Origin of the sequence: Lysobacter antibioticus HS124 (assembly GCF_000336385.2) — a bacterium.
Lineage (GTDB): Bacteria > Pseudomonadota > Gammaproteobacteria > Xanthomonadales > Xanthomonadaceae > Lysobacter > Lysobacter firmicutimachus.
Genome location: NZ_HG424448.1, coordinates 1 through 56368 on the forward strand (window position 1 = coordinate 1; position 56368 = coordinate 56368).

General features: G+C 70.5%; 51 protein-coding genes, 1 tRNA gene and 1 pseudogene (1 of these 53 cut by a window edge). 29 read left to right on the forward strand and 24 right to left on the reverse strand.

Annotated features, from left to right (window positions below; all coding sequences use genetic code 11):
• The 5 genes from moaC to TX83_RS01870 all read right to left on the reverse strand — a co-directional run.
• On the reverse strand, nt 1–528 hold a 528-nt coding region (moaC, locus tag TX83_RS23620; RefSeq protein WP_261369978.1), incomplete at its 3' end, for a cyclic pyranopterin monophosphate synthase MoaC.
• Complete coding sequence (locus TX83_RS23625) at nt 525–1280, reverse strand: phytanoyl-CoA dioxygenase family protein (protein ID WP_222423703.1); 756 nt, start codon at nt 1278–1280, stop codon at nt 525–527. The genes TX83_RS23625 and moaC, both read right to left, overlap by 4 nt.
• 19 nt (nt 1281–1299) lie before the next feature.
• On the reverse strand, nt 1300–2298 hold the full coding sequence (moaA, locus tag TX83_RS01860) for a GTP 3',8-cyclase MoaA (RefSeq protein ID WP_064746295.1): 999 nt from the start codon (nt 2296–2298) through the stop codon (nt 1300–1302).
• 60 nt (nt 2299–2358) lie between these two features.
• On the reverse strand, nt 2359–3114 hold the full coding sequence (locus TX83_RS01865) for an MBL fold metallo-hydrolase (RefSeq protein WP_064746222.1): 756 nt from the start codon (nt 3112–3114) through the stop codon (nt 2359–2361).
• A 30-nt stretch (nt 3115–3144) separates the two neighbouring features.
• Nucleotides 3145–3894 carry a 3-deoxy-D-manno-octulosonic acid kinase gene (locus tag TX83_RS01870; RefSeq protein ID WP_064746223.1) on the reverse strand — a complete coding sequence of 250 codons (750 nt, stop codon included), beginning with the start codon at nt 3892–3894 and terminating at the stop codon, nt 3145–3147.
• A gap of 21 nt (nt 3895–3915) precedes the next feature.
• Between TX83_RS01870 and TX83_RS01875 the strand changes: the two genes are divergently transcribed.
• Complete coding sequence (locus tag TX83_RS01875) at nt 3916–4998, forward strand: glycosyltransferase family 9 protein (RefSeq protein WP_186442492.1); 1083 nt, start codon at nt 3916–3918, stop codon at nt 4996–4998.
• Nucleotides 4999–5595: 597 nt separating this feature from the next.
• Nucleotides 5596–6183, forward strand: a complete 588-nt coding sequence (locus tag TX83_RS01880) for a hypothetical protein (RefSeq protein WP_064746224.1) — start codon at nt 5596–5598, stop codon at nt 6181–6183.
• Nucleotides 6184–6210: 27 nt separating this feature from the next.
• Here TX83_RS01880 and TX83_RS01885 read toward each other — a convergent pair whose 3' ends face one another.
• Entirely contained in the window at nt 6211–6618 is a 408-nt protein-coding gene (locus tag TX83_RS01885) for a DUF6165 family protein (protein ID WP_064746297.1), read from the reverse strand.
• Between the two features lie 130 nt (nt 6619–6748).
• On the opposite strand from TX83_RS01885, the gene TX83_RS01890 reads away from it, so the two are divergent.
• Nucleotides 6749–6839 (forward strand) — tRNA-Ser (locus TX83_RS01890).
• A 343-nt stretch (nt 6840–7182) separates the two neighbouring features.
• Complete coding sequence (locus TX83_RS01895; protein ID WP_064746225.1) at nt 7183–7887, forward strand: PP2C family protein-serine/threonine phosphatase; 705 nt, start codon at nt 7183–7185, stop codon at nt 7885–7887.
• Between the two features lie 115 nt (nt 7888–8002).
• On the opposite strand, the gene dnaQ is transcribed toward TX83_RS01895, so the two are convergent.
• The 3 genes from dnaQ to TX83_RS01910 form a co-directional block, all read right to left on the reverse strand.
• Complete coding sequence (gene dnaQ, locus TX83_RS01900) at nt 8003–8737, reverse strand: DNA polymerase III subunit epsilon (protein ID WP_064746226.1); 735 nt, start codon at nt 8735–8737, stop codon at nt 8003–8005.
• A 120-nt stretch (nt 8738–8857) separates the two neighbouring features.
• Nucleotides 8858–9328, reverse strand: a complete 471-nt coding sequence (gene rnhA, locus TX83_RS01905; RefSeq protein WP_064746227.1) for a ribonuclease HI — start codon at nt 9326–9328, stop codon at nt 8858–8860.
• A 31-nt stretch (nt 9329–9359) separates the two neighbouring features.
• A complete protein-coding gene (locus TX83_RS01910; protein WP_064746228.1) occupies nt 9360–10070 on the reverse strand; it encodes a methyltransferase domain-containing protein in 711 nt (236 codons plus the stop codon).
• 299 nt (nt 10071–10369) lie between these two features.
• Here TX83_RS01910 and gloB point away from each other — a divergent pair, with 299 nt between their 5' ends.
• The gene (gene gloB, locus TX83_RS01915; protein WP_064746229.1) at nt 10370–11158 is read left to right on the forward strand and encodes a hydroxyacylglutathione hydrolase; all 789 of its coding nucleotides are present in this window, start codon (nt 10370–10372) and stop codon (nt 11156–11158) included.
• Nucleotides 11155–12405, forward strand: a complete 1251-nt coding sequence (locus tag TX83_RS01920; RefSeq protein ID WP_064746230.1) for a lytic transglycosylase domain-containing protein — start codon at nt 11155–11157, stop codon at nt 12403–12405. The genes gloB and TX83_RS01920 overlap by 4 nt, the downstream gene beginning before the upstream one ends.
• Nucleotides 12406–12528: 123 nt before the next feature.
• Here the strand turns inward: TX83_RS01920 and TX83_RS01925 are convergent, their stop codons facing one another.
• The 6 genes from TX83_RS01925 to grxC form a co-directional block, all read right to left on the reverse strand.
• On the reverse strand, nt 12529–13872 hold the full coding sequence (locus tag TX83_RS01925) for a Na+/H+ antiporter NhaC family protein (protein WP_064746231.1): 1344 nt from the start codon (nt 13870–13872) through the stop codon (nt 12529–12531).
• A gap of 478 nt (nt 13873–14350) precedes the next feature.
• Nucleotides 14351–14587, reverse strand: coding sequence for a hypothetical protein (locus tag TX83_RS01930; protein WP_064746232.1), 237 nt, complete (start codon nt 14585–14587; stop codon nt 14351–14353).
• Between the two features lie 119 nt (nt 14588–14706).
• On the reverse strand, nt 14707–14940 hold the full coding sequence (locus TX83_RS01935; RefSeq protein ID WP_064746233.1) for a hypothetical protein: 234 nt from the start codon (nt 14938–14940) through the stop codon (nt 14707–14709).
• A gap of 228 nt (nt 14941–15168) precedes the next feature.
• On the reverse strand, nt 15169–16182 hold the full coding sequence (locus TX83_RS01940; protein WP_064746234.1) for an isocitrate dehydrogenase: 1014 nt from the start codon (nt 16180–16182) through the stop codon (nt 15169–15171).
• A gap of 411 nt (nt 16183–16593) precedes the next feature.
• Nucleotides 16594–16929: a carboxymuconolactone decarboxylase family protein gene (locus TX83_RS01945; RefSeq protein ID WP_261369980.1), complete on the reverse strand. Its 336-nt coding sequence runs from the start codon at nt 16927–16929 to the stop codon at nt 16594–16596.
• A gap of 243 nt (nt 16930–17172) precedes the next feature.
• On the reverse strand, nt 17173–17448 hold the full coding sequence (gene grxC / locus TX83_RS01950; protein WP_087960655.1) for a glutaredoxin 3: 276 nt from the start codon (nt 17446–17448) through the stop codon (nt 17173–17175).
• A gap of 333 nt (nt 17449–17781) precedes the next feature.
• On the opposite strand from grxC, the gene TX83_RS01955 reads away from it, so the two are divergent.
• The 5 genes from TX83_RS01955 (at nt 17782) to ppx (ending at nt 25428) form a co-directional block, all read left to right on the forward strand.
• A complete protein-coding gene (locus TX83_RS01955) occupies nt 17782–19410 on the forward strand; it encodes a M48 family metalloprotease (RefSeq protein ID WP_064746298.1) in 1629 nt (542 codons plus the stop codon).
• A 296-nt stretch (nt 19411–19706) separates the two neighbouring features.
• A complete protein-coding gene (gene phoB, locus TX83_RS01960; RefSeq protein ID WP_064746237.1) occupies nt 19707–20414 on the forward strand; it encodes a phosphate regulon transcriptional regulator PhoB in 708 nt (235 codons plus the stop codon).
• 9 nt (nt 20415–20423) lie between these two features.
• Nucleotides 20424–21779, forward strand: a complete 1356-nt coding sequence (gene phoR, locus TX83_RS01965; RefSeq protein WP_064746238.1) for a phosphate regulon sensor histidine kinase PhoR — start codon at nt 20424–20426, stop codon at nt 21777–21779.
• Between the two features lie 18 nt (nt 21780–21797).
• Nucleotides 21798–23882: a polyphosphate kinase 1 gene (ppk1, locus tag TX83_RS01970; protein ID WP_064746239.1), complete on the forward strand. Its 2085-nt coding sequence runs from the start codon at nt 21798–21800 to the stop codon at nt 23880–23882.
• Nucleotides 23883–23898: 16 nt separating this feature from the next.
• Nucleotides 23899–25428, forward strand: a complete 1530-nt coding sequence (ppx, locus tag TX83_RS01975; protein WP_064746240.1) for an exopolyphosphatase — start codon at nt 23899–23901, stop codon at nt 25426–25428.
• A gap of 590 nt (nt 25429–26018) precedes the next feature.
• Here the strand turns inward: ppx and mdoH are convergent.
• The gene (gene mdoH, locus TX83_RS01980; protein ID WP_064746241.1) at nt 26019–27965 is read right to left on the reverse strand and encodes a glucans biosynthesis glucosyltransferase MdoH; all 1947 of its coding nucleotides are present in this window, start codon (nt 27963–27965) and stop codon (nt 26019–26021) included.
• On the reverse strand, nt 27962–29401 hold the full coding sequence (locus TX83_RS01985) for a glucan biosynthesis protein (protein WP_222423704.1): 1440 nt from the start codon (nt 29399–29401) through the stop codon (nt 27962–27964). Before TX83_RS01985 ends, mdoH begins: the two co-directional genes overlap by 4 nt.
• 310 nt (nt 29402–29711) lie before the next feature.
• Between TX83_RS01985 and TX83_RS01990 the strand changes: the two are divergent.
• A pseudogene (locus tag TX83_RS01990) lies at nt 29712–30824 on the forward strand (glycosyltransferase family 4 protein); the annotation flags it as partial.
• Between the two features lie 137 nt (nt 30825–30961).
• Nucleotides 30962–31501 (forward strand): phosphatase PAP2 family protein, encoded by a 540-nt coding sequence (locus TX83_RS01995; RefSeq protein ID WP_087960656.1) that lies wholly within the window; start codon nt 30962–30964, stop codon nt 31499–31501.
• Between the two features lie 411 nt (nt 31502–31912).
• Here the strand turns inward: TX83_RS01995 and TX83_RS02000 are convergent, their stop codons facing one another.
• The 3 genes from TX83_RS02000 to creD form a co-directional block, all read right to left on the reverse strand.
• Nucleotides 31913–32806, reverse strand: coding sequence for a carbon-nitrogen hydrolase family protein (locus tag TX83_RS02000; protein ID WP_064746244.1), 894 nt, complete (start codon nt 32804–32806; stop codon nt 31913–31915).
• A 24-nt stretch (nt 32807–32830) separates the two neighbouring features.
• The gene (locus TX83_RS02005; protein WP_064746245.1) at nt 32831–33439 is read right to left on the reverse strand and encodes a GNAT family N-acetyltransferase; all 609 of its coding nucleotides are present in this window, start codon (nt 33437–33439) and stop codon (nt 32831–32833) included.
• A 120-nt stretch (nt 33440–33559) separates the two neighbouring features.
• Nucleotides 33560–34963, reverse strand: coding sequence for a cell envelope integrity protein CreD (gene creD, locus TX83_RS02010; protein WP_261369979.1), 1404 nt, complete (start codon nt 34961–34963; stop codon nt 33560–33562).
• A 708-nt stretch (nt 34964–35671) separates the two neighbouring features.
• Between creD and TX83_RS02015 the strand changes: the two genes are divergently transcribed.
• The 6 genes from TX83_RS02015 to TX83_RS02040 all read left to right on the forward strand — a co-directional run bounded on the left by TX83_RS02015 (nt 35672) and on the right by TX83_RS02040 (nt 41059).
• Nucleotides 35672–36286: a hypothetical protein gene (locus TX83_RS02015; protein ID WP_141233304.1), complete on the forward strand. Its 615-nt coding sequence runs from the start codon at nt 35672–35674 to the stop codon at nt 36284–36286.
• A gap of 97 nt (nt 36287–36383) precedes the next feature.
• A complete protein-coding gene (locus TX83_RS02020; protein WP_064746248.1) occupies nt 36384–37022 on the forward strand; it encodes a hypothetical protein in 639 nt (212 codons plus the stop codon).
• Nucleotides 37019–37477 carry a hypothetical protein gene (locus TX83_RS02025; RefSeq protein WP_064746249.1) on the forward strand — a complete coding sequence of 153 codons (459 nt, stop codon included), beginning with the start codon at nt 37019–37021 and terminating at the stop codon, nt 37475–37477. Before TX83_RS02020 ends, TX83_RS02025 begins: the two co-directional genes overlap by 4 nt.
• Nucleotides 37477–38271 carry a hypothetical protein gene (locus TX83_RS02030; RefSeq protein ID WP_064746250.1) on the forward strand — a complete coding sequence of 265 codons (795 nt, stop codon included), beginning with the start codon at nt 37477–37479 and terminating at the stop codon, nt 38269–38271. The genes TX83_RS02025 and TX83_RS02030 overlap by 1 nt, the downstream gene beginning before the upstream one ends.
• Nucleotides 38268–40256: a carboxypeptidase-like regulatory domain-containing protein gene (locus tag TX83_RS02035; RefSeq protein WP_141233305.1), complete on the forward strand. Its 1989-nt coding sequence runs from the start codon at nt 38268–38270 to the stop codon at nt 40254–40256. The genes TX83_RS02030 and TX83_RS02035 overlap by 4 nt, the downstream gene beginning before the upstream one ends.
• Nucleotides 40253–41059 carry an EAL domain-containing protein gene (locus tag TX83_RS02040; protein WP_064746252.1) on the forward strand — a complete coding sequence of 269 codons (807 nt, stop codon included), beginning with the start codon at nt 40253–40255 and terminating at the stop codon, nt 41057–41059. The genes TX83_RS02035 and TX83_RS02040 overlap by 4 nt, the downstream gene beginning before the upstream one ends.
• Nucleotides 41060–41174: 115 nt before the next feature.
• Here the strand turns inward: TX83_RS02040 and creC are convergent, their stop codons facing one another.
• Together creC and creB are read right to left on the reverse strand one after the other, a co-directional pair.
• Nucleotides 41175–42620, reverse strand: coding sequence for a two-component system sensor histidine kinase CreC (gene creC / locus TX83_RS02045; protein WP_064746253.1), 1446 nt, complete (start codon nt 42618–42620; stop codon nt 41175–41177).
• A 13-nt stretch (nt 42621–42633) separates the two neighbouring features.
• Nucleotides 42634–43311, reverse strand: coding sequence for a two-component system response regulator CreB (gene creB / locus TX83_RS02050; RefSeq protein ID WP_064746254.1), 678 nt, complete (start codon nt 43309–43311; stop codon nt 42634–42636).
• Between the two features lie 178 nt (nt 43312–43489).
• Here creB and TX83_RS02055 point away from each other — a divergent pair, with 178 nt between their 5' ends.
• Nucleotides 43490–44350, forward strand: coding sequence for a 23S rRNA (adenine(2030)-N(6))-methyltransferase RlmJ (locus TX83_RS02055; RefSeq protein WP_064746255.1), 861 nt, complete (start codon nt 43490–43492; stop codon nt 44348–44350).
• A gap of 258 nt (nt 44351–44608) precedes the next feature.
• Nucleotides 44609–44815 (forward strand): hypothetical protein, encoded by a 207-nt coding sequence (locus tag TX83_RS02060; protein WP_064746256.1) that lies wholly within the window; start codon nt 44609–44611, stop codon nt 44813–44815.
• 171 nt (nt 44816–44986) lie between these two features.
• Here TX83_RS02060 and TX83_RS02065 read toward each other — a convergent pair whose 3' ends face one another.
• Together TX83_RS02065 and TX83_RS02070 are read right to left on the reverse strand one after the other, a co-directional pair.
• A complete protein-coding gene (locus TX83_RS02065; protein WP_064746257.1) occupies nt 44987–46030 on the reverse strand; it encodes a YwqG family protein in 1044 nt (347 codons plus the stop codon).
• A 99-nt stretch (nt 46031–46129) separates the two neighbouring features.
• Nucleotides 46130–47044 carry a cation diffusion facilitator family transporter gene (locus TX83_RS02070; protein WP_064746258.1) on the reverse strand — a complete coding sequence of 305 codons (915 nt, stop codon included), beginning with the start codon at nt 47042–47044 and terminating at the stop codon, nt 46130–46132.
• A 582-nt stretch (nt 47045–47626) separates the two neighbouring features.
• Here TX83_RS02070 and TX83_RS02075 point away from each other — a divergent pair.
• From TX83_RS02075 to aqpZ, 8 genes are all read left to right on the forward strand, one after another.
• Nucleotides 47627–48253 (forward strand): GNAT family N-acetyltransferase, encoded by a 627-nt coding sequence (locus tag TX83_RS02075; protein ID WP_079247990.1) that lies wholly within the window; start codon nt 47627–47629, stop codon nt 48251–48253.
• A 184-nt stretch (nt 48254–48437) separates the two neighbouring features.
• Nucleotides 48438–51884 carry a transcription-repair coupling factor gene (gene mfd, locus TX83_RS02080; protein ID WP_064746259.1) on the forward strand — a complete coding sequence of 1149 codons (3447 nt, stop codon included), beginning with the start codon at nt 48438–48440 and terminating at the stop codon, nt 51882–51884.
• Nucleotides 51885–52247: 363 nt separating this feature from the next.
• Entirely contained in the window at nt 52248–52739 is a 492-nt protein-coding gene (locus TX83_RS02085; RefSeq protein ID WP_079247991.1) for a GlcG/HbpS family heme-binding protein, read from the forward strand.
• 26 nt (nt 52740–52765) lie between these two features.
• Complete coding sequence (locus tag TX83_RS02090; RefSeq protein ID WP_064746261.1) at nt 52766–53329, forward strand: histidine phosphatase family protein; 564 nt, start codon at nt 52766–52768, stop codon at nt 53327–53329.
• Nucleotides 53330–53445: 116 nt separating this feature from the next.
• Nucleotides 53446–53835, forward strand: coding sequence for a hypothetical protein (locus TX83_RS02095; RefSeq protein ID WP_064746262.1), 390 nt, complete (start codon nt 53446–53448; stop codon nt 53833–53835).
• Between the two features lie 181 nt (nt 53836–54016).
• On the forward strand, nt 54017–54874 hold the full coding sequence (locus tag TX83_RS02100) for a pirin family protein (protein ID WP_064746263.1): 858 nt from the start codon (nt 54017–54019) through the stop codon (nt 54872–54874).
• A gap of 138 nt (nt 54875–55012) precedes the next feature.
• The gene (locus tag TX83_RS02105; RefSeq protein ID WP_141233306.1) at nt 55013–55450 is read left to right on the forward strand and encodes a hypothetical protein; all 438 of its coding nucleotides are present in this window, start codon (nt 55013–55015) and stop codon (nt 55448–55450) included.
• 218 nt (nt 55451–55668) lie between these two features.
• Nucleotides 55669–56368, forward strand: partial view of an aquaporin Z gene (aqpZ, locus tag TX83_RS02110; protein ID WP_064746265.1) — the 5' portion only. It continues 11 nt past the right edge of the window; 700 of the gene's 711 nt are visible here — the first part of the coding sequence; it begins with the start codon at nt 55669–55671; its stop codon lies beyond the right edge, outside the window.

A 56368-nucleotide genomic window follows, 5' to 3' on the forward strand; every position in this document is an offset into this window, starting at 1 on the left:
CCGCCGCGATTGCGCGGCCGCCGCAGTCGCGTCGCCGTCGAATCCGCTGCGGCCGAAATCGCGCTTGCCGCCGCGCTTGCCGAGCAGGCGCGCCGGTCCGAGCACGATCGCGTGCGACAAGGCCTTGCACATGTCGTACACGGTCAGCGCCGCGACCGTGGCGCCGGTCAGCGCTTCCATCTCGACCCCGGTGCGATGCACGGTGCGCACCGCGCAGTCGATCGCCAGGCTGCGCTCGCCGTCCCAGTCGATGGCGATGCGGCAGCCATCGATCGGCAGCGGATGGCAGAACGGAATCAGTTCGTGGGTGCGCTTGACCGCGATCGTGCCGGCGACGATCGCGGTGTCGATCACCGCACCTTTCTTGCTGCGCAGGCCGCTGGCGCGCAATTGCGCCGCGACCGCGGCCGGAAACGTCACCCGGCAGCGCGCCGTCGCCTCGCGCGCGGTGGCCGCCTTGGCGGACACGTCGACCATCGCCGGGCGGCCGTCGCGGTCGATGTGGGTCAGGGTGGGCTCGGCGCTCAAATCGTCATACTCCAGCGAAGTCCGTACCCCGGCTCGCGCGGTCCGAACAGAAAATGCAGCACGCGCCGCCGCCCTTGCGGCCGGGCCGCCTTGGACGAGGCGTGCAGCAACAACGGACGCATGATAAGCAGATCGCCGGGCTGCGCGCTGCACTCGACCTCGCCGGAACGGGCGCGCAATGCCCGGGCCTGCGCCATGCCCAAGCGGCCGTGACGATGCGAGGCCGGCACCACGCGCAACGGGCCGTCGTCGCTTTCGCACGGGTCCAGATGCAGGCGCACGATCGTCAGGCGCTCCAGCAACTCCGCAGGAGGCTGGACGAAATCGACGCCCTGCTTGCGCGACCAGCCGCTCAACTGCGCGCACTCCACCCGGCCGGCGACCGGCACGCACAGATCCTGATGCCAGCCGACCTTCCAATTGCGCGCGCCGCTCTTGCGGAACAGAGTGCATTGCACCGCGACGGCATCGCGATCCAGCGCGCCGACCCCGGCCAGCCTCCGCCGCAGCGGCGCCACCAGCGCCGCGCACGCCGGATGGGCGAGCAGATCGCGCGTGCCGGCGTCGTCTTCGTCCATCGCCTGCGCAGCGGGATCGGCCTGCGCGCCCGCCTGCGCCACGCAGGCGGCCGACACCGCACCCGGCCAGTGCACGAATCCGAGCGCGCCCAAGCGCCCGGCGGGCGTGGCCGGGACCGCCGCGACGGCGGTCGCGGTCCCGTCGGGACGCTGTCGGGTGCGCGCTATGGACACGACAAGCCTCCGGCTGCGCTCAACCGCCGATCAGGAACATTTCCACGTGCCGGCGAGGGCGCGGCGCATCGGCGGCGCGCAATTCGCTATAGCGGTCGCCGCGTCGCGACCACAGCTCGGCCAGATGGGCGGCGAAGGCGTCCTCGCCCTGGGCCAGCGGCGGGCGCAGGTCGCTGCCCTCGGCAGCGAACAGGCAGGTGTACAGACGCCCGTCGGCGGACACCCGGGCGCGGTGGCAGTCGCCGCAGAACGGCGCGCTGATCGAAGACACGAAACCGATCTCGCCGGCGCCGTCGGCGAAGCCGTAGCGCGAGGCGACCTCGCCGCGATAGTTGGCGTCGAGCGCGCGCAGCGGCCAGCGCGCATGGATGCGGTCGCGCAACGCTTGCGACGGCACTACCCCGGCCTGGCTCCAGCCGTTGCAATTGCCGACGTCCATGTATTCGATGAAACGCAGCACGTCGCCGCCGGCGCGGAAGCGTTCCACCAGGGGCAGCACCTGGTCTTCGTTGACTCCGCGCTGGACCACGCAGTTGAGCTTGATCGCCCCGAACCCAGCGGCGTGCGCGGCGTCGAGGCCGGCGAGCACGTCGGCGACCTCGCCGCGGCCGCCGGACAGGCGCCGGAACAAATCCGGATCGAGCGCGTCCAGGCTGACGGTGAGACGGCGCAGGCCGGCTTCGCGCAACGCCCGCGCGTGCCGCGCCAGCAACGAGCCGTTGGTGGTCAGGGCCAGATCGTCCAGGCCGGGAATCGCCGCCAGGCGCGCGATCAGCTCGGGCAGGCGCTTGCGCAGCAAGGGCTCGCCGCCGGTCAGGCGCAGCTTGCGCACGCCGACGCGGACGAAGCCGCGCACCAGGGTTTCGATCTGGTCGAAACTCAGCCGCCCGGCCGCGTCCAGGCCGTAGTCGTCGCCGACCCGTTCGGCGGGCATGCAATACGGGCAGCGGAAATTGCAGGCGTCGATGACCGACAGGCGCAAGTCGCGCAGCGGCCGCCCGAGCCGGTCGAGCGGCAGCGCCGGCGCCGCTGCGCCAGCGGCCCGTGCGGCAAGTTCCTGCGCGGCAACGGCATTCACCTAGGACGGCACCTGGGTCTCGAGGGGCTCGGCCAGATCGATCACCTCGCCCGGCCTCCCCACACGATACCCCCGCGCGGCCAGCGCGTCGCCTTCTTCGCGGCTGCCGTAGTGGTACAGGACGCAGCGGTTCAGCAATTCGCGCGGGTACTCGCGCTCCAGGTCCTCGATGCCGCTGTGCGAGGGATTGCCGTGCAGGGCGCAGTCGTGGGCGATCAGCTCGCCGGCATCGGCGTACTTGGCCAGCACCTCGGGGATCGGCCGGGTATCGCCGGTCCAGATCGCACTGCCGCGCAGGCGCAGGCCGAAGGCGCTGTCGGGCCAGTGATGGCGGGTGGCGAACACTTCCAGGCGCTGGCCGTCGTGCCAGAAATGGCCGCTGACCGGGACCAGCTGGAACGCGTCCCAGAAGTTCACCCCGCCCTCGGCCAGCACGTTGGGATAGTCGGCCACACGCTGGTGCAGCAGCGGCACCACCGGCGCCGGCACGTACAGGCGCACCTTGCCGCGCCGCTGCGGGTCGAAGTAATGGGCGACGAACAGGCGCTCGAAGCCGGCGACGTGATCGAGGTGGGTGTGGGTGACGAACAGCGCCTCGGGCATCCGGCCGTAGTGGGCCAGATAGGCGGTCAGCCCCTCGCCGCCGCAGTCGACGGTCAGCCACGGCTCGCCGTCGCGCTCCAGCGTCGCCATCGCCGACCCCAATTCCACCGCCGACGCATTGCCGACGCCGTGCAGACGCAACCGCCAACTCATGCCCACCCTCGCCTTTGACCGATCACTCTTTCAGTAACCACGTTCCCAGGCGCGGTCATAGGCCGTGCGCAGTCGGGCGAAATCGCGTTCGACCTCGGCCGGCGTGCGCGCGCCGCGCAGCTTGAGCAGCGAGCGCAGCAGCCGGGCCAGATTGCGCTCGCGCCAGGCCGTGGCCGGGATGCGGATCGCGCCGCGGTCCAGATCGATGACCCAGCCGCGGCCGCCGCTGTCGAACAGCAAGTTGGTGGCGTTGAGGTCGGCGTGGTCGAGCCCGGCGCGATGGCAGCGCGCGATCAATCGGCCGGCCTCTTCCCAGGGCGCGCCGTCGCCGGCCACCGCGGCGCGGTCGGCCAGCGAACGCACGTCGCCCAGGCGCTCGATCAGGATCGCCGCGTAATAGTGCAGCCCGTCGCGCCGGTACCAGGCGGCGACCGGCATCGGCACCGGCAGACCCTTGCGCGCGACCTCGCGGGTCAGGCGGAACTCGGCGAAACTGCGGGTTCGGTGCGCACCGCGCCACCAATAGCGATCGCGGTTGAAACGCGCGACCAGGCCGCCGCGCAGGTAGCGCCGCAGCACCACCTGACCGAACGGCGCATCCACGAACCAGGCCCCGCCGCGGCCGCCGCTGTCGACCGGCTGCGCCTTGGCGCCCCAATGCGCGGGCGAGAACCACTCCGGCTGCGCTTGCTGCACCCGCTCGCGGTCGAACAGAATCGCACCGTAACCGCTGTCGTCGCGGTACGGCGTCAGTCCCTCGGCGGCGTCATAACCCGTCATCCGTCCGAGTCTAACAAGCACGTGACCCAATCGCCTCTCAGTTCTTCGCCTTCCCTGTGCCTGCTGCGCCTGTCGGCGCTGGGCGACGTGACCCATGTCGTGCCGCTGGTCCACACCCTGCGCGCGGCGCGGCCGCAGGCCTCGATCGTGTGGCTGATCGGCAAGGGCGAGCGACGCCTGCTCGACGGCCTGGAGGGGGTCGAGTTCGTCGAATACGACAAGAAGACCGGCTTGGCCGGGATGCGCGCGGTCCGCCGCGCGCTGCGCCAGCGCGAACTGCCCGGCGGGCGCTTCGAGGCGCTGCTGCAGATGCAGGTGGCCGCGCGCGCCAACCTGCTGTCGGCCTTCGTCCCGGCCCGGCGCAGGATCGGCTACGACCGCTCGCGCTCCAAGGACCTGCACGGCCTGTTCGTCAACGAACGCATCGCCGACCGGCCCGGCATCCACGTGCTCGACGCGATCGGCAGCTTCTGCGAGCCGCTCGGCCTGCGCCAGACCGAGGTGCGCTGGGACTTGCCGGTGCCCGACGAGGCGCGCGAATGGGCGCGCGCGCAATGGCCGCAGGACGGCGTGCCGACCTTGCTGATTTCGCCCTGCTCCAGCCATGTCCTGCGCAATTGGCGCAGCGAACGCTACGCCGCGGTCGCCGACCACGCCGCCGGCCAGGGCTGGCGGGTGGTGCTGTGCGGCGGCCGCAGCCAGCTCGAACGCGACACCGCCGACGCCATCCTCGCCGCCATGCGCCATCCGGCCTTGGATCTGGTCGGCAAGGACACGCTCAAGCAACTGCCGGCCCTGCTCGAACGCGGCCACCTGCTGATGACTCCCGACTCCGGACCGATGCACATCGCCAACGCGATGGGCACCAAGGTGTTGGGCCTGCACGCGGCCAGCAACCCGGCGCGCAGCGGGCCCTACAGCGACCGCCGCTACTGCGCCGACCGCTACGACGACGCCGCGCGCAAGTACCTCGGCAAGCCCGCGGCGGAGATCGGCTGGGGCCGCAAGATCGAGCACGCCGGGGTGATGGACCTGATCACGGTCGAGGACGGCATCGCCGCGTTCGAGCGCTATCGCGCCGACCACCCCGCCGCCGGCGCATGAGCCCGGCGACCGCGGCCGATACGCCGCCGGCGCCGCCGGAACGTTTGCCGGCCGCCGGCCGGCGCCACGACTACCGGTGCTTCTGGGACCACCGAGGCGCGACCGGCCGGGTCGACACGAGCTTGCTTGAGTCAGTGGCATCCGGCGCCGCTCGTGGTCGCGCGCGAGCGTTAAGCCACCGCCGGGCACTGGATGACGGGCAAGACCGGGCTGTTCGGCGCAGCGCAGGCCCGGCGCGGATACTTGACCAGGGACGCCCCCGGACGGGCCAAGGCCCTGGACCGGGAAATCGCCGAGCTCGATGAGACGACCTGGACCGGCGAGCGTTATCCCTCCCGGGCGGCCGGGAACCTGGCCGAGTTCGGCCCGGCTTCTGCTCGGCACCGGTGCGCCCCTCCACGTCGAGGCCAGCCCGCTCGCCCCGGTCTGGGGCGGTCTGGGGGGGGGCATCGGACGGGCCGCCGATCAGCCCGACACGCCCCACCCGGGCCGTGGGCGCGGCCTGAATCCGCTCGGTTTTGCGTTAATGGAAGTGCGGCGTCGCCTGGCCGACACGGTCCGATGCGACGTTGAACCGATCCCACCGAGATGCCCCCCATGGCTTCGGCCGCCTTCGCCGATTTCCACGCGCCGCCGCCCGGTTCCCTGCCCGCCGACCTGGAGGCGCTGCTGCGTCTGTGGCAGCGCCAGCATCCGCCCTTGCTGCATCTGCTCGCCGAACTGGGTTGCACGGTGATCGATCGCGACTACCAGCCGGCCCTGCTCGATCCGGAGGGGTATTTGAGCCGCAGCGACCTCGCCGACCCGGCGGTGCGCGCCCATCATGCCGCGATCGAAGGCGTCAGCGCCTACATCAGCTTCGTGATCGAGAACGACGAGGGCGAAGTGATCGGCTATTGGCACGGCCCGGAGCAGCGTTCGCTGCACGAAGCGCCGATCGTCAAGCTGGACGCCGAAGGACGCTTCGAACTGCTGCCGGGCCGGCACCTGATCGAGGCCCTGCTGGGCGATCTCGGCCGCGGCGATCCCGCGGCGCTGGGCGAGCTCGCCCGGCTGTTCGCCGGGCTGGGCATCGTCGCGCCGGCGCGCGGTCGCGGCGAGCCGGTCTGGCCGGACGCGGCCACCCACCCGGCCAGCCTGCAGCAACGCCTGTACGAGGCGGCGCTGGACCCGCGCCGCCACTAGCCTGCGGGTACGCCCGCGGCGCGGACTTCAGCCGATCGGGCCGGTGCCGTAGTCCTGGTAGGACTTCTCTTCGACGTAGGTCGAGCCCAGGGCCAGGTTGATCTGCTTCTTGACCCGCGCGCGCTCGTCGTTCTCGACGTAGACCGAACGCGCCAGGCGGATGAACTCGGCGTCGAATTCCTGGCGCTTTTCCTTGATCCGGATGTCGTCCTCGATTACCCACAGGCGCTCGTTGACCGCCTTGAGGTCGGCGCGCAGGCGGACGATGTCGTGGCCGGCGGCCGGGTGCGCCATCCAGGTCTTCTCCAGCGCGGTCAGCTCGTTGCGCACGTTGACCAGCTTGGCCTCGTCGGTCATGCGCTCGGACTTGATCTGCAGGATCGCGATCTTGTCGAGCAGTTCGCCAAAGGACACCGGGACCAGGATTTCGGACATGTCGCGCAGCCGTTCATTGCCGTAGGGGCGGCTAGTGTAGCCCGCGGCGCCAAGGGCCGCCGGAGGCTCCGGCACGAACCGCTTGTCGGCGGGCGCGGCAGCCCGTATCATTCTCGGCTCGCACGCACCCGGAGAGGTGGCAGAGCGGTTGATTGTACCTGACTCGAAATCAGGCGTACGTTTATAGCGTACCGGGGGTTCGAATCCCCCCCTCTCCGCCAGATACGCAACACGACGGGTCCTTCGGGGCCCGTTTTGTTTTTCCGGCGACGCGCCCGGCCACGGCGGCGACAGCGCGTCGCCGAGTCCGGCACGGCGGCGGCGCAGGCTTCATCCTCGGTTGGGCCGACGCAGGCCAGGCTGCGGACACGATCACGTCGCACGCAACGCCGGTTCACGCGCGCGAGCGGGCGACGTCGATCCTCAACGCATACACGGCCTTCATCCGCCCTCGTGCATGAAGCCGTGCAGGGATCACGCTTTCTTGCTACGCGGCCGCTGGACCGCGATGATTCCGTTCATTGCATTGGCGCACACGACGGACGCGAACGGCACGACCGGCAGATGATCGAATTCGGACACCTCACGCACGTCGGCCTGCGCCGCGAACTCAACGAAGACACCTACTACGGTGACAGCGAACTCGGGCTGTGGCTGGTCGCCGACGGCATGGGCGGCCACGAGTACGGCGAGGTCGCCAGCGCGCTCGCGCGCGAGGTGATCGTGCGCGAGGTGCGCAACGGCACCGCCCTGGCGCAGGCGATCCGGATCGCCGACGAAGAGATCATCCGCATGTCGCGGCGGCGCAACGAAGCCCTGCCGATGGGCACCACGGTGGTCGCCGCGCGCATCGCCGGCAACCGCTTCGAAGTGGCCTGGGTCGGCGACAGCCGGGTGTATCTGTGGCGCGACGGCCACCTGGCCCAGTTGTCGCAAGACCACAGCTATGTGCAGGAGCTGATCGCCAACGGCGCGATCACCCACGAACAGGCGCGCAGCCATCCGCACCGCAACGTGGTGACCCAGGCCCTGGGCGTGACCGACCCGCGCAATCTCAACGTCGAGACCATGACCGGCGAGCTGCGCTCGGGCATGCAGTTGCTGCTGTGCAGCGACGGCCTGACCGAGGAGGTCGACGACCGCAGCATCGCCCGGGTGCTGGCGCACAACGACTGCAGCGCGCAGGAGTGCGTCGACTCCCTGGTCGCCGCGGCGCTGGACGGCGGCGGCTCGGACAACGTCACCGTGGTGCTGGTGCGCAGCCACTGAAGCGGCGCCGCAGGCGATTGGACGTCTTTAGACGGGCCGCGAAAATCGAATGATTTTCAAAAAAATCCAAAACGCGCCGCCTGCCGGCGCGTTGCATCGTGGGCGCGGCCCGCGCTCAGGCCTCGGCCGCTTCCAGCGCCGGCTCCGGCAGGACCTGGTCCCACACGCACTTGCCGGCCTTCTTGCGCAGCTTCTCCAGCCGCACGCGATGCGCGGCCAGTTCGTCCGCATGCACCACCACCCGCGGCCGCGCCGCGCCGAGGTCGACCTGGAGGCTGACCTGGGCGTTCTGCGTCGCCACGGCGGTGTCGCCGAAGCCGATCTCTTCCTGCCCCGAGGTCAGGGCGATGTAGACCTCGCCCAGGATCTGGGCGTCGAGCAGCGCGCCATGCAGCTGACGGTGCGAGTTGTCCACGCCCAGGCGCTTGCACAGCGCGTCGAGCGAGTTGCGCTGGCCGGGGAAGCGCTGCCGCGCCAGCAGCAGCGAGTCTTCGATGTTGCTGACGTGGTCGGCGAGCTTGCCGTACTGAGCGCCGCAGATCGACAGCTCGTTGTTGAGGAAGCCGACGTCGAAGGCCGCGTTGTGGATGATCAGCTCGGCGCCCTGGATGAAGGCCAGGAATTCCTCGACCACCGCTTCCATCGGCGGCTCGTTGGCCAGCCGTTCCAGCGACAGGCCGGTCACTTCCTGCGCGCCGGCCTCGAACTCGCAATCGGGCTTGATGTACTGGTGATACGTGCGGCCGGTCGGGCGGCGCTCGATGAACTCGACGCAACCGATTTCGACCACGCGGTTGCCGCGTTCCCAGCTCAGGCCGGTGGTTTCGGTGTCCAGGATGATTTGGCGCATGGGGGGATTGTCTCAGATGCGTGGAAGGAGCGCGCGGCGGCCGACACGATGCCGGGCGGCCTGGTCGCGTGCCAGGCGCCTGTGCGCCGCTGCCGGTCTTCGCGGATTCTCGTCAGTGCATTACGGTCGGTAGGGCCGCAGCCGTTCCGCCTGCACGCGCGCCAGGGTGTCCACGCGCTCGTTGTCCGGGTCGCCGGAATGGCCCTTGACCCACTTCCACTCGATCGAATGGCGCAGGGTCGCCGCGTGCAGGCGCTCCCACAGGTCGCGGTTCTTGACCGGGTCGCCGCCGGCGGTCTTCCAGCCCTTGCGCACCCAGTTGTTGATCCACTGGGTGATGCCCTGGCGCACGTACTGCGAGTCGGTGGTCAGCACCACCCGGCACGGCTCGTTGAGCGCTTCCAGGGCCATGATCGCGCCCATCAGCTCCATGCGGTTGTTGGTGGTGTCCGGCTCGCCGCCGGACAGCTCGCGCTCGCGGCCCTTGTAACGCAGCAAGGCGGCCCAGCCGCCGGGCCCGGGGTTGCCGAGGCAGGCGCCATCGGTGTTGATCTCGACGGTCTTTTCGACGCCCGTACTGGTTTGGCTCACGCAACGGCTTCTCTTGAACGGCAGCCGGACATTATCGCCGTTGCGCGCCCCGGGTCGAGCCACGCTGCGCGCGCGGAATCAAACCGCCGCTGCCCTGCCAACGCAGCACTTGCAGCCGCGCCGGCGGAATCGCCGCGTGCACGCGCTTGGTCAGGCTCAGCGCGACCCCGGCGCGGAACACGTCGGCCGCGGCCACCCCGGCGTCGCCGTGCGCGACCCGCCAGCGCGGCCCCAGCCATTGCAGGCTGACCGAATCGGCGGCGAAGCCGGACACGCGCAGCATCGCCTGCCAGTGGCCGGCATCGCGCGCGGCCAGGCCGCTGCGCGCCCAGCGCAGACGGTACGGGCTCCAGGGGTTCAGGGTCGCCAGCCACAGTCGCCCGCCGGGGGCCAGGATGCGCGCGCATTCGCTCAGCAGCGGCCGCGGGTCGACCCCGTCGTCGAACACGTGCTGCAGCAGGACCGCGCCGAAGGCCTCGCTGGCCAGGGGCAGCGGCAGGCGGCAGCGGACCGCGCCGTCGAAACCGAGCCGGCTGCGGCGCAGGACCACCCCGCGCCCGCGCGGCGGCGAAGCCGCGGGCAGTCCGAACCAGGCCCAGGGCAAGGCCGGACTGGCCGCCAGGACCCGGCTCATCGCCGCCGCCTCGACCTCGAGCAGCCCCTGACCGGCGACCTCGCCGAACCAGTGCAGGGCGCTGGCGGAGTCGGTCTCGGGTTGACGGCCGTGGGACAGGGCGGGCATGTTCGCGTCTCGCAGGGACGGGGCGGAGCCGGCGGGGAAGCGCCGCTGCGCCGGAGGCGGCTTCCGGACGGAACCGGGGCGCCGCCAGGGTCGCAGATCGCCGTGACACTACCGCCGGCGGCGGAACCGTCGGCGACAGCGCGCCGCCTGTCCCGCAAACCCGACCCGGCGACCGGCCCAGGCCGTTCCCGGACCGCGGCGACCGCTACGCCCGGACTGTGCGCCTCCCGCGCCGGCCAGGCAAGCCGAGCCCCAGCCCCGCCGGCGATCCGGCGCCGGCGTTCGCCAGGAGACCGACGATGCGGCTGCTCGCCCTGCCCGCCCTCAGCGACAACTACATCTGGGCCCTGTGCGGCAGCGACGACGAGACCGCGCTGATCGTCGACCCGGGCGACGCCGCGCCGGTGCTGGCCGCGGCCGCGAACGGCCTGCGCCCGGTCGGAATCTTGCTGACCCACCACCACAACGACCACATCGGCGGCACCGCCGCGCTGCGCGAGCGCTGGCCGGGTCTGCCGGTATTCGCCCCCGACGATGAGCGCATCGGCGACGCCACGGTGCGGGTCGACGACGGCATCCGGGTGCATGTCGCCGGCTGGACCTTGCAGGTCCTGGCGGTACCGGGCCATACCCGCAGCCACGTGGCTTATTACCTGGATCGCAGCGGCAACGGCGGCCAACGCCTGCTGTTCAGCGGCGACACCTTGTTCAGCCTGGGCTGCGGCCGGCTGTTCGAAGGTACCGCCGCACAGATGCTGAGCTCGCTGACCCGGCTGGCGGCCCTGCCGGACGACACCCGGGTCTGCTGCGGACACGAATACACCCTGGCCAACGGCGCTTTCGCGCGCGTGGTCGAACCCGACAATCCGGCGCTGTCGCGCCGCATCGAACAGGCCCAGAGCATGCGCAACGCCGGACGTCCCTCGGTTCCCAGTTCGCTCGGCGAGGAACGCGCGACCAACCCCTTCCTGCGCAGCCGCGAGGCTTCCGTGCTGCGCAGCCTGACCGCCCGCCTGGGCCGCGCGCCGGCCGACGAGGTCGAAGCCTTCGCCGAGCTGCGGCGTTGGAAAGACGGGTTCCAGGCGTGAACGCCGTCGCTGCGCGCGGCGCTCGCCGCCGGCTGCTGGGCGCGGCCCTGGCCTGCTCGCTCGGCCTGGGCGGTGCCACCGCGGCCTTCGCCGAACCGCCTGCGACCGCCAAGCCCGCGACCGCCGTCGACGAGCCCGCAGCCGCGACCCGCAACGGCCGCGAGATCTATCGCCGCTTCCGCGAAGGGTTGGCCGACCCGAGCTGCGAACCCGGAGCCAGCAGCCGCTGGCGCCAGCATTTCGCCACTGCGCCCAAGCGCCTGGCCGCCTCCGACGACGACCTGCTGCCGCTGTTCGGCTACGTGGTCGACGCCCTGCGCGAGGCCGGCCTGCCGACCGAGTACGCGCTGATTCCGTTCGTCGAAAGCGGCTACCGCCCCGGCGCGCGCAGCGCCGCCGGCCCGGCCGGGCTGTGGCAGATGATCGCGATGACCGCGCGCAACCACCGCGTGCCGATGCGCGAGGGCTACGACGGCCGCCTGTCGCCGGTCGAATCGACCCGCGCCGCGGTGCGCTACCTCAAGACCCTGCATGGCATGTTCGGCGGCGACTGGCGGCTGACGGTGATGGCCTACAACGCCGGCGAATACCGCGTGCTCAATGCGGTCAAGCGCGCCGGCACGCCGATCGCCCAGACCCGTCACGACCGCCTCAGCGGCCTGTCCGACATCACCACGTCCTACGTGCGCAAGCTGCACGCCCTGTCTTGCCTGATGGAACAAGCCGACGACCGCGACGAGTGGCTGGCCGCGCTGGACCGGCCGGTGCCGCGACTGGATGCGGTGGAGGTGCCCTCCGACGTCGACAGCATCGGCGAGTGGGCCGCGCGCACCGGCCAGAACGCCGCGCAGTTGCTGCGCCTGAACCCGGCCTTCCGCGACGGCCGCATCGCCCGTGCCGGCGGCAAGCGCGCGCCGCTGCTGGCGGTGGCGGCGCCGGCGGTCGGCACGCCGGGGCCGGTCGCGGCCGACCTCGCGGTCGTCGAGGGCGCCCTGTCATCGGGCCCGGCCGTCGCGGCCGAAACCGCGCGCACCGAGGCGTCGGTCGACGAAGACGTCGCCGCGCCGCGCGAGCCCAAGGCCCCGCGCCGCCACACCGTCGGCCGCGGCGACAACGCCTGGAGCATCGCCAAGCGCTACCGCATCCGCGTCGCCGACCTGCTGCAGCGCAACGGCCTGACCGCCAAGGCCGTGCTCAAGCCCGGCCAGGCGCTGCTGATCGACGCCCCCGGGCGCACGCAGGACTGAATCCGCATCGCGGCAAGGCGGCGTGCGCCTGTGCGCCTGCTCCGCGTCCCAACGCAAGCAGCCCGGCCAAAGCCGGGCTGCATCGCGGACAAATCGGGCCGATCGTCCTGCGTGTCGCTGGGTTCAGCCCACCGCCGCCTCGGCCGTGCGCTTGCGCGAAGGCCACAGCATAGCGACCAGGGTGATGCCGCCGAGCAGCCAGCTGTAGTGGACGTTGCCGACCAGTTGCAGCGGCGAGACCTTGCTCAAGGACGCGGCGAGCAGGATCTGCGCGCCGTAGGGCAGCACGCCCTGGGTCACGCAGGCGAAGATGTCGAGCACGCTGGCCGCGCGCGCCGGCGGCACGCCGTGCTGCTGGGCGACATCGCGGGCCAGGCCGCCGCTGATCAGGATCGCGACCGTGTTGTTGGCGGTGAACACGTCGGTGGTCGCCGACAGCGCGGCGATGCTGATTTCGCCGGCGCGGCGGCTGCGGTGGCCGCGGGCGAACTTGCCGATCGTCTGCGCCAGCCAGGCCAGCCCGCCGGCGGCCTTCATCAGCGCGCCCAGGCCGCCGACCAGCAACGACAGCAGGGTGATCTCGACCATGCTCTCGAAGCCGTCCCAGATGTGGCTGGTGTAGGCGGCGAAGCCGAAGTCCTCGGCGAAGAACACGCCGAACAGGCCGGCCACGACCAACCCCAGGCTGAGCACGATGATCACGTCGATGCCGGCGATGGCCAGGCCGAGCACGATCAGGTAGGGCAGGATCAACCAGGGCGAGACCGGATCGGGCGTGTCGACCGGCGCGGTCTCGCCGAGGAAGCCGAGCAGCACCAGGGTGGCCAGCGCCGCCGGCAGCGCCAGCTTGAAGTTCTCGCGGAACTTCTCGCGCATGGTGCAGCCCTGGGTGCGGCTGGCGACGATCGCGGTGTCGGAGATCACCGACAGGTTGTCGCCGAAGGTGGCGCCGCCGATCACCGCGCCCAGCACCAGCGCGCGGTCCAGGCCGGAAGCGTCGGACACGCCCAGCGCGATCGGCGCGACCGCGGCGATGGTGCCCATCGAGGTGCCCAGCGACATCGAGATGAAGCCGGCGACCACGAACAGCGCCGGCAGCAGCAACGCCGGGTGTACGTTGCCGACGCCCAGCGCCACGATGGCGTCGACCGCGCCGATCGCCTTGGACACTTCGACGAAGCCGCCGGCGAGCAGGAAGATCAGGCACATCAGCACCACGTTGTGGTCGCCCATGCCCTGCAGCAGGGTCTCCAGCGGCTTGATCCCGCGCCGCCAGGCGATGAACGCGGCCAGCGCCAGCGCCGGCAGGATCGCCACCGGCGCATGCAGCTGGTAGAAGCCCATCGCATCGCCGTGCGCGGTGAAGTACAGCCCGGCGCCGAAGAACAGGGCCAGGAACACCAGCAGCGGGCTCAGCGCCAGCGCGCTCGGGGACAACGGCGCGCCAGGGCGGGACGATTCATTCATCGCTTCATCCGAATGGATTAGAAAACTTGGCGATTTTGCAGCGCAGCATCACGGATGTCGAGTGCTGGGGGTGGAAAGCTGGGATTCGGGATTCGGGATTCGGGATTCGGGATTCGGAATTCGGGATTCGGGGGCGGGCCGAGGCTGGGGATATTCGTTGCCGGCGGAGCCGGCGGCTGGGTCTGCCGCGCTTGATCCGCCCTCGCCCCAATCCTTTTCCGCAAGCGGGAGAGGGAGCGCTACGCGGCTATGTTGCCCCCTTCCCCCTCCCATCCTCCCCCTTTCCCTTCCACCTATCCCCTCTCCTCCTTCCCGGCCGCTCTTCCCTCCTCCCGCTTGCGGGAGAAGGGGCCCGCAGGGGGATGAGGGCAGCGCACCAACGAAAACGGGGCGCCCGCAGGCGCCCCGTCGATAACGCGATGGCCGGCCGGCGCGAGGCCGTCGTCCACTGGACGGCCCACGGCGGCGCCACGCCCGCTCAGATCACGATGATGCAGCGGCCGTAGCGGTCGCAGATCGCATAGGTCTGCCACACGCCTTCGTCGCACAGGTAAATCCGCGAGCTGCCGTCGTGCGCACGCTCCGTCACCCGCTGCCCCTGGTTGGCGGCCGTGCAGGTGCCCGGCGCCGGGATCGCGGCGACGGTGCCGGCGGCGCTCATCAACACGATCGCCGCGAACGCGATCGCCCTGCCCTTCATCTTCCTGATCTTCATGGATGCCTCAATGCATGCAAGGTGCCGCCGGGACAACGCGCGCGATGCGGCGCCATAGGCGCGCATCGGCGGCGCGGCCGGCAGTCGGCGGCGTCCTGCCGGACTCATGCCGGGATCGATCAGATCACGATGGTGCAACCGCGGTAATCGCAGATCGCGTACAGCAGCCACACCCCGTCCTCGCATTGGTAGATGCGCGAGGTGCCGTTGGGTCCGTATTCCTTGATCCGCTGCCCCTGGTTTTCCGCGGTGCAGGTACCGCGCGGCGGAATCGCCGCGACGGTGCCGGCGGCGCCGATCAACGCGATCGCCGCGAATGCGATCGCCTTCCCCTTCATCTTCCTGATCTTCATGACGTTCCTCGATGCGAACCTGACCGCCGGTATGCGGGGCCGCCGCCGCTCCCCAGCGGTGGCGGACATCGATGCGCGCGCGGCCCCCTTCGGGCAGGCGACGGCGTCCTGCCGGAATTCTCGCCGCAGGAGCCTAGCGCCGCGCGCCGCGTGCAAGCGTGCGGTGCGCCGCAAAACGAACGGGGCGCCCGAAGGCGCCCCGTCGTCGATCGATCGCAGCGGTATCGCTCAGGCCGTGGCGCGGCTGGCGATGGCCTTGGCGAACGACATCGTGTTGCCTTCGCCGCCCAGGTCCGGGGTCAGCGAATCCTTGGCTTCCAGGGTGGCGACGATGGCTTCGCGCAGCTTGGTCGCCTTTTCCGGCTGGCCCAGGTGGTCGAGCATCTGCGCCGCGCCGAGCAGCAGCGCGCAGGGGTTGGCGATGCCCTTGCCGGCGATGTCCGGAGCCGAGCCGTGCACGGCTTCGAAGATCGCCGCGTCGGTGCCGATGTTGGCGCCCGGGGCCAGGCCCAGGCCGCCGACCAGACCGGCGCACAGGTCGGAGATGATGTCGCCGAACAGGTTGGTGGTGACGATGATGTCGAACTGCTCCGGACGCATCACCAGCTGCATGCAGGTGTTGTCCACGATCATCTCGTTGCACTGGATGTCCGGGTACTGCTGCGCCACTTCGCGCGCGGTCTTCAGGAACAGGCCCGAGGTCGACTTCAGGATGTTGGCCTTGTGCACCACGGTGACCTTCTTGCGGCCGGTCTTGCGGGCCAGGTCGAAGGCGTAGCGGACGATGCGCTCGGAGCCGCGGCGGGTGATCTTCTGGGTCAGCATCGCCGTCTCGCCGTCTTCCGACAGCGACTGGCCTTCGCCGATGTACGCGCCTTCGGTGTTCTCGCGCACGGTGATCAGGTCCACGCCCGAGGGGAAGCGCGACTTGGTGTTCGGGAACGACTTGGCCGGACGCACGTTGGCGTACAGGTCGAAGCGCTTGCGCAGTTCGACGTTGATCGAGCTGAAGCCTTCGCCGACCGGGGTGGTCAGCGGGCTCTTCAGCGCGATGCGGTGGGTGCGGATCGAGTCCAGGGTCGCCTGCGGCAGCAGTTCGCCGTGCTTTTCCAGCGCGACCAGGCCGGCGTCGGCGAACTCGTAGGACAGGCCGACGTTCATCGCGTCGAGCACGTGCAAAGTCGCGTCCATGATCTCCGGGCCGATGCCGTCGCCACGGATGACCGTAATCGTTTGCGTCATGAGAGCAGTTCTTCCAGCGGTAGGGCGCGCGGCGCTGTGGCGCGGCGCACGAAACGAAAGTGTTAACCGCACAATTATGCCGGAAGCGGCCCCGCCCTGCATTCGCGGCCGTACTGGACCCAGGCCGGATGGCCCCGTGCCGGGTCCAGCGGACCGATTCGGCCAAGCCGGGCGTTCCCGGGGCTCGCGCTCCGGGGTGGGGGCGGCGTCCCACAGGGATTCCCTCCGGTCACAAGCCGCGACCGCGCTGGCGCGACGGCCGGCGCAGGCGGCCGCCCTGCGGCACGGCGCCAGTCTCGCGCCCCCTCAAGACACGAAAGCCCGGTCCCGCCGTCGCGAAACGGAGGCACCGGGCTCCGGGGTCGCGGCTCACGCCGCTCCTACAGAGGGCTTGCGCCGCGCTGAGTAGACTCAGCCGTGGTCGTGGCCGGCCGGGGCCTGGGCCTCGCCCTGTTCGAGCTGGTCGAGGAAGTCGACCGCGCGACGCAGGTGCGGGATCACGATCGAGCCGCCGACCACCAGGCCGACCGAGAAGGTCTCGAACATCTCATCGCGGTTGACGCCCGCCTCCTTGCACTGGGCGACGTGGTAGCTGATGCAGTCGTCGCAGCGCAGCACCAGCGACGCCACCAAGCCCAGCAGTTCCTTGGTCTTCACGTCCAGCGCGCCGGCCTGGTAGGTCTGGGTGTCGAGGGCGAAGAAACGGCGTACGACCTGGTTGGGTTCGGCCAGGATGCGCTCGTTCATGCGCTTGCGGAACGCGGTGAATTCGGCGACGCGGTCTTTTTGCGACGAGGCGCCGTCGTCGGCGGGGGAATGGCTCACGCGAGGTCCTTGGATTGGAGAGGCTACGGAGGGAGGAGCGGCGCGCGGAGGATGCGTTTGCGCGCTTGCCGTCCTTGGCGCGGCTTGCCCGGCCGCGGATCGGGCCCGGTCCGTCCCTGGCCGGTCGTTCGCGGGCACAGGCGGCGCTGCCGCCCGGGCGCCCGCTCAGCCGGCCAGCAACGGCTCCAGGCCGCCGGCGCGGTGCAGCGCGATCATGTCGTCGTAACCGCCGACGTGGGTCTGGCCGATGAAGATCTGCGGCACGCTGGTGCGCTGGGTGCGCGCGATCATCTTCTCGCGCTCGCCCGGTTCCAGATCGATCCGGACCTCGGTCCACTGCTGGCCCTTGCTCTTGAGGAAGTTCTTGGCGGCGACGCAGTACGGGCAGATCGCGGTGGTGTAGATGACGATCTCGGGCGTCGTGGGGGCGGTGTCGGTCAAAACGGTTCTCCTGCCTGAACTCTGGGATGCGATTGCGGTCGGAATATGGGCGTAGCGTCGATAAGTTTAAAGTTCGCCGGCGGAACGCACTCCACCGGCATTCGATACGCCGGCGTCCGGAACAGGGCCCGGCGCGGCCGCGAGCCGCGCCGGCCGCCGCCCGGACGTCGACGCCACGATGCCGACGCCGCGGAAATGAATGCACCGACAGTTAACGACGTATTCACGCCGCCCGCCGATCCGGGCGGCATCCTGCCATGCATCCGCCGCGCGCGCGCGAAACCGCGCCGCCGCGCCCAGCCGACCGGCTCCGCCGGCCCGAGGACCCACCGCTTGCGCCGCATCGCCCTGCTCACCGCCGCCGTCACCCTCGCCATCGGCAGCCTCTGCGCGCAGGCGCAGGAATCCAAGCTGCCGGACATCGGCTCCTCGGCCGGCGAACTGCTGACGCCGGCCAAGCAGCGCCAGTACGGCGCGATGATGCTGGCCCAGCTGCGCCATTACGACTACCTGCTGGAAGACCCGCTGATCGACAGCTGGCTGGAGACCCTGGGCACGCGCCTGGCCGCCAACAGCGACAAGCCGCGCCAGCCGTTCAACTTCTTCATGCTGCGCGAGCGCCAAATCAACGCCTTCGCCACCCTGGGCGGCTACATCGGGGTCAACTCCGGCCTGGTCCTGACCGCCGAGCGCGAGGACGAAGTCGCCGCGGTGCTATCGCACGAGATCGCCCACGTCACCCAGCAGCACGTGCTGCGCGGGGTCGAGCGCGCCCAGCGCGACCAGTTGCCGATCCTGCTGGCGATGCTCGGCGCGATCGTCGCCGCCCAGGCCGCCGGCGGCAATTCCAGCGACGACGCGACCATGGCCGCGGTCAGCTCGGGCATGGGCCTGATGCAGCAGCGGCAGATCAACTACACCCGCTCCAACGAGTCCGAGGCCGACCGGATCGGCATCCAGACCCTGTCGCGCAGTCACTACGACACCACCGCGATGGCCGACTTCTTCGCCCGCATGCAATTGGTCTCGCGCAGCAACAAGGCCAACTGGTACGGCGAAACGCCGGACTATCTGATGACCCACCCGGTCACCACCACCCGCATCAGCGAAGCCAAGGAACGCGCCGAGCAGATCGCCGCCAAGAACAGCGTCACCGCGATCACGACCACCCCGGACGCGACCCGGGTCGAACGCATTCCCAAGACGCCTTTCAGCCTGCCCGACAGCAGCGACAACCCGCTGCTGCCCAACGGCATCCGCATCAGCGATCAGGCCCTGACCGCCGGCGGCACCGGCGTGTTCGATTTCGCCCGCGAACGCATCCGCGTGCTCAGCGCCGGCTCGCCGCGCGACGCGGTGCGCGAGTACGAGCGCCTGGGCACGCGCAGCGACGCCCAGGCGTACGGCCAGGCCCTGGCGCAGATGCGCAGCAACCAGCCCGGCGCGGCGCTGCCCGCGCTGGAGACGCTGGTGCGCAAGCACCCGGGGCAGATGTGGCTGAACCTGGCCCTGGCCGAAGCCGAGGCCCAGGCCGGCAAGACCGCCGCCGCCGACACCCGCTTCGAGGCCATGCTGCGCCAGACCCCGAACAACCGTGCGGTCGCGCTGGGCTATGCCAAGGTCCTGACCGACCGCAATACCCCGGCCGCCGGCCAGCGCGCCCAGGCCGTGCTGCGCCCCTTGCTCGGCGGCGGCGGCGAAGACCCGCTGTTGCAGCAGACCTTCGCCCGGGCCTGCGAGATCGCCGGCGACGCGATCCGCGCCGGCGAGGCCTATGCCGAGGCCGCCTACCTGCGCGGCCGGCCGGAGCAGGCCCTGGTCCAGCTCAACAACCTCAAGCGCAAGCCGGACCTGGACTACTACGCCCGCGCCCGGATCGAGGCGCGCATCGCCGCGATCACCCCGGCGGTGCTGGAACTGCGTCGCCAGGGCGTGCGCGACGAGGACCTGCGGCGCCAGTAAAACGCCGCGCTGCGGGCCGGACTCTCGCGACGGCTGCCATCGGCACACGGTCGGCTGCCATGCCCATGTCATCTGGCGGCCAAACTCGAGCGTCGCCGATCGCGCAGGCATCGCCGGCGAAACAGCCGCCTGCACCGCACAAGCCCCGCCGCCTGGGGCTTTGCCGGCCTGCCCAGGGGGCCGCGTCTGCGGTTACAGTCCGCTCAAGACCGCCCGTCCCATGTCACGGAGCAGTCATAAAACGGTAGTGTACTGACGCGGTTTCAAGGCCCTCCCCTGCCTCCCCCGGTGACCGTGTGCAGAAGCGCATCCTGATAGTCGAAGACGAACCCGCCATCCGCGACATGGTGTCCTTCGCCCTGCGCAAGGGCGAGTACGAGCCGGTCCATGCCGGCGATGCCCGCGAGGCCCAGGCGGCCATCGCCGACCGCGTGCCGGACCTGATCCTGCTCGACTGGATGCTGCCCGGCACCAGCGGCCTGGAACTGGCCCGGCGCTGGCGCAAGGAGTCGCTGACCCGCGAGATCCCGATCATCATGCTGACCGCGCGCGGCGAGGAGAACGACCGCGTCGGCGGGCTCGAAGCCGGCGTCGACGACTACGTGGTCAAGCCCTTCTCGGCGCGCGAGCTGCTGGCGCGGATCCGCGCCGTGCTGCGCCGCTCGCGCGAGGACGACGAGGACGGCAGCGTCGGCGTCGGCCCGCTGCGCATCGACGGCGCCGCGCACCGCGTGTTCGCCCAGGTCGGCGGCGGCGACCAGCCGGTGCAGATCGGCCCGACCGAGTACCGCCTGCTGCATTTCTTCATGACCCACCCCGAGCGGGTCTATTCGCGCACCCAACTGCTCGACCACGTCTGGGGCGGCAGCGTCTACGTCGAGGAACGCACCGTCGACGTGCACATCCGCCGGCTGCGCAAGACCCTGGAACCGCACCACCTGGACGGCATGGTCCAGACCGTTCGCGGCGCCGGGTACCGTTTTTCCGCCTCGCTCGCCGCGTAAGCTGGGGGTATGCCGCCCCGCGCACGCTCCGCCTGGTTCCGCACCCTGGGTCAGCTCGCGCTGATCCTGGTCGCCGCGGCCATACTCGGCGTTCTGATCGGCTATCCCTGGCCGGTGGTCACCGCCGCCGCCCTGGGCGTGGTCGCCTGGCATTACTGGCGCCTGCGCCGGGTGCTGATCCGCCTCACCGCGCGCCAGCGCCTGACCCCACCGCTGGGCGAAGGCATCTGGAACGAACTCGACCGCCTGCTGCACCGCAGCCAGGCCGAGATGCGCGGACGCAAGCGCCGCCTGATCGAGATGCTGCGCGCCTACCGCGCAGCCGCAGCGGCGATGCCCGACGCGATCGTGGTGGTCGAGCGCAACAGCCAGCGCATCCAGTGGTTCAACGAAGCCGCCAACGGCCTGTTCGGCCTGCGTTACCCGCGCGACATCGGCGCGCCGGTGGTGCAGCGCCTGCAACCGCTGCAGCTCGCGCACTGGCTGGCCTCCGGGCGCAACGCCGAGCCGCTGGAGGCGGCCTCGCCGTGGAACCCGGCGATCACCCTGAGCCTGCGCCTGATCCCCTACTCCGAGAACCTGTGGCTGCTGGTCGCGCGCGACGTCAGCCGGCTGCTGCAGCTGGAACAGATGCGCCGCGACTTCGTCGCCAACGTCTCGCACGAGCTGCGCACGCCGCTGACCGTGGTCCACGGCTATCTGGACATGCTCGATCCGGAGGAACACCCGGACTGGGCGCCGATGCTGGCCGAGATGCAACGCCAGTCGCAGCGCATGACCCAGCTGGTCGAAGACCTGCTGACCCTGTCGCGGCTGGAATCGCAGGACGGCCTGATCGCCGAAGAAACCGTGGCGATGGCCTCGATGCTGGCCACGCTCAAGCGCGAAGCCAACGCGCTGAGCCAGGGCCGGCACGAGATCGCGATGGACGACCTGGCCGGGATCGACCTGTTCGGCTCCAACAAGGAACTGCACAGCGCCTTCTCCAACCTGGTCAGCAATGCGATCCGCTATACCCCGGCCGGCGGCACCATCCGCATCCGCTTCCGCCCCGAAAACGAAGGCCTGGCGCGCGGCGCCGTGCTGGAGGTGGTCGACAGCGGCTACGGCATTCCGGCCGCGCACCTGCCGCGCATCACCGAGCGCTTCTACCGCGTTTCCACCAGCCGTTCGCGCGAAAGCGGCGGCACCGGCCTGGGCCTGTCGATCGTCAAGCACGTGCTGCACCTGCACCAGGCGCGGCTGGAGATCGCCAGCGAAGTCGGCCGCGGCAGCACCTTCGCCTGCCACTTCGGTCCCGACCGCATCCGCCGCCGCGACGCCTACGACGGCTATTCCGATACTCTTCCCGAAGCACTGCCCTAGGACCGCCGCTGTAGCGCCATGAACGCGATGACGGAAACACCGCTGGATACCGATCCGCTGCGCGACAGCGCGCTGTACTTCAACCGCGAGCTGTCGCAGCTGGACTTCAACTTCCGCGTCCTGGCCCAGGCCCAGGACCCGCAGGTGCCGCTGCTGGAGCGGCTGAAGTACCTGTGCATCTCCTGCACCAACCTCGACGAGTTCTTCGAGATCCGCGCCGGCACCCTGCGCCACGCCCAGGACCTCGGCCTGGCGCCGGGCCCGGACGGACTGGCGCCGCAAACCGTGCTGTCGCGCATCCACGAGCGCGCCGCCGAGCTGGTCAAGTCGCAGTACGAGTGCTGGAACGACGTGCTGCGCCCGGCGCTGAGCGACGCCGGCGTGCGCGTGCTCGGCCGCAACTCCTGGAACGCGCGCCAGACCCGCTGGCTGCGCGCCTATTTCCGCGACGAGATCATGCCGGTGCTGTCGCCGCTGGGCCTGGACCCGGCGCACCCGTTCCCGAAGATCCTCAACAAGTCGCTCAACATCGTCGTCGTGCTCAAGGGCAAGGACGCGTTCGGACGCGCCGGCAACCTGGCCATCGTGCGCGCGCCGCGCTCGCTGCCGCGCATCATCCAGATGCCGGAGAACGTGTCCGGCGGCAAGCACGACTTCGTGTTCCTGTCCTCGGTGCTGTCGACCTTCGTCGACGAGCTGTTCCCGGGCATGGAGGTCAAGGGCGCCTACCAGTTCCGCGTCACCCGCAACTCCGAGCTGCTGGTCGACGAGGAAGAAGTCGACAACATCGCCCTGGCCCTGCGCGACGAGCTGATCGGCCGCGGCTATCTGCGCGCGGTGCGGCTGGAGATCGCCGAGCAGTGCCCGAAACCGATCGTGCGCACGCTGCTGGAGAATTTCGACCTGCCCGAGAACGCGGTCTACCGCATCAACGGCCCGGTCAACCTCAACCGAGTGATCCAGGTCTACGACCTGGTCCAGCGCCCGGAACTGAAGTTCCCCTCCTACCAGCAGCGCGTGCCGGCCGGCATCGACAGCATCTTCGACACCGTCGCCGACGGCGACCTGCTGCTGCACCATCCTTTCGACTCGTTCGCGCCGGTGCTGGAGCTGATCCGCCAGGCCGCCGAAGACCCGAACGTGCTGGCGATCAAGCAGACCCTGTACCGCGCCGGCAAGGACTCGCCGATCGTCGAGCAGTTGGTGCAGGCCGCGCGCAACGGCAAGGACGTCACCGTGGTGGTCGAGCTGCGCGCGCGCTTCGACGAAGAGGCCAACCTGGGCCTGGCCGACCGGCTGCAGGAAGCCGGCGTGCAGGTGGTGTACGGCGTGGTCGGCTACAAGACCCACGCCAAGATGCTGCTGATCGTGCGCCGCGAGGGCCGCAAGCTCAAACGCTACGTGCATCTGGGCACCGGCAACTACCACAGCGGCACCGCGCGCGCCTACACCGACTTCGGCCTGATCACCGCCGACCCCGACATCGGCAACGACGTCCATCTGATCTTCCAGCAACTGTCCGGCCTGGCGCCGTCGCTCAAGCTCAAGTGCCTGCTGCAGTCGCCGTTCACCCTGCACGCCGGGGTGCTCAAGCGCATCGACCGCGAGACCAAGCACGCTCGCGCCGGCAAGCCGGCGCGGATCGTCGCCAAGATGAACGCTTTGAACGAGCCGCAGGTGATCCGCGCCCTCTACCAGGCCTCGCAGGCCGGGGTCCAGATCGACCTGATCGTGCGAGGCGCCTGCACCCTGCGCCCCGGCGTGGAAGGCGTGTCCGACAACATCCGGGTGCGCTCGATCGTCGGCCGCTTCCTCGAACACCACCGGGTCTACTGGTTCGCCAACGACGGCGCGCCGGACCTGTTCTGCTCCAGCGCCGACTGGCTGGAGCGCAACCTGCTGCGGCGCATCGAGACCGGTTTCCCGATCCTGGATTCGGACCTGCGCGCGCGGGTCTACGAGGAGGCGCTGGCCAATTATTTGAGCGACAACCTCAACGCCTGGCAGCTCGGCGCCGACGGTCGCTACAGCCGGATCGTCCCCGAAGACGGCGCCATGCCGCATTCGGCCCAGGCGACCCTGTTGGCCAAACTGTGCGGATAGTCGAAAATTCCGCGCCATGAATAACGTGTTCCCGACCACCCGCCTGCCGCTCCAGGACGGCGACCTGCTCGCCGCCGTCGACCTGGGGTCGAACAGCTTCCATATGGTGGTCGCACGTTACGTGCTCGGCCAGCTGCGCACCGTCGACCGCCTGCGCGAAACCGTGCGCCTGGCCGAAGGCCTGGACCGCAAGGGCGGGCTGGCGCCGGAGGTGCGCCAGCGCGCGCTGGACTGCCTGTCGCGCTTCGGCCAGCGCATCCGCGACGTGCCGCCGCAACGGGTGCGCGCGATCGCCACCAACACCGTGCGCCGCCTGGCCGCGCCGCAGGCCTTCCTGATGCCGGCCGAATCGGCCCTGGGCCACGCCATCGAAGTGGTGTCCGGCCGAGAGGAGGCGCGCCTGATCTACCTCGGCGTCGCCCACGCCCAACCGTCCAAGCCCGGCGAGCGCCGGCTGGTGATCGACATCGGCGGCGGCTCCACCGAATGCATCGTCGGCAGCGGCTTCGAGGCGATCGAGCGCGAAAGCCTGCAGGTCGGCTGCGTCGCCAGCACCCGCCGCTTCTTCGAGAACGGCAAGCTGTCGAAGAAGAAATGGCGCGACGCGCTGACCGAGGTATCGGCCGAGTTCCAGCAGTTCGCCGGCACTTACCGCACGCTGGGCTGGCACGAGGCGCTGGGTTCGTCCGGCACCAACAAGGCGATCGGCGAGATCTGCGCGGCGATGAAGCTGACCAAGGGCGCGGTCACCGCCGACGCCCTGCCGCAGTTGCGCGACCGGCTGCTGCAGGCCGAGCGCATCGAGGCCATCGACCTGCCCGGCCTGTCGGCCGACCGCCGGCCGATCATCGCCGGCGGCATCCTGATCCTAGAAGCCGCGTTCAACGTGCTCGGCCTGCAGCGCATGGCGGTCAGCAAGGCGGCGATGCGCGAGGGCGTGCTGTACGACATGCTCGGCCGCGGCGGCGCCGACGACCCGCGCGACGCGGCGGTAGCGGCGCTGGTCAAGCGCTACGGCATCGACGAACAGCAGTCGGCGCGGGTCGAGGCGACCTTGCTGCGGCTGTTCGACCAGGTCGCCCAGGGCTGGAGCCTGGACGCCGACGACCGGCTGATGCTGCAGCGCGCCGCGCGCCTGCACGAGCTCGGCCTGGCCATCGCCCACAGCCAATACCACGTGCACAGCTCCTACGTGATCGAGAACTCGGACATCTCCGGCTTCTCGCGCCAGCAACAGCAATTCCTCGCCGCGCTGGTGCGCACCCACCGCCGCGGCATTCCCAAGTCCGCGTTCGACGCCCTGCCCGACCGCCTGCTGGCCGCGGTCCGCCGCAGCTCGGCCCTGCTGCGCCTGGCGGTGCTGCTGCACCGCGCCCACGAATCCGACCCGATCCCGCAACTCGACGCCCAGGTCGAGGGCTCGACCCTGACCCTGACCGTGTCCAAGCGCTGGCTGGAATCGCGCCCGCTGATCCGCGCCGACCTGGAAGGCGAACCGCAGGACATGGCGGGACTGGGAATCGCGCTGAAGCTGCTGGCTTCGTAAGCCCCGCCACACAGACCGCGCCGACCGCGGCGAGGCGCATGCAGTCCACGCTCGCGGCCGCATCCTTCCAGGCGCCGCACGGCAAGGGACGCCCAGCGCCCGCGGTTGCTGTTGCTGTTGCCGTGAAGCGCTTGGCCTCGCTTCGAACTCGCGAGGACAAATCGAAGCCCCGCAGGGTGGCGGACCGTGCGCAGCCAAGCCACGGAAGGCCTGTGCGGACAGCCCCGCGCACACTCCGTCCCATAGTGGCTTTTGATCCGAAACCGCCATGGCGTTTTCTTCGGTTACTTTTGACCGAAGCAAATCCCGTGGGGCTTTGTCGCCTTGGACGAAGAAAGTGACCCGGCCGCTTGCGGACGGACGCTTGGCTTTGACGCTTTAGAAGCCTTCGAACGGCATGCGCCGTGAGACCGCAAGAGCGCGGTCGCGGCTTGCGCCGCTCCTACCTCGCGGGGGTTTCGAGCTTCGATCGATGGCGAAGGCGTTGATTCCTCTGCGCGTCCCTTGGTCGCGGCTTACGCCGCTCCTACAGGGGCCCAGGACAAAGACGCGGCGAGATCGAACGATGGCGGTCGCGGCTCGCGTCGCTCCTACTTCTGCGCTACCGGCGCTGCGGAGGCCTGGTGCGCCGAACGCTGCGCCGCTTCGGCGCGCAATTGCCGCGCCCGCACCAGCACCGGCGGCGGCGTCACTTCCTCGGGAATGCGGAAGATGCCGAGCTTGCGCAGAAACTGCCCCGGCCCGCGCGAGGACGTGAAGGCCACCACCGGAATCGACACGATCAGCCCCAGGATCACCGGCGACATCCATGCCGCCAACGGCGGCGAAATCGCATAGGCCATGGACCCGATCAACAAGCCGAGCAGGCTCAGCCCGCCGTAGCTGCGGACCAGGCCCGACAGCGGCAGGCTGCCGTCATCGCGACGCTGCGACTCCCAGCCCGAATCCTTGCCGGCCAGCACTTCGGCCACGCCGCGCGATTGCACGTACATGGTGATCGGCGCCATCAACGCCGCCAGCAGGGTCTCGAAGAGCATGCTGACGAAGGCGCGGACCGCGCCGCCGCAGCCGCGCCGGGTGTCCGGCTCGGTCAGCAACGCGAGGTAGGCCATGAACTTCGGCGCCAGCAGCACCGCCATGGTCGCCACGAACACCCACAGCACCCGGTCCGGGTCCTGGTCGCGCCAGTAGTCGCTGGGCGAGAAGCCCGGCAGGCGCACGCTGTCCCAGTTGAAGAAACCGGCATGGTCGAGCGGGATCGCCAGGCCGATCAGCATCAGCATCGCCCACATTGGCGCGGTGAAGTAATGGCCGATGCCGATCAGCAGGTGCAGCCGGTTGATCCAATGCAGGCCACGCGCCGGCAGCACCGCGGTGTGCTGCAGATTGCCCTGGCACCAGCGGCGGTCGCGCACCAGCATGTCGGTCAGCGACGGCGGACCTTCCTCGTAGCTGCCGACCAGTCCCGGCACCATGTGCAGCGCCCAGCCGCCGCGGCGCATCAGCGCGGCCTCGACGAAGTCGTGGCTGAGCACGGTGCCGCCGAACGGGCGCCGGCCGCGCAGTTCGGGCAAGCCGGCGTGATCGGCGAAGGCGCGGGTGCGGATGATCGCGTTGTGGCCCCAGTAGTTGCTTTCCGCGCCGTGCCACCAGGCGATGCCGTAGGCGATCACCGGGCCGTACACGCGGCCGGCGAACTGCTGCATGCGCGCGAATAGGGTCTGGCCGTTGACGATCATCGGCAGGGTCTGGATCAGGGCCACGTCCGGATGCCGCTCCATCGCCCCCGACAGCTTCACGATGACCTCGCCGGTCATCAGGCTGTCGGCGTCGAGGATCAGCATATGCGGATAGGCCGCGCCGAAGCGGCGCACCCATTCGGCGATGTTGCCGGCCTTGCGTTCGGCGTTGTTCTTGCGCCGGCGGTAGAAGATCCGCGCCTGGCCGCCGGTGCGCTCGCGCAGCGCCTGGAAGGCGCGGATCTCGGCCTGCCGGATCGGTTCCTTGGTGCTGTCGCTGAGGATGAAGAAGTCGAATTTGTCGAGCTGGCCGGTGGCGGCGACCGATTCGTAGATCGCCTGCAGACCGGCCATCAGCCGCTCGGGGTCTTCGTTGTAGGTCGGCGCCAGCAAGGCGGTGCGCTCGCCCAGCGCGGGCAGTTCGCCGCCCTGCTTCAGGCCCAACCGCCAGCGCCGCCGCGACAGGATCAGGACGAAGCCGGCCAAGGCGCTGGTGAAGGCCAGCGCGATCCAGGCGAACAGGAACACGAACAGCAGCAACAGTACGCCTTCGAGCAGATTCAGCCCGCCGACGTAGAGCACGCGCAGGATCTGATAGGCCGCGATCAAGGTCAGCAGCGCGGCGCCGCCGATCACGTACAGGCGACGCCAGCCCATCGCGCTGGGCAACGTCGGCAGCGGCGCCCGCGACAGCGCGCCGGCGGACAACGACTGCACCGGCATCGCCAGCGGCGACTCCGGCGGCAAAGCCTCGTACGGCGTAGAGCTGGGACGGTGCAACGGAGCGGTGGGATTCATGCGGTCCAACGATAAAGCCAGGTTTCGGAAACAGGACCGCGCTCGTCTTCGAGCACGGCGCGCAACTCGATGCTGCGCGCATCCTGCGGTTGCAGTTCGAAGGCCATGCGCCAGCCGCCGGTGCCGGCGTTGGCGTGCGCGACCGCGTCGACGACGCGACCGGCCGAGGCCCACACCGACGCGCGCAAGCGCGCCTCGCGGCCGAGCGCGGCCAGGCGACCGCCCTCCAGGTCGATCACCACCCGGCGCGCGCCGTCGCGGCCGGCGCCGATGCGGGTGCCGGCGACGCCGGCCAGCTCGGGCTTCCAGGCGTGGCGCGCGCACCAATGCAGGCGGTAGTCGTAACGGTACTCGCGGCCGGCCGCCAACGGCGCGCGCGGGCGCCAGAAGGCGACGATATTGTCGTGGTATTCGTCGCCGGTCGGTATTTCGATCAGATGCACCGCGCCCTCGCCCCAATCGCCCAGCGGCTCCACCCACAGGCTCGGGCGGCGCTCGTAATGGGCCTCGGCGTCGGCGTAGTCGGCGAAGGCGCGCTTGCGCTGCATCAGGCCGAAGCCGCGCGGGCGGCGGTCCTGGAACGCGCTTTCCTGCAGCGTGCGCGGATTGTGCAGCGGACGCCAGATCTGCTCGCCGGCGCCGTTGTACAGCGCCAGGCCGTCGGAGTCGTGCACCGAGGGCCGGAAGTCGTCGATGCCGACCCGGTTGGCCGCGTCGAAGTGGTACATGCTGGTCAGCGGCGCGATGCCGACCCGCGCCAGGCCAACGCGCGGATACAGCCGCAGCTGCGTATCGAACACGGTCTCGGCGCCGGGCGTGATCGCGAACCGCATCGCCCCAGCGACGCTGGGGCTGTCGAGCAGGGCGTGAACCACGATGCTGCGCGCGCGCCGCGTCGGCCGCTCGATCCAGAACCCGACGAACTGCGGAAACTCTTCGTCCTGGCCGGCGCCGGTGTTCAGCGCCAGGCCGCGCGCGGACAGGCCGTACAGCAGGTCCTTGGCGACCGCGCGGAAATAGCTGGCGCCGAGAAAGGCGGCGACCTCGTCGTAGTAATCGGCGCGGTTGATCGGCGCATGGATGCGGAACCCGGCGAAACCCAGGTCGTCCTGCTGCGGCTTGGGCGCCGCGCCGAAGCTGAACATCTGCGGCCGGTACAGCAGCGGCGTGGCCTGCCCGGCGTCGACCAGATGCAGGTCGACCCGCTGCTTGAACAGGAAGCCGCGGTGAAAACACTGCAGCTGGAACGGCAGCCGTTCGGCCTTCCACAGCGCCTGGGCCGGGTCGAAACGGATGTCGCGGTAGCGGTCGTAGGGGATCGCGGCCAGCGCCGGCGGCAGCTCGCTGTCGCCGGCGCGGTGGGGTTTCGCGGCCAGCGCGCGCGCCAGCGCCGGCACCGTGTCCGCGCCGAACGCCTGCGCCGGACCCGCCGCCACAGCGGTCCAGGAGGCGGCCGCGCCCAGCAGGGGCAGCGATAGCCCGGTTTTGAGTAGCTCGCGTCGGTGCACCGGCGGGGGACCCGGATCCAATGAATCGGGCGATTGTAGGGATCGGGTTGTTAACACTCCGGAACATGACCCCAGTGTGCCGGCATTGACGGCCCGGCCCGGACCCGCTCCGCGGCGGACAAATGCGCATCCGGTCACGCTCCTGCCGCTTGCCCGCGACGGCGTCATACCGCGGTCATACCGGCGCCACGTCCGGGACATGCCACGCCCCCAGGCTTGCCCAAACCGGGAGCCGCGCATGCGCTACGCGATCGTCACCGAGACCTATCCGCCGGAGATCAACGGCGTCGCCCTGACCGTGCAAGGGCTGGAACAAGGTCTGCGCGCCCGCGGCCATGCGGTCGAGTTGGTGCGGCCGCGTCAGAACGGCGATGTCGAGCGGGGCCAGGCGCACGAAGTGCTGGTACCCGGCCTGCCGCTGCCGCGCTATCCCGGCCTGCGCTTCGGCCTGCCCTGCGCCGGCCGTCTGCGCGCGGCCTGGTCCCGGCAGCGCCCGGACGCGATCTACGTCGCCACCGAAGGCCCGCTGGGCTGGTCGGCGCTGCGCGCCGCGCGCCGCCTGGGCATTCCTGCCGCGACCGGCTTCCACACCCGTTTCGACGAATACATGCGCGACTACGGCGCGCCTTGGCTCGGCGGCATCGCCCTGGACTGGATGCGCCGCTTCCACAACGGCGCCGACGCCACCCTGGTGCCGACCCGCGAGTTGGCCGAGTTCCTGCGCGCACGCCGCTTCGAAGACGTGGTGCGCTTGCCGCGCGCGGTCGACACCGCGCTGTTCGATCCGCAACGGCGCAGCGCCGCCCTGCGCCGCGACTGGGGCCTGGGCGAGGACGGCCTGGCGGCGATCTACGTCGGCCGCATCGCCCCTGAAAAGAACCTCGATCTGGCAGTGCGCGCGTTCCGCGCCCTGCAGGCGCAACGGCCGCAGGCGCGCTTCGTCTGGGTCGGCGACGGACCCTCGCGCGAAAAACTGCAACGCGACAACCCGGATTTCATTTTCTGCGGCCTGCAGCGCGGCCAGGCCCTGGCCAGCCACTTCGCCAGCGGCGATCTGTTCCTGTTCCCCAGCCACAGCGAAACCTTCGGCAACGTCACCCTGGAAGCGATGGCGAGCGGCGTGCCGACGGTAGCTTTCGATTACGGCGCCGCCCACGAGCATCTGCGCGACGGCCGCGACGGCGCCGCGATCGCCGACGGCGACGACGCCGGCTTCGTCGCCGCGGCGGTGCGCATCGGCAGCGACGACGCGCTGCGCGCAGCGATGGCCCACGCCGGCCGCGAGGCGATCGCCGGGCTGCGCCCGGAGCAGGTCGCGGCCGACTTCGACGCGCTGCTGCGCGGCCTCGCCGAACGCAACACGCCCGGACGCCAGCTTCGCGCCGACGACGGCTCCGAACCCGCCGGCGCTATCCGCCCAATGCCCTCCGAAACCGTTCCGCCCCAAACCGCTCCCGGCAAACCGCCCCAGGAGGTCGCATGAACCGCATGCCCCTGCGCAAACGCCTCAGCGACGGCGAATCCGGCTGGTGTCTGCGCGCCAACCGGCTCGGCGAACGCAACGGCTCGCGCGCCTACTTCGCCGCGATCAGCCGGCTCGGCGACGGCGTGTTCTGGTACGTGCTGATGGCCGCGCTGATCGTCGCCGACGGCTACGACGGCCTGCGCGCCTCGCTGCATCTGGCCGCGACCGGCGTGATCGCACTGGCGCTGTACAAACTGCTCAAGCGCTGGACCCGGCGCCCGCGCCCGTTCGCGTCCGATCAACGCATCCACGCCTGGGTCGCACCGCTGGACGAGTTCAGCTTCCCCTCCGGCCACACTTTGCACGCGGTGGCTTTCAGCCTGGTCGCCATGGCCCATTACCCGCTGCTGGCCTGGCTGCTGATCCCCTTCACCGCCAGCGTCGCCGCCTCGCGCGTGGTGCTGGGCCTGCACTACCCCAGCGACGTGCTGGCCGCCACCGCGATCGGCAGCGCACTGGCCGGCCTGTCGCTGTGGTTGGTGCCCGGCGTGTCGTTGTGGTGAGGGCGGGATTCGGGATTCGGGATTCGGGATTCGGGATTCGGGATTCGGGATTCGGGAAGAGCAAATCGCTCCTGCCCCTTTTTTGCAAAGAGGGGAACGACGATGCGGCCTTGGCGGGTCGTCCATCCAGGGGTAGGAGCGGCGCGAGCCGCGATCGCCATGCTCCGTCCAGCGGCGCCGCCAACCGGCCCCTGTAGGAGCGGCGTGAGCCGCGACAACCGAAGCCAGGCCATACCACGTCGTCCGCCGAAGCGATTCGCACACCAGGCGCTGGCTTGAGCAGCGCCGTGCAAGCGGGCTCCTTGGGGCCACGCTTGCGCGGGTCGCTTCGGTGAGTCGCAGCTTATGACCGAAGGAAATCCCCGTGGGACGCCGCCCCTACAGGCGCGCGGCGTCCGCGACGCCCGGGGATCAGCCGCGCGGTTCCCAGGCCTGCACGCGCGCCCGCGCAATCGCCGGGGCGTGCTGGCCGGGCCAGTCGCGATCGTTGGCGACCTGCGCCCGCTCGCGGCTGGCGTCGAGCGCGGCGAAATCCAGATCGGCATACGCCCAGCGCTGCCCGCCGCGGGTCTGCGCAAGCACGCCGTCGGCCGGCAGGCCGACGTCCATCGGCGCGTACACCGCGGCTTCGCCGGTGTTCACGTCCAGCGCCGGACTCCAGGCCGCATCGCCCGCGGTCACCGCCTGGGCGACGAAGCAACGGTTCTCCAGCGCGCGCGCCAGGCACCCCACCCGCACCCGGGTCGCGCCGGCCTCGGTGTCGGTGCAGCTCGGCGCCAGCAACAACCGCGCCCCGGCCTCGCATTGCGCGCGCACCGGCAGCGGAAATTCGATGTCGTAGCAGACCGCGATGCCCGCGCGCGTCGGGCCGAGGGCGAAAGCCTTGAGCTCGTCGCCGGCCTCGATCACCCCGGCGCGCTTTTCGAACCCGGTCAATTGCAGCTTGTCCTGCCACACCCGGCCGCCGTCCGGCGCGAAGGCGTAACAGCGGTTGCGATAGCGGCCGTGCCCCGGATCGAGCAGGAAACTGCCGGCCACCACGTGCAGGCGCAATTCGCGCGCGAGCAGGCCGAACAGTTCCAGCCAGGCGCCGCGATAGGCCTGGGTGGCGACCAGCGAGGCGTGCAGGTCGCCCTGGGTGGCGGCACCGAAGGTCGCGCCCAGCTCCAGCGACAGGTACTCCGGCAGCACCGCCACCTGTGCGCCGCCGGCGCGCGCCTCGGCCAGCCACTGCGCCTGCTTGTCGGCGAACTCGGCGAAATCGCGCGGCGCGCCGATCCGGTACTTGGCCACCGCTATCCTCATCCCGCGCTCCTCATGCCGCCTGCCTCATCGCCCACGCTCCAACGGCCGCAGCCAGAAACTCAAAGTATGCGGCTGTTCGCCGCGGCCGACCTCGCTCCAGCTCAGGTGGGCGCGCAGTTCCGGACGATGGGTGTAGCCGCGCTTGCGCCAGAAGACCTCGTTGCCGCGGTGGAACGCCGGCCGGCGCGGGTCGTCGTGATCGCGCTCGACCGCGCAGAACGCGGTCCAGCGGAAATCGCCCAGCGCGCGCGCATGCGCCTCGCGCAGGTCGAAAAAGCGATGGCCGACGCCGAGCCCGCGATACTCCGGCAACAACACCGACTCGCCGCAATAGAACACGTGCTCGACCTGGACCAGATGACCGTCGAAAGCCCCGCGGATCTCGTCGGTCTCGTCGCTCAACGGCAACCCGGTCGAGGCGCCGACCACGCGCCCTCCGTCGAAGGCCAGCACCACCACGCTGCGCCAGGAATCGCGATACGTGCGCAGATAACGCTCCTCGTACTGGGCGTCGCCGTCGTACAGATACGGCCAGTCGCGGAACACGCGCATGCGCAGTTCGGCCAGCGCCGGCAGATGAGGGGCGATCTCCACCCCGGCGAAACTGCGGATGACGGGCATCGGCTTCTTCATCGGTCCATCTTAGTCAGCGCGCAAGCCGCCGTGCCGTTCCCGGACCGATCTTTTCTGTATCAAGGTTTGCGCAGCCGCGGCCTCGCCGCGCCCGGGAGGACCCGAGCGCGGCATGAGCGGTCAGAGCGGGCCGACCGGCGGGTCCGGCACCGGCGCACGGCGCGGCAGCCCGCCGCCGAGCTGGTACCAGTCGACCTTGCGGGTGACCGCCATGATCGTGGCCAGGATCAGGAACAGCAGGCCGGCGCCCAGCACCAGCGCGTTGTCCTCGGACACCAGCAACCCGTACAGGGCGCCGTACAGCGTGGTCAGCATGGCGCCGAAGCCGAGCGCGCGCACCAGGCTGCGCAGCACCGCGCTGAGATAGAACACCAGCAGGCCGATGCAGGCCGCGCTCGCCGCCAGATAGGCGTAGCCGAAGGCGATGTGCTCGCTGAGGCTGACCAGCAGCAGGAAGAAGATCGCCAGCGCCAAGCCGACCAGGCCGTACTGGATCGGGTGGATGCGCAATTGCTTGATCAGTTCGAACATGAAGAAGCCGACGAAGGTCAGCAACACGAACAGCAGGCCGTACTTGGTCGCGCGGTCGGCCTGGGTGTAGACGTTGACCGGGTCCTTGAGCGTCACCTGCACTGCGTTGACCTCGCCGATCGGTTCGTTGGAGTCGTCGTCGCGGGTAAGGCGCACCACCGGCAGCACGTTGCCGGCCAGGTACTGGCGCTGGGCGTTGGTCGCCACCGAGGCCACCTGCCATTCGGCGCGGAAGCCGTTCTCGCTGATGTCGTCCGAACTCGGCGGGAAGCTGCCGCCGTAGTTCGGGTGCGGCCACTTGGAATGCAGGGCGAAGCGGTTGCTCTTGCCCAGCGGCACCAGGGCCAGCGATTCGGTGCCGCCGAGGACGAAGCTCAGGTCGGTGTTCACGCGCAACTGAGCGCCCGGCGCCGGCGCCGCCAGGCGGGCGTGGATGCCGCCGCCGTCGCGCGCGCCCAGACCGTCCTCGATCGCCGCCTCGACGCCGTTCAAACGCAGCTTGGGCGCGCGCAGGCCGCGCACGTCGGCGAAGGCGTAGCTGATCCACGGCCGGCCGATGCTGCGCACGCGGCCGTTGCGGATTGAATCGACTGCCGGGTCGGCCGGAATGGTCGCGCTGAAATCGGCGCGCGCATGGCCGGTCCAGTCGTACACCCGCACCTTGTGCAGGCCGAGCTGGCGCACGCGCGGCAGCAGTTCGCCCTCGACCTCGAGCTTGTTCGGGAAGAAAGTCCAGTGCGCGACTTCGCGGCGCCGCACCTGCTTGATCGCGCCGTCGAGGTCCTTCTCCTGCTCGATCCAGGTCTCTTCGTACGGCACTACCAGCACCGGCCCGGAAAAGGCCTGCGCGCCGGCGTAGCTGCGCGCCATCTGGTTCACCGCTTCGGCGCGATAGCCCTGCCGCTCGTCGATGATCCCACCGATCATCAACAGCGGTATCAGGATCGCCAGGGTCATCCCCAGCACCAACAACATCTTCAGCCACACCCGCATGGTCCTGCTCCTGGTTACGAACTCGGAGCGCAGCATGCGCAGCGCATGCGGGGACGCGATGGCCCGGCGGTGTGGCTGCGGTGAAGCAAGAGTGAAGCGCGCTCGCCGGCCCCGCCACGGTTCGACCGCGGTGCGCCGTCGCGGCGGTCGGATGCACGGCGGCGGCGCTGCCGCAGGCAGCGGAATCGGCCGCGGCGCCTAAGCGCGCACCGCGCCGATTCGAACATCGCAGCGGCGCAACGGAATTCGCGGCGAGCGGGCCAGGGCGCCCACGATCTCGCGCCCGTCGACGGCCGCCCTCCGGAGGCAGGCAGGCCGGTACACCGCCGGGGCCGCTCAGCGGCATGGCCGTCGTCCCCTGCCGCCGCGCCCCCGGCTACGGCCTGCCGAAGCCGCTTCTCGGCGCCGCCCCCTGGAGCCGTCGGCGCATCCACAAACATGAACGGGGAAGCGGCCGATCCCGCCCCGCCCGGACCGCCTCAGCCCGCCATTCCTGTCCCGAATAGCCCCGAGGACGTGCCGACCCTGGCCCGAAAAGACGCAAACCGACGCCGCAGGTCAGCTTCTGACTCACTCGTCCTCACGCAAAAATCACTTTGCGTTAACAATTTCAATGAGCTATGTGTCACATTTTTTGGCACGAAACCTGCTTCTGCCTGCGGTCAGCGCCCGGAGCCCCGGCCGCTCACCTCCTTTTGGATCCCGATGATGCGCAAGCTCCCGACCTCTCTTCTGGCCGCCGCCCTGCTGGCCGGCGCGCCGCTGCTCGCCCAGGCCGAATCGCAGTACAGCACCGGCGCCGGCTCGCCGCTGACCGCCAGCGCCAAGCTCGACTTCCAGATCACGATTCCGAAGATCCTGTTCCTGCGCGTCGGCAGCGGCGCGGACTACACCAGCACCGCGACGGTCAACCAGATCGCCTTCGCCGTCCCGGCCGCCAACGTCGGCAACGGCGCCGCCGTCGCCGCGACCGCGACCTCGGGCGACCTCGGCAACGGCGAAGTCACCGCCAAGGTGGTCGGCAACAACGGCAACATCACCCTCGGCGCCACCGCGCTGGGCGCACTCAGCAACGGCGCCGCCGGCGACACCATTTCCTACAGCCAGATCGCCACCGCCAGCGACACCGCCGCCCTGCCGGCGCCGGTGCTGACCGACGGCGCCTCGACGCCGCTCACCATCGCGCCGGCCAGCGGCAAGGTCGTCAACCGCAGCGCGCGTTGGACCTACACCTACCTCAACAACAACGTCGTCGCCCCGGGCGTGTACGGCGGCGTCAACGCCAACAACAGCCGCGTCACCTACACCGCGTCGATGCCGTAAGCGGCGGACGGGCGGCGCGCTCCGCCGTCCGTTTCGCTCCCTCCTCCCGCGGCGCGTCCGCGGGAGGGCTTCCGCCTCCGCACCGGAACCGTCCGTCATGACGCCATCGCCGCGCGCCATCCGCCAGATCCGCTGGGCCCTGCTGCCGCTGGCCGCGCTGTGGCTCGGCGCCGCCCAGGCCTTCGTGGTCACCATCTCGCCCGGCACCCGCGCGGTCTATCTGCGCGTCGGCAACGGCGTGTTCACCGGGACCTATCAAGGCGGCGGCACGCCGGGCAGCGGCGGCACGCTCAACAAAGTCTCGGTGACCGTGCCGGCCGCGGCGCTCGGCAACGGCACCGACCAGCCGATGACCAGCGACGCCACCCAGACCACCAGCCACTACGACGGCTACACCTTCTGCAACGTGCCCGACGAGGTCTACATCGGCGGCTTCTACCGCCGTCCGACCACCACCGGCTCGGCCAGCCTGACCGTGTCTTCGCCCGCCGGGCTGAGCAACGGCAACGGCGACAGCATCGCCTTCTCGCAGATCGCCTGGGCCAGCAGCGGCAACGGCGATACCGGCACCCAGCCGATTCCGGCCGGCAGCTTCAACGGCGGCGTGCAGAGCCTGGCCAGCTTCCCGGCCAACAGCTGGCGCGAGAGCTGCCACCGTTTCCGCTATGCCAACGACGCGGTGGTCGCCGCCGGCACCTACACCGGCCGGGTGGTCTACACCCTGAGCGCGCCATGAGCCGCTGGCTGGCGATCGCGCTGCTGTCGCTGTGCGCCGGCCTGGCCCAGGCCGCCACCTTCCGCGTCGATGACAGCGCCAGCCAGGTGCTGGACAACGACGTGCAAATGAAATGGGACGACGCCGTGCCCGGCCAACACGCGCGCCAGACCGTGTCCGGTGCGCTGACCGTGCGGGTCCGCCTGGACCTGTCGCCCTGGCAGGGCCGCCAGGGCCGTGTCTACATGACCCTGCCCGCCTCGCCTTCGGGCCCGATCCTGACCCAATGGACCACCCGCGGCCGCCTGCTGCCGGGCGCGCTGCGCGCCGGCGAGCGCGCCCTGGTCTATGCCGGTCCGCTGCCGGCCGGGCTGCTCGAAGACACCGTGCGCCTGAACCTGCAGGCCGACGGACAGCGCCTGTCGCGCGCCGAGCAACTGCATTTTTCCTTCGAAGTCGACCTGGACACTCCGTGATGCGCCTCGCCCGCCTGCGCACCCTCGCCGCTCTGCTCGCCTCGCTGCCCGTGTGCGTCGCCGCGCAGGGCTTTTCGGCCCTGGTTTCGCCGCCGCGCTTCGAAGACTCGGCCCGGCCCGGCACCACGTATCGCAACGTGGTCGAAATCTCCAATCTGTCGCCGGCGTCGGCGCGCTACACGCTCAAGACCGCCGACTGGCGCCTCGACCCGCAGGGCGCGGCGATCTTCGACGAAGCGCTGGCGCCGGACAGCTGCCGCCCCTGGGTGGGGCTGGAGGCGGCGCAGATCGAAGTCGGCACGCAGGGCAAGCGCCGCTATCGCTTCGAAGTCGCGGTGCCGGCCGACGCGCCGGCCGGCGAATGCCGCTTCGCGATCCTGCTCGAAGGCGAACCGGAAACCGTGCGCGGCTCGGTCGCGCTGCCGGTGTCGGGGCGGATCGGCATCATCGTCTACCTCGCCGTCGGCGACGCCGCCGCGCGGCTTCAGACCCGCGCGATGGCGGTGCAGCGCATCGACGGCCGCGACCTGCCGGTGCTGGAGATCCACAACGCCGGCAACGCCCATTCGCGCCTGGAAGGCCTGATCGACGGCACCGACGCGCAAGGCCGCAAGATCGCCTTCGCGCCGTCCAACCTGCCCATCCTGCCGGGCGAAACCCGGTCGATCGCATTGCAACCGCAAGGCGACGATCCGGCCACGCCGGCGCCGCCGATCGCCTATCCCTTGAAACTCGAGGGCGCATTGGACTGGGACCGGCAGCGGCTCGAACTCGACGCCGTATTGAACCGATGAGGTTGCCTCCGCCCGGCTCGCACCGGCTCGTCCTGCGCCGGCTGGCGTGGTGCGTCGCCGGCGCGCTGGTCGCCGCGCCGGTCGCCGCCAGCGAGACGGCGCCTCCCGCCGGCGCGTATCGCGACCGGATCATCGCCCCGCAGGCGCTGGCGCCGCTGCCGCCGGACGAGGACGAAGCGCCGGCCGACGACGACGGCCCGCCGCGCGCGTTGCGCGTCGAGCTGCAACTGGCGCGCAGCGAGCGCGGCGAGCGCAGCTACGACGAGCACGGCCTTTCGGCGGGCGGGTTCTGGGAAACCGCCGATCACGGCAGCCTGTCGCTGGACGCCAACCTGTTCCGCAGCGATCGCCTGCACGGCGACGAGGGCCGCGACTGGGGCGGACTGGCCACGTTGTGGCAACGCAATCTGTATCTCGACGGCGGCTGGCGCGTGGACAACGGCCTGGGCGTGCTCAATACGCCGGCGCCGGAGCTGCAGCGCAATCAATACCGCTTTTTCCTGCCGACCGCGCCGCTGGCCGGTGCCAGCACGCAATGGCGGCAGGACGCCGACGGCACCTCGGCGTACGCCGCGTTCGGCCGCGCCGGCGTCTACGACGGCCGGCGCATGGCCGGCTTCGACCCCGGCGACGGCCGGGTCGCGGCGGCCGGTGTGCAATGGCGCAGCGGCGCCGGCTGGAACCAGTCGCTGGCGGTGCTGGGCAGCGGCGGCCGGATCGTCGCCGACGGCCGCGGCGATCTGGACTTCGCCTCCGGCGACAGCCAGGCCGCGCACTGGGCGGCCGGCTGGCGCAGCGAACGCGACAGCGTGCAGTTCAATCTGCTCGGCAGCCGCAACGACGGCCGCGACGCCGCCGGCGGCTGGATCGACGCCAGCGCCCGGCGCGGCCGCTATCGCCACCACTACGGCGTGTTTTCGCTCGACCCCGGCCTGGCCTGGGGCGCGCTGCCGATCAACCAGGACGTGCGCGGCGGCTACTACCGCCTGGGCTATCAGTACGGCCGCTGGCAATGGAACGCCGGCGTCGACGACATCCGCTCCATCAGCGGCGACGGCTTCGACGGCCAGTACGCCACCGCCTACGCGCGCTATCAGGCCAGCAGCCGGCTCGGCTACGGCGCCAGCCTCAGTCTGCGCCACGCCGACGGCGACGCGCATGCGCTGCAGTTGTTCGCCGACCGTAGCGGCGAGTGGGGCCAGACCCGGCTGCAATTCGATCACGCCGACGGCGACGGCCTCGGCCGCAGCTGGCAGGCCAGCATCGATCAGGCGCTGCCGCTGCGCGCCGGCCGGCGCTTGTCGGTGTCGCTGGGCTACGGCGAGATCGCCGACGCCGACGCCGGTTCCACCCGCACCGCCACGCTGGCCTTCTACGGCGGCCTGGCCCTGGGCTCGCGCGTCAGCCTCGACGGCAATGCACGCTGGACTTACGGCGACGGCGCCAGCGCCTTGCGCGGCACCGACCTCAATCTCGGCCTGGACTGGCGCATCGCTCCGCGCTGGTCGCTGAACCTGGCCGTCTACCAGAGCCGCGGCCGCCAACGCTCGCCGTTCGCGCTCGATCCGCTGGCGATCGAGTCGCCGTTCCTGGCCCTGCCGCGCGAGCGCTCGGCGCTGTTGAGCCTGCGTTACGACCGTCAGCGCGGCCGCAGCCAGGCGGTGCTCGGTGGCGCGCCGGGCGCGGCCACCGGCCACGTCGCCGGCTCGCTGTTCCTCGACGACAACGACGACGGCGTGCGTGCCGCTTCCGAACAGGCCGCGGCCAACGTCACCGTGGTGCTCGACGGACGCTACGCCGTACGCACCGACAGCAACGGCGAATTCGCCTTCCCGCGCGTGTCGGTCGGCGAACACACCCTGGAGGTCGTCGCCGACAACCTGCCGCTGCCGTGGTCGCTGCGCGAGTCGTCGGCCCGCCGCCGGATCGAAGTCAGCGTGCGGCGCACCGCGCGGGTCGATATTCCCGCGGTGCGGCCGCGATGAGCGCCTTGCCCGCACCGCCGCGTTCCGCGCCGTCCGCGCCGCAGCGCCGCAGCGCGTCGGGCGCGTTCGCCATCGCGTTCCAGCCTATCGTCGATCTCGACCGGCGCGAGGTGTTCGCCTACGAAGCGCTCGGCCGCCGCGCCGGCAGCGACGGCGCCGCCGCGCTGTTCGCCGGCCTCGACGCGCCGGCGCGCGCCGACCTGGAACGGCGCTTGGCCCGCGCCGCACTGCGCGCCGCCGCGCACCTGCCCGGCGCGCAACGGCTGTCGATCAACCTCGGCCCGTCGATGCTCGGCGATCCGATCGCCCTGCACGAACTGCACCGCCAAGCGCAGACGCTGGGGCTGGACGGCCGGCGCATCGTGTTCGAATTCCCCGAGTCCAGCCCGATCGCGCGCAGCGCCTGGAGTCAGGCGCAACGGTTGTTGCGCGACTGGGGCTACGCCACCGCGATCGACGATTTCGGCGCCGGCTACGCGGGCCTGGAGTTGCTCGCCGATTGCGCGCCGGACCTGATCAAGATCGACATCGGCCTGGTCCGCGGCATCGCCGCCGACCGCGCCCGCCAGGTGATCGTTGCCGGCCTGGTCTCGATCGCCGCCCAGCTCGGCATCGCCCTGATCGCCGAAGGCGTGGAAACTCAGGCCGACGCGGCCCAGCTCAAATCGATGGGCATCGTCCTGCAGCAAGGCTATCTGTACGCCCGCGCCCAGGTCGGCCGTTGGCCGCAGCCCGCGCCCGAAACCTGGGCGGCGACGGGCGCACGCGCGATCGACCGCCGCGCCGACCGCAGCATTCGGTAAGGCGGCGCGCGGCACGGCCGCGTGCCCCGTTTGCGCAGAAGCGGCGGGGCCGGGCTTCGGTCGATGGCGCAGGCCGGGGCGCCCGCGCGTGCCTTGGTCGCGGCTTGCGCCGCTCCTACTCCGGAATGGACAGGGCGGCGATCGCGCCGGGCTCGCCGTCGCGGTTGCGCAGTTGCGCGCTGCCGCCGTGCAGGGACGCGACCTCGGCGACGAAGCACAGCCCCAGACCGCTGCTGCGGCTGCCCCCGGCCGGCCGCGGCAGCGAATAGAAGCGTTCGAACACCCGCCCCACCGCATAGTCCGGCACCCCGGGGCCGCGATCGCCGACCTCGACCCGCTGCGCCTCGCCGATGCGTTGCAGGCGCAACACGATCTCGCCGCCCGGCGGCGAAAAATCGGCTGCATTGTCGAGCAGGTTGATCAACGCCTGACGCAGCAGGAAAGCGTCGCCGCGCACCGGCGGCAGGCTCGGGTCCAGGTCCAGCAACAGCCGCGCGCCGGCGCCGTCGATGCGCTGCGCGCAATGCTCGGCCGCCTCGCGCGCGATCGCCGCCAACGCCACCGGTTCGGGCCGTTCCAGGCGTTGGCGATGTTCGACCGCCGCCAGCGCCAGCAGCTTGTCGATCATCTGCGCCAGGCGCTCGGCCTGACGGCGGATGCTGCCGGCGAAGCGCGCGCGGTCGGCATCGGGCATCGGCGCATCGCCGGGCGGCGATTCCAGCAATTCGGCGCTGCCGCGGATCGCCGCCAACGGGCTCTTCATTTCGTGGGTCAGCGTATGCACGTATTGCTCGACGTACTGCTTGCCCTCCAGGCGCGCACGCATGGTCTCCAACGCCTGACCGAGTTCGCCGAACTCGCCGGCGGCGTCCGGCGGGTCGGCGCGCTTGCCCGCGGTGACCGCCTGCGCGTAGCGCCGCAGCAGGCCGATCTGGCGCGACAGCCACCACGACACGATCACCCCGATGGCCAGCGCCGCGCCCATCAGCACGAAGCCCCAGCGCGTCACCACCGCCTGGCTGCGGGCGATGAACGGCGCGATCGCGGCGTTCGGCTTGGCCACGGTCAACGAACCGATCACCCGGCCGCGCTCGTCGCGGATCGGAGCGGCCACGTGCATCACGGTGTCGTCCGGGCGCGCCGGATCGACCGCGCTGGAGCGCGCGCCGTAGCGGCCGCGCAGGGTCAGGTAGACGTCGTTCCAGCGCGAATAGTCCTGCCCCACCGCGACGCCGCTGCTGTCGAACACGACGATGCCGCGCGCGTCGGTCACGTAGACGCGATAGCTGGTTTCCGGCTTGCGGAAGCCCCAGATCGCCGCGCCGACGTCGCGTCCGTCCAGCGAGCGCACGCGCTTGGCGAAGTCGCCGCGGTCGATGCGGCCGGCGAGGAAATCGTCGGTGGCCAGTTCGGCCAGCACGTTGGCGGTGTCGACCAGAGTGTCTTCCATCGCCTGGCGCACGCCGGGCTTGACCTCGGCCACGAACACCCGCACCAGCAACAACGCCGCGACCGCGACGATCAGGAAGTAGCCGAGGAAGATCCGCAGTCCGATGCGCACGAGCGGCCCCGGCTTAGGCGTTGTCGAGCGAGTAGCCCAGTCCGCGGTGGGTGCGGATCGGGTCGGCGTCGGCGGCGACTTCGCGCAGCTTGGCGCGCAGGGTCTTGATATGGGTGTCGACGGTGCGGTCGCCGCTGTCCAGCGCATCGCCCCAGACCCGGTCCATCAACTGCGCGCGCGACAGCACCGCGCCCGGGCGCTGCAACAAAGCGGCCAGCAGGCCGTACTCGTAGCGGGTCAGGTCCAGGGCCTGGCCGCGGTAGCGGATGCGCTTGCCCTCGGCGTCGTGGACGAAGCCCTCCTCGGTCGCCGGCGCGGCCTCGCTGCCGCCGGGACGCAGCCGGCGCAGCACCACCCGCACCCGGGTCGCCAGTTCGCGCGGCGAGAACGGCTTGGTCACGTAGTCGTCGGCGCCGATCTCCAGGCCGAGGATACGGTCGGCCTCGGCGTTCTGCGCGGTCAGGAAGATCACCGGCAGATCGCGCTCGCGGCGCAGCTCGCGGCACAGCGCGAAACCGCCGATGTCGGGCAGGCCGACGTCCAGCACCGCCAGGTCGAACGCCCCGCGCGCCGCCTCGCGCAGCGCCTCGCCCCCGGTCAGGCAATGCACCGCCTCGTAGCCCTCCGCGCGCAGCGCGTACAACACGGTGTCGGCGATGGCGGATTCGTCTTCTACCAGAAGGATGCGCATGGGGCGGGGATTGGGGATTCGGGATGGGGGATGGGCGAAGCGCCGCGTCGCCCATGATGCCTGTTCGGCCTGCGGGCTGCCGCTTTCGCGGCGCGACTCGCCCAGGCCCCATAATGTCCCGGGGACTGCTTGTTTGCTTTTCCCAATCCCCGATCCCGAAACCCAATCCCGGCCGAAAATGAACTACCGCCACGCCTTCCACGCCGGCAACCACGCCGATGTGCTCAAACACGTCGCCCTGCTGGCCTTGTGCGATGCGCTGACCGTCAAGCCGGCGCCGCTGTTCGCGCTCGATACCCATGCCGGGCGCGGGTTGTACCCCCTGGACGGCAATTCGGCCCAGCGCACCGGCGAAGCCGAGGGCGGAATCGGCCGGCTGATCGCCGAGGCGCCGAAACAACCGGCGATCGCGCGCTATCTGGCCGCGGTGCGGGCCTGCCGCAGCGTGCACGGGCCGGCCGCCTACCCGGGTTCGCCCTGGTTGCTGGCGCATGCCCTGCGCGAGGACGACCGCATCGCCGCCTGCGAACTGCAGCCGGAGGAAGCCGGCCAGCTCCGGCAGCACTTCCATGCCGACCCGCGCATGGCCGTGCACGCCCGCGACGGCTACGCGGCGATGAAGGCGCTGTTGCCGCCCAAGATCGGCGCCACCCGCTACAACCGCGGCCTGGTCCTGATCGACCCGCCGTACGAAGCGCAGTTGGAGGAGTTCGACACCGCCCTGGCGGCGCTGCGCGAGGGCCTGGGCCGATGGCCGCAGGGCTGTTACGCGCTGTGGTATCCGATCAAGCGCCGGCGCGCGCTGCAGCCGTTCTACCGCCGCGCCGCCGCGCTGCCGGCCAAGTCCATCCTGACCGCCGAACTGCTGGTGCGCGCCGACGATTCGCCGCTGCGCATGAACGGCAGCGGCCTGTTGCTGCTCAACGCGCCGTGGCAGTTGGACGAGACCCTGACCGCGGTGCTGCCGGCATTGGCGCGCACGCTCGGCGAAACCTCTGCCGCCGAAGGCGGCTTGAACTGGCTCAAGCGGCCCGACTGAGCCCCGCGCAGCGGCACGCTGCAACGCAGCGGAAATCGCGTTCCAGCGCACGCTTGCGCCGCCGTGCGCGCCGTCCCGCCGGCACGTCGGCATCGCTGCGCGGGAGCCGCGCGCGCTTGGCGTGGCCGGCTTGCGCCGCATCCGCATGCCCGCGGCCGTGCCGCTGCGCGCCGGCGCCGGGCGGCGACGGCTTGCGCGAGCGCGGCGGGCGTCGTATCACGGCGCCGCCCAATGACGGGCTGAAGAGAGGGAATTCGAATGATCAGGAAGAAGATCGGGTTTCTCGCCGTGTGCGCCTTCGCCTTCGGCATGACCATCGCCAGCAGCGCCGGCGCCTTCGCCTGCAACAACACCTGCCGCCTGGGGTGCGAAACCGCGCTGACCAACTGCGAGAACAGCGGCGGCAGCCGCTGCTGGATCGAGTATTCCAACTGCTATCGCCGCTGCGGCTGCGTCCTGCCCTGATCCGGCGGGACGGCCCGAAAGGATCGTCCGCACGGATCGACGGCCGGGGGCGCGCCCCCGGCCGTTACCGCCCCCGTACAAGCCCAGACAGGCCGCGCGGTCTTCGTGGCGATAACGACGCAGACACACACCTGCCCGGCGTCGAACGGTGCGGGCCTCGTCGTGGCGGCCTCAGTAGCAGTCCCAGTGATAAGCCACGCGGCTGAAATCGGCGCGGGCCAGGTCGTCGGGGTCGATGAAGAAATTGGCGATGCCCGAATCGCCCCACATCAGGTCCTCGTCGCTGTCGAGCTGCAACAGCAGCACGCGCTCATCGCCGGCGGCGCGCGGATCGGACTGGGTGAAGTCGGGGTAGCCGCCGAGCTTGTGTCCGGCACGGTCCAGATAGGCGGCGACGTCGTCGGCGACGTCCTCGGCCTCGTCCTCGGGATGGGCCTTGCGGTAATCGGCGATCAGGCCATCGATGTCGCGGCCGATGGCGCGCTCGAGCCCGGCGTCGTTGCCGCCGATGGTTTCGTGGTCGGCGACGAAACGGATCCGGCGCGGCCGGGCCGGATCGAACGGCAGGCCCTCGCCGGCCGCCGTGCCCGCCGGCGGCGCGACCGCCGGCGCATCGGTGCGCGGCCAGTACACGACGCGGAAGCCGCGTTGTTCGGCCAGCGCCTGCATGCGGTCCTCGCCGTGAGCGCGGTCCAGGCCGGCGCCGTAGTAGTCGTCGGCGGAGACGAAGAACTGCAGCAAGCCCTGCTGGGGATAGCCCGGCATCACCGGCAGTTCGGCGAAATCGAGCTGGGCCAGCAGGAACAACGGCCGCCCCTGGGGATCGCGCGGGTAATCGCGCCCGGCCGCCCAATAGGCGCGGCCGCCGACCTTGCTCAACCGCAACGCGTCGGTCTTCAGTTCGCTCAGTTCGATCCGCGCCACCGGCCGCTGGCTGGTCTGCATGGCCGCGGCCACCGGCGCCAGCACGGCGCGGGCGCGGGCGTCGTGGTCCTGGATCGCGCAGCCGCCGCCCTTGCCGCCATCCCCGGCCGCCTGCCGGTCTGCGCCGGCGGCGCCGTGCATTGGGCCGGCGGCGTTTTCCTGCCCCGCCCGGCTGCGTTGCGCCACCTTGCCTTCGAGCTGCCGGTAGGCCACGTAACCGACCCCGCCCAAGGCCGCCGCCGCGGCCGCCACGATCGCTATCGACAGCAATACCGCTTGGCCGGTCTTCATCGTTCGGGGTCCATTTCGTCGTCGGAACGATTATCGCCAACGAAAAGGCCGGAAGCGCAGCGCACTCCCGGCCTCGTCTTGCGGTGCCGCAGCGCGGCCTCAGTCGCCGCGCGCGACGTCGGGCTCGAAGAAGCTCCAGCGCACTTCCGGGAAGGCCTGCTTCATCGCCCGCTCGACCGCGTTGATCTGCTCGGTCAGTCCGGCCACGCTGTGCTCTTCGCGCATCTGGGCCTGCACCGAGACCATCACCTCGTTGCCCAGTTGCAGGGTGATCAGGCTGATGACCCGCGCCACTTCCGGGCGCGCGTCGAGAAACTCGCGGATCTGCTGCTGGCGCAGCGGGTCGACGCTTTGGCCGATCAGCATCGCCTTGACTTCGATGGCGACGAACACCGCCACGATGATCAGCAGCGCGCCGATGCAGACGGTGCCGATGGCGTCCCAGATCGGGTTGCCGGTGACCACGGTCAGGATCACGGCGATCAGCGCCAGCACCAGGCCCAGCAGCGCGGCGAGGTCTTCGCCGAAGATCACCACCAGTTCGGCCTGGCGGCTTTCGCGGAACCACTGCCACAAAGTGCGCTGGCCGCGCGCCTTGGCCACTTCCTGCAGGCAGGCGCGCATCGAGATCGCCTCGGCGACGATGCCGAAAGTCAGCACGCCGGCCGCCCACCACCACTGCTTGAGCGGTTCGGGGTGCTGCAGTTTGTGGATGCCTTCGTACAGCGAGAACATGCCGCCGACGGTGAACAGCATCACCGCGACCAGGAACGACCAGAAGTAGATCGCCTTGCCGTAACCCAGCGGATAGTCGGGCGACGGCGGGCGCTTGGATTGCTTCAGGCCGAGGATCAGCAGGCCTTGGTTGCCGCAGTCGGCCAGGGAGTGGACGGTCTCGGCCAGCATCGCGCTGGAGCCGGTGAAGAACGCCGCGACGCCCTTGGACACCGCGATCGCGAAATTGGCGCCTAGCGCGAACAGGATCGCGCGGGTCGAATCACCACCACCTGCCATGACTGAACTGCTCCTTCGGGTTTCAAGCGGCGGAGTCTAGCATTGCCGATACTGGCGATTGAGGACCGAAAGGCCCTTGCGCCGGGCGATGGCATCGACCGGGCGGTCGCGGCCGGCGCCCTGCCCACGAACCGGTCCAGACGCGACAGGCGGGCTTGCCGGATTGTCGCCGGGCGCGGATCGGGACCCGATGCGTCGGGCCAGGATGCTCCCGTCGGCGGCCGGCGCCGGGTCCCGCCGAACACCCGGCGCAGCTCGCCTTCGGTGTGGCGAGCGCCCGTGTATCGCCCCCGCCGACCATCGCCCAGCCGGCAGGTCGGCACGCCCCAGGCACACTCCAGCGGAGGCTGGGCTGGCCAATGGCAGTTGTCAGGCCGCGGTTAGCCGGCCATGATGAAACCAATTCTCATTTCTGGCATGGATTGCGTCAACAAACCCCAGGCCCGATGAGGCCCGCACGGGACCCCGCCCTTCGTCCCGCTGCCGCCGCATCGCGGATACCGACGCCCGCCGGTCGGGACCTCGGACGGGTATCGCAAAGAGGAAGGGCTAAATCCGTCACAATGTGCCACTATCAGACCCATGGCCACGCGTGAACGATTGCCGCCCTGGCACGAACGCCAGCGTCTCCCCAACGGACGCGAGGTGTTGATACGCCCGGTACGGCCCGAAGATGCCGAGCCCCTGCGGGCCGGTTTCACTCTGCTGCAGCCCGACGAAGTGCGTCAGCGCTTCTTGTACGCGCTGAAGGAACTCACGCCGGAAATGGCGGAGCGCTTCACCCGTATCGATCCGCGCACCGAGTTCGCCCTGGTCGCCGCCGAACCCTTCCCTCCCGGCGAGGCCCTGGTCGGCGCGGTCGCGCGGATCGCCATCGACGAGCGCACTCGCGATGCCGAGTTCGCGATCCTGGTCAGCCGCTATATCGCCAACATGGGCCTGGGCCGCTATCTGATGACCCGGCTGGTGAAGTGGGCGCGCGGCAAAAAAGTGCACCGGCTGTACGGCGAAGTGTTCGAACACAACGCGCCGATGTTGTCGCTGGCGCAGTCGCTGGGCTTCGAACGCGAATTCCAGCAGGACTCGCCGGGGCTGATCCGGGTAGTGCTGGACCTGCGCGCCAAGCCGCCGTCGCAGGCCGAAGGCGCCGGCGAACCCGAGCTGGGCGGCGATTCCGGCTCGGACTCGGACAAATCCGCACCCGCCTGATCCGGGCTCGTCCAAGCGCTACGGCGACCGGACGCTGCGGCCCCGCGGCGTCCGTGCTCGTGCGCGGTGGCGCGGTCGGACGGCGCCGCACCGGCTGAGACCACGCCGAACCGCCGTCGCCGCACGGCGTGACGCGATCCCGGGGTGAGGCTAACCTAGCGCCCCCCGCGACCAACGCTGCCCTGTGTCCTCTCTTCTGCCCAAGACCGGCCAGCAGCGCGCCTGGTGGCGCGCGCCGGCCTCGCCGTCCGCCTTGGCCTGGGCGCTCGCCCGCGCCGCCGCCGAACACGATGCGCCGCTGCTCGCGATCGCCCGCGACAATCACGGCGCACACCAGCTCGAATCCGACCTGCGCACCCTGCTCGGCGTCGACCCGGCTTTGCCGGTGTTGGCGTTTCCGGATTGGGAGACCCTGCCCTACGACGTCTTCAGCCCGCACCCGGACATCGTCTCGCAGCGGCTGGCGGCCCTGCACCGCCTGCCCGGCCTCAAGCGCGGCATCGTCGTGGTGCCGGTGCAGACCCTGCTGCAGCGGCTGGCGCCGCGCCGCCACGTGGTCGGCGGCAGTTTCGACCTCGCGGTCGGCCAACGCTTGGACCTGGACGCGGAAAAGCGCCGGCTCGAATCGGCCGGCTACCGGCACGTGCCGCAGGTGCTGGACCCGGGCGACTTCGCCGTGCGCGGCGGCCTGCTCGACGTCTATCCGATGGGCGCGCAATCGCCGTTCCGGATCGAACTGCTCGACGACGAAATCGAAACCATCCGCGCCTTCGATCCGGAATCGCAGCGCTCGCTCGACAAGATCGAAGCGGTGCGCATGCTGCCCGGACGCGAAGTGCCGCTGGACGAGGCCTCGCTCAAGCGCGCGCTCGACGCGCTGCGCGAGCGCTTCGACCTCGACACCCGGCGCAGCGCCCTGTACCAGGACCTCAAGGCCGGGCTGGCGCCGTCGGGCATCGAGTACTACCTGCCTTTGTTTTTCGAACAGACCGCGACCCTGTTCGACTACCTCGACGAAGCCGTCCTGCCGGTGCTCGCCGACGGCGCGCTGGACGCCGCCGACCAGTTCTGGAGCCACACCGGCGAGCGCTACGAACAACGCCGCCACGACATCGAGCGGCCGCTGCTGCCGCCGGATCAGCTTTACCTGACCCCGGTCGGCCTGCGCGAGCGGCTCAACCAGGGCCGGCGCATCGAGCTGTGCGGCGAAGGCCATGCGCAACGCGAGCGCGCGCTCGCTCTCGGCGACCAGCCGGCGCCGGCGCTGCCGGTCGCCGCACGCGACGCCGCGCCGGCCGAAGCGCTGAAATCCTTCCTCGCTCACTACCCGGGCCGGGTGCTGATCGCCGCCGACAGCCCCGGCCGCCGCGAAGCTTTGCTGGAAGTGCTGCAGGCCGCGCAACTGCGCCCGGAGGTGGTCGCCGACTGGCGCGCGTTCCGCGACGGCGCCAGCCGCTTCGCGATCGCGGTCGCGCCGCTGGAGGACGGCTTCGCCCTCGACCAGCCGCCGCTGGCGGTGCTGACCGAGCGGCAGCTGTTCCCCGAGCGCGCCTCGCAGCCGCGCCGGCGCAAGCGCGTCGGGCGCGAGCCGGAAGCGATCATCCGCGACCTGGGCGAGTTGTCCGAAGGCGCGCCGATCGTGCACGAGGACCACGGCGTCGGCCGCTACCGCGGCCTGATCGTGCTCGAAGCCGGCGGCCAACCCGGCGAATACCTGGAAATCGAATACGCCAAGGGCGACCGGCTGTACGTGCCGGTCGCGCAGTTGCACCTGATCAGCCGCTACTCCGGCGCCTCGGTCGAGACCGCGCCGCTGCACTCGCTCGGCGGCGAGCAATGGACCAAGGCCAAGCGCAAGGCGGCCGAGAAGGTCCGCGACGTGGCCGCCGAACTGCTCGAGATCCAGGCCAAACGCCAAGCCCGCGCGGGCCTCGCGCTGGACGTGGACCGGGCCATGTACGAGCCGTTCGCGGCCGCGTTCCCGTTCGAGGAGACGCCCGACCAGCACGCTTCGATCGAGGCGGTGATCCGCGATCTGTCCAGCAGCCAGCCGATGGACCGGGTGGTCTGCGGCGACGTCGGCTTCGGCAAGACCGAAGTCGCGGTGCGCGCGGCCTTCGTCGCCGCCGCGGCCGGCAAGCAGGTTGCGGTGCTGGTGCCGACCACGCTGCTGGCCGAGCAGCACTACCGCAATTTCCGCGACCGCTTCGCCGACTGGCCGCTCAAGGTCGAGGTGCTGTCGCGCTTCAAGACCGGCAAGGAGATCAAGGCCGAGCTGGAGAAGCTGACCGAGGGCAAGATCGACGTCGTCGTCGGCACCCATCGCCTGCTGCAGAGCGACGTGCGCTTCAAGGACCTCGGCTTGGTCATCGTCGACGAGGAACAGCGCTTCGGCGTGCGCCAGAAAGAGGCGCTCAAGGCGCTGCGCGCCAACGTGCACCTGCTGACCCTGACCGCGACGCCGATCCCGCGCACGCTCAACATGGCCATGGCCGGTCTGCGCGACCTCAGCATCATCGCCACCCCGCCGGCGCACCGCCTGGCGGTGCAGACCTTCGTCGTGCCCTGGGACGACATGCAGCTGCGCGAAGCGTTCCAGCGCGAACTGGCGCGCGGCGGCCAGGTGTATTTCCTGCACAACGACGTCGAAAGCATCGGCCGGATGAAGCGCCAGCTGGAAGAGCTGGTGCCGGAAGCGCGCATCGGCATCGCCCACGGCCAGATGGCCGAGCGCGAGCTGGAAAGCGTCATGCTCGATTTCCACAAGCAGCGCTTCAACGTGCTGCTGTGCACGACGATCATCGAATCGGGCATCGACATCCCCAACGCCAACACCATCATCATGAACCGCGCCGACAAATTCGGCCTGGCCCAGCTGCACCAGTTGCGCGGCCGCGTCGGCCGTTCGCATCACCGCGCCTATGCCTACCTGGTGATTCCCGATCAGCGTTCGATCACCGCCGACGCGCAGAAGCGCCTGGAAGCGATCGCCTCGATGGACGAGCTCGGCGCCGGTTTCACCCTGGCCACCCACGACCTGGAGATCCGCGGCGCCGGCGAACTGCTCGGCGAGGACCAGAGCGGGCAGATGGCCGAGGTCGGCTTCAGCCTGTACACCGAATTGCTCGAACGCGCGGTGCGCTCGATCCGCCAGGGCAAGCTGCCCGACGTGGATTCGGCCGAAGCGCGCGGCGCCGAGGTCGAACTGCATATTCCGGCGCTGATTCCGGAAGACTATCTGCCCGACGTGCACACCCGCCTGACGCTGTACAAGCGCATCAGCGGCGCGCGCGACAGCGAAGAGCTGCGCGAGCTGCAGGTCGAGATGATCGACCGCTTCGGCCTGCTGCCGGACGCGGCCAAGCATTTGTTCGCGGTGGCCGAACTCAAGCTCGGCGCGACCGCGCTAGGCATCCGCAAACTCGACCTCGGCGACAAGGGCGGCCGCCTGCAATTCGTCGAGCGGCCCAACGTCGACCCCATGTCGATCATCAAGATGATCCAGGGCCAGCCCAAGCTTTATCAGATGGACGGCCCGGACAAACTCAGGATCAAGCTCGACCTGCCCGATCCGCCGGCGCGCCTGGCCGCGGCCAAGGGCCTGCTGACCTTGCTCGACACCAAGCACTGAGCGCCCCCGCTCCGCTCTTGCGGCTCCCCCTTGGAAAAAAGCGGGAGCCGGGAGGGTTGGCTGCTGACGTTGCTCCTCGAGCGACCGCAACCGCACCTCTGCCGCGCCCGCCGCGCGGTCGCTCGCTCCCCTTCGTCGAAGGGGCCGCGGGAAAAGCGTTCGCGCCCCCTCTGCCGATCCCGTCGGCCGGTCCCGACAGCCCATCCCCACAAAAGCGCACCCAACGGCGTCCCGCCTATCGATTCCGGCTTCGAAAAGAGGCCAGGGGGGAGTTGCTTCTGCCTTCGCCTCGCAGGACCACCAGCACTGCCCTCGCGGCCGCAAGGCGGCTACTCTCGCTCCATCTCCCGCTCCGAGCCCGCCATGCCGCGCCTGTCGTCCGCAATGCTCGCCTGCGCCCTCGTCTGCGCCGCTTCGTCGTGCTTCGCCGCGCCGCCGCTGAAGGAGCAACTGAGCCAACGCACCGTGCTCAACCTCGCCGCCGCCAAGCGCATCGCCCAGGCGGCCGAGGACAAGGCGCGCGCCGACGGCCTGAAGGTCGCGATCGCGATCGTCGACGAGGCCGGCCGGCTGTTGCATTTCCAGCGCATGGACGGCACCCCCAACTCCAGCGTCGAGGTCTCGATCGGCAAGGCCATCCACGCCGCCAATTATCGCCGCGACTCGGCCTTCCACCAGAAGCTGCTGGAAGGCGGCAACACGGTGGTGCTGGGCCTGCCGAACGCGCTTCCCATCGAAGGCGGCGTGCGCTTGCTGCTCGACGAGCAGGTGATCGGCGCGATCGGCGTGTCCGGCGCGCAGGCCGCGCAGGACGGTGTCATCGCCCAGGCCGGCGCCGATCTGTTGCGCCCATGAATTCCTCAGCGAACCGGGACTGCGTCATGAACGTTCTACGCCGCCTTTCGTTCGCCGCGTGCGCGGCGCTGCTGTCGGCCTGCGCCACGGCGCCCCAGCCGGACGCGCCGGCCGTGGCGGACACCGCCGCCGGCGCCACCTATCTGATCGTGCGCCACGCAGAGAAAGCCGACGACGACCCGCGCGACCCCAGCCTGTCCGAAGCCGGCCATGCGCGCGCACGCCGCCTGATCGAGGCGCTGGCGCGCACGCCGCTGCGCGCTGCGTACGCGACCGGCTATCGCCGCACGCAGGGCACCGCCGCGCCGGCCGCAGCCGCGCACGGCCTGCAAGTCACGCTCTACGACGCCAAGCAGCCCGCCGCCGATTTCGCCGCCGCCCTACGCCGCGACTGGCCGCAAGGCACGGTGCTGGTGGTCGCGCACAGCAATACCGCACCCGGCATCGCCGCCGCCTTGTGCGGTTGCGCGGTCGAGCCGATGAGCGAGAACGAATACGACCGGCGCATGTGGGTACGGGTGGATGCGCAAGGCCGCGCGCATTTGCGCGTGAGCCGCGACGCCGGGCCGGCATCCTCGTCCGGCCAGTAACGCGCGCGCCGACGCCCGAACCGGAAGCGAACCGACTCCGGCGCCGTAACGGCGTCGGCGCAGCGCGGCGCCGGCAAGGGCTAGACTCTCTCCCGCCCTGCCGTCCGGAGTCGCCGATGAAAGCCCGATTCGCCGCCCTCGCGTTCGCCGTCGCCGCACTGACCGCCTGCGCCCACGCCGGTTCCGGCGGCGACGCGCCGCGCCAGGCCCTGCCCGGCCAAGCGACGGCCTTGGCGCGCGGCGACAGCCTGGTCCTCCCCGACGGCGCGCGGCTGCGCTTCGCCGCGGTCAGCGCCGACTCGCGCTGTCCGCCGAAACTGCAATGCGTATGGGCCGGCGACGCGGTGCTGGCGTTCGAATTCACCGCCGCCGACGGCGCGCGCACGGCGCTGTCGTTCAACACCGTCAGCGATCCGCGCCGCAGCGCCGGCGCCTGGACGATCGAAGTGCAGGGCCTGGACTTCGCCGATCCGCCCAACGCGACGCTCAAGATCGACGCGAAATGAACGCGGCGCCGTCCGGCGCGGGCCACGCGTTCCATCCGCGGCTCTCGCCCGGCGACTCGGCACGAGGCGCGCCTGTCGCGCCGCACGACGCCGTCGCCGCAACACCGAGTTGCAGGGCCGGTAGCGCGATTGCCGCGCACTCGTGCGACCCTGCGGGCATCATCCTGCAGGAATCGCGACCATGACCACGATCATCGCCCCGCGCGTCCACGACCTCGGCGGCTTCCAGGTCCGCCGCGCCGTGCCGTCCATCCAGGCCCGCTCGATCGGCCCGTTCGTGTTCGTCGATCACATGGGCCCGGCGCTGTTCGAGCCCGGCCGCGGCATCGACGTGCGCCCGCATCCGCATATCGGCCTGGCCACGGTGACCTTCCTGTGGGCCGGCTCGATCGGCCATCGCGACAGCCTCGGCAGCGTGCAGGACATCGCTCCCGGCGACGTCAACTGGATGACCGCCGGCCGCGGCATCGCCCACTCCGAGCGCACCCCGCAAGGCCCGCGCGCCGACGGCCATGCGCTGCACGGCATGCAGACCTGGGTCGCGCTGCCGCGCTCGTTCGAGGAAACCGCGCCGGCCTTCCACCACCACCCCGCCGCGACCCTGCCGCAGCAGAGCCGCGACGGCGCCTGGCTGCGCATCGTCGCCGGCCGCGGCTTCGGCGAGGAATCGCCGGTGCGGGTGTTCGCCGACACCCTCTACGTCGCGATCGATCTCTACCCGGACGCGCAATTGGACATCGAAGACAGCCACGCCGAGCGCGCGCTGTACCTGCTCGAGGGCGAAGCCCAGCTCGACGGCGCCGATCTGCCGGAAAAACACCTGGTGTTGCTCGAGCCCGGCACCCGTCCGCGGCTGCGCGCCAAAACCCCGCTCAAGGCCATGTTGCTGGGCGGCGAACCGCTCGACGGCCCGCGGCACCTGTGGTGGAACTTCGTCTCAAGTTCGCGTGAGCGCATCGAACAGGCCAAGCTCGACTGGACCGAAGGCCGCTTCGGCCTTATTCCCGGAGAGCATGAGTTCATTCCGTTACCTGAATAGTGCTTTAACGTTTGTCAACCGACTCGAACTGAACTAAGGTCACAACCTGCAAAGGCTCTCAACACCGTTTGACCTATTCCAGGTTCAGGGGGACGTGTCGTGAAGTCAGGTGGGAAAGGCCAACACGCTTGGCCATGGTTGGTTTTGCTCTTCGTCGCCTGCGCCCAGGCGCAGGACCCTGCCGCCGCCGACGGCGGCGCCTGCCCGCAATTGCCCGACGGCACCGATCTGCGCTGGGAGTATCGGGCCGGCCCCGATTCGGACTTCTGCCGGGCGATCCGCAACAGCGACGGCAGCGAGGCCTTCGGCCTTTACATCGCCGCCAAGTCGCCGTTCGAACCGCGCCGCGGCGACCGCGCCGAGGCCGGCTCCATCGACGGCCGTTCCATGCATTGGTACCGCGGCGAACTGGCCGGCAAGCCCAATGTCCAGGTGCGCGAAACGCTGATCGACGTCGGCAACGGCAAGCTCGCGCACATCTGGCTGCAGGCGAACTCGTCGGAACAGCTCAAGGAGGCGCTCGGCCAAGCCGAGGGGCTGCGATTTTCCTCGGCCCGACTGAGCAGCGCCCGCTGACCTCACCCGCTGTGCACACGCGACGCGGCAATTTTGCCGCGCTCGCGCGCGGCGTCGCATTCGGCACACTTTTGTGACCGGTTGCTCATTTTCACGTTATCCGCCAGCATGAGAATCGACTCGGCTGAATGGGGTCGCGACGCGTCGTTCCCCGCCTAAACGGGACAACCGTCCGATCCCCTGCCGAGGGCAAGTCCCATCACTCGGAGGAAAACGACATGATCAAGCGACTCGGTGCGGAGTTCATCGGAACGTTCTGGCTGGTACTCGGCGGTTGCGGCAGCGCGGTGCTGGCGGCGAACTTCGGCGGTGCCGGCAATCCGCTCGGCATCGGCCTGCTCGGCGTGTCGCTGGCCTTCGGCCTGACCGTACTGACCGGTGCCTATGCGCTCGGCCACATTTCCGGCGGCCACTTCAATCCCGCGGTCAGTTTCGGCCTGTGGGCCGGCGGCCGCTTCCCGGCCAAGGACCTGGTGCCCTATATCGTCGCCCAGGTCGTCGGCGCGATCCTCGCCGGTTTCGTCCTGCTGCAGATCGCCGGCGGCACCGCCGGTTTCGCGATCGACCCGACCGCGGCCGGCACCTTCGCCAGCAACGGCTACGACGTGATGTCGCCGGGCGGCTACTCGATGCACGCCGCGTTCCTGACCGAAGTGGTCATGACCGCGATGTTCCTGGTGATCATCCTCGGCGCCACCCACCGCAACGCGCCGGCCGGTTTCGCCCCGATCGCGATCGGCCTGGGCCTGACCCTGATCCACCTGATCAGCATTCCGGTCACCAACACCTCCGTGAACCCGGCCCGATCCACCGGCGTGGCGCTGTTCGCCGGCCCGGCCGCGATCGGCCAGCTGTGGCTGTTCTGGGTTGCGCCCATTCTCGGCGGCCTGCTCGGCGGCGCGATCTACCGCTGGCTCG

Excerpts from the sequence above, each read along its gene's own strand:
- ppk1 (WP_064746239.1), top strand. The coding sequence starts at position 21,798 with ATGAACGCGATGACGGAAACACCGCTGGATACCGATCCGCTGCGCGAC.
- TX83_RS01895 (WP_064746225.1), top strand. The coding sequence starts at position 7,183 with ATGATCGAATTCGGACACCTCACGCACGTCGGCCTGCGCCGCGAACTC.
- TX83_RS02015 (WP_141233304.1), top strand. The coding sequence starts at position 35,672 with ATGCGCAAGCTCCCGACCTCTCTTCTGGCCGCCGCCCTGCTGGCCGGC.
- mdoH (WP_064746241.1), bottom strand. The coding sequence starts at position 27,965 with ATGAATCCCACCGCTCCGTTGCACCGTCCCAGCTCTACGCCGTACGAG.
- creD (WP_261369979.1), bottom strand. The coding sequence starts at position 34,963 with ATGCGGGTGTGGCTGAAGATGTTGTTGGTGCTGGGGATGACCCTGGCG.
- TX83_RS02000 (WP_064746244.1), bottom strand. The coding sequence starts at position 32,806 with ATGAGGATAGCGGTGGCCAAGTACCGGATCGGCGCGCCGCGCGATTTC.
- TX83_RS01865 (WP_064746222.1), bottom strand. The coding sequence starts at position 3,114 with ATGAGTTGGCGGTTGCGTCTGCACGGCGTCGGCAATGCGTCGGCGGTG.
- ppx (WP_064746240.1), top strand. The coding sequence starts at position 23,899 with ATGAATAACGTGTTCCCGACCACCCGCCTGCCGCTCCAGGACGGCGAC.
- TX83_RS02020 (WP_064746248.1), top strand. The coding sequence starts at position 36,384 with ATGACGCCATCGCCGCGCGCCATCCGCCAGATCCGCTGGGCCCTGCTG.
- TX83_RS02075 (WP_079247990.1), top strand. The coding sequence starts at position 47,627 with ATGGCCACGCGTGAACGATTGCCGCCCTGGCACGAACGCCAGCGTCTC.
- dnaQ (WP_064746226.1), bottom strand. The coding sequence starts at position 8,737 with ATGCGCCAAATCATCCTGGACACCGAAACCACCGGCCTGAGCTGGGAA.
- TX83_RS02070 (WP_064746258.1), bottom strand. The coding sequence starts at position 47,044 with ATGGCAGGTGGTGGTGATTCGACCCGCGCGATCCTGTTCGCGCTAGGC.
- TX83_RS01885 (WP_064746297.1), bottom strand. The coding sequence starts at position 6,618 with ATGTCCGAAATCCTGGTCCCGGTGTCCTTTGGCGAACTGCTCGACAAG.
- TX83_RS02035 (WP_141233305.1), top strand. The coding sequence starts at position 38,268 with ATGAGGTTGCCTCCGCCCGGCTCGCACCGGCTCGTCCTGCGCCGGCTG.
- TX83_RS01940 (WP_064746234.1), bottom strand. The coding sequence starts at position 16,182 with ATGACGCAAACGATTACGGTCATCCGTGGCGACGGCATCGGCCCGGAG.
- creB (WP_064746254.1), bottom strand. The coding sequence starts at position 43,311 with ATGCGCATCCTTCTGGTAGAAGACGAATCCGCCATCGCCGACACCGTG.
- gloB (WP_064746229.1), top strand. The coding sequence starts at position 10,370 with ATGCGGCTGCTCGCCCTGCCCGCCCTCAGCGACAACTACATCTGGGCC.
- TX83_RS02040 (WP_064746252.1), top strand. The coding sequence starts at position 40,253 with ATGAGCGCCTTGCCCGCACCGCCGCGTTCCGCGCCGTCCGCGCCGCAG.
- TX83_RS02055 (WP_064746255.1), top strand. The coding sequence starts at position 43,490 with ATGAACTACCGCCACGCCTTCCACGCCGGCAACCACGCCGATGTGCTC.
- TX83_RS02090 (WP_064746261.1), top strand. The coding sequence starts at position 52,766 with ATGAACGTTCTACGCCGCCTTTCGTTCGCCGCGTGCGCGGCGCTGCTG.
- TX83_RS01995 (WP_087960656.1), top strand. The coding sequence starts at position 30,962 with ATGCCCCTGCGCAAACGCCTCAGCGACGGCGAATCCGGCTGGTGTCTG.
- TX83_RS01880 (WP_064746224.1), top strand. The coding sequence starts at position 5,596 with ATGGCTTCGGCCGCCTTCGCCGATTTCCACGCGCCGCCGCCCGGTTCC.
- TX83_RS01930 (WP_064746232.1), bottom strand. The coding sequence starts at position 14,587 with ATGAAGATCAGGAAGATGAAGGGCAGGGCGATCGCGTTCGCGGCGATC.
- TX83_RS01925 (WP_064746231.1), bottom strand. The coding sequence starts at position 13,872 with ATGAATGAATCGTCCCGCCCTGGCGCGCCGTTGTCCCCGAGCGCGCTG.
- phoR (WP_064746238.1), top strand. The coding sequence starts at position 20,424 with ATGCCGCCCCGCGCACGCTCCGCCTGGTTCCGCACCCTGGGTCAGCTC.
- TX83_RS02085 (WP_079247991.1), top strand. The coding sequence starts at position 52,248 with ATGCCGCGCCTGTCGTCCGCAATGCTCGCCTGCGCCCTCGTCTGCGCC.
- TX83_RS02095 (WP_064746262.1), top strand. The coding sequence starts at position 53,446 with ATGAAAGCCCGATTCGCCGCCCTCGCGTTCGCCGTCGCCGCACTGACC.
- TX83_RS01945 (WP_261369980.1), bottom strand. The coding sequence starts at position 16,929 with ATGAACGAGCGCATCCTGGCCGAACCCAACCAGGTCGTACGCCGTTTC.
- TX83_RS02005 (WP_064746245.1), bottom strand. The coding sequence starts at position 33,439 with ATGAAGAAGCCGATGCCCGTCATCCGCAGTTTCGCCGGGGTGGAGATC.
- TX83_RS02060 (WP_064746256.1), top strand. The coding sequence starts at position 44,609 with ATGATCAGGAAGAAGATCGGGTTTCTCGCCGTGTGCGCCTTCGCCTTC.
- TX83_RS01910 (WP_064746228.1), bottom strand. The coding sequence starts at position 10,070 with ATGCCCGCCCTGTCCCACGGCCGTCAACCCGAGACCGACTCCGCCAGC.
- TX83_RS02025 (WP_064746249.1), top strand. The coding sequence starts at position 37,019 with ATGAGCCGCTGGCTGGCGATCGCGCTGCTGTCGCTGTGCGCCGGCCTG.
- TX83_RS01935 (WP_064746233.1), bottom strand. The coding sequence starts at position 14,940 with ATGAAGATCAGGAAGATGAAGGGGAAGGCGATCGCATTCGCGGCGATC.
- TX83_RS01870 (WP_064746223.1), bottom strand. The coding sequence starts at position 3,894 with ATGACGGGTTATGACGCCGCCGAGGGACTGACGCCGTACCGCGACGAC.
- TX83_RS02030 (WP_064746250.1), top strand. The coding sequence starts at position 37,477 with ATGCGCCTCGCCCGCCTGCGCACCCTCGCCGCTCTGCTCGCCTCGCTG.
- TX83_RS02100 (WP_064746263.1), top strand. The coding sequence starts at position 54,017 with ATGACCACGATCATCGCCCCGCGCGTCCACGACCTCGGCGGCTTCCAG.
- TX83_RS02065 (WP_064746257.1), bottom strand. The coding sequence starts at position 46,030 with ATGAAGACCGGCCAAGCGGTATTGCTGTCGATAGCGATCGTGGCGGCC.